The organism is Nostoc sp. DSM 114160 (assembly GCF_053470305.1).
In genome coordinates this window covers 1-57,671 of sequence record NZ_JBPFGO010000001.1, presented here as the reverse complement: position 1 = coordinate 57,671, position 57,671 = coordinate 1, and the positions used below count along the sequence as shown (strand labels likewise).

At 41.3% G+C, this 57,671-nt stretch carries 42 protein-coding genes, 4 pseudogenes and 1 CRISPR repeat array (1 of these 47 running past the window's edge); of the genes and pseudogenes, 21 read left to right on the top strand and 25 right to left on the bottom strand.

Translation table 11 applies throughout. From position 1 onward, the window contains the following. Positions 1-410: the 3' portion of an ATP-dependent Zn protease gene (locus NSTCB13_RS00230; protein WP_448270951.1), read on the top strand. Its footprint begins 292 nt before the window's first position; only the last 410 of its 702 coding nucleotides appear in the window; its start codon lies beyond the left edge, outside the window; it ends in the stop codon at positions 408-410. Between the two features lie 93 nt (positions 411-503). Here the strand turns inward: NSTCB13_RS00230 and NSTCB13_RS00225 are convergent, their stop codons facing one another. Beyond that, the gene (locus NSTCB13_RS00225) at positions 504-1,700 is read right to left on the bottom strand and encodes a glycoside hydrolase family 10 protein (RefSeq protein WP_448270949.1); all 1,197 of its coding nucleotides are present in this window, start codon (positions 1,698-1,700) and stop codon (positions 504-506) included. Positions 1,701-2,310: 610 nt separating this feature from the next. Between NSTCB13_RS00225 and bchI the strand changes: the two are divergent. Further along, a pseudogene (gene bchI / locus NSTCB13_RS00220) lies at positions 2,311-3,436 on the top strand (magnesium chelatase ATPase subunit I). Between the two features lie 165 nt (positions 3,437-3,601). Further along, the gene (locus tag NSTCB13_RS00215; RefSeq protein ID WP_094348316.1) at positions 3,602-3,898 is read left to right on the top strand and encodes a hypothetical protein; all 297 of its coding nucleotides are present in this window, start codon (positions 3,602-3,604) and stop codon (positions 3,896-3,898) included. Positions 3,899-3,967: 69 nt separating this feature from the next. Here the strand turns inward: NSTCB13_RS00215 and NSTCB13_RS00210 are convergent, their stop codons facing one another. Together NSTCB13_RS00210 and NSTCB13_RS00205 are read right to left on the bottom strand one after the other, a co-directional pair. Beyond that, on the bottom strand, positions 3,968-5,062 hold the full coding sequence (locus NSTCB13_RS00210; RefSeq protein WP_448270947.1) for a nucleotidyltransferase domain-containing protein: 1,095 nt from the start codon (positions 5,060-5,062) through the stop codon (positions 3,968-3,970). A gap of 266 nt (positions 5,063-5,328) precedes the next feature. Next, on the bottom strand, positions 5,329-5,562 hold the full coding sequence (locus NSTCB13_RS00205) for a Nif11-like leader peptide family natural product precursor (RefSeq protein ID WP_448268299.1): 234 nt from the start codon (positions 5,560-5,562) through the stop codon (positions 5,329-5,331). A 555-nt stretch (positions 5,563-6,117) separates the two neighbouring features. On the opposite strand from NSTCB13_RS00205, the gene rplU reads away from it, so the two are divergent. Together rplU and rpmA are read left to right on the top strand one after the other, a co-directional pair. Further along, a complete protein-coding gene (gene rplU / locus NSTCB13_RS00200; RefSeq protein ID WP_448270311.1) occupies positions 6,118-6,525 on the top strand; it encodes a 50S ribosomal protein L21 in 408 nt (135 codons plus the stop codon). Between the two features lie 29 nt (positions 6,526-6,554). Further along, a complete protein-coding gene (gene rpmA, locus NSTCB13_RS00195; protein ID WP_375480351.1) occupies positions 6,555-6,851 on the top strand; it encodes a 50S ribosomal protein L27 in 297 nt (98 codons plus the stop codon). A gap of 328 nt (positions 6,852-7,179) precedes the next feature. Here the strand turns inward: rpmA and NSTCB13_RS00190 are convergent, their stop codons facing one another. From NSTCB13_RS00190 to NSTCB13_RS00175, 4 genes and pseudogenes are all read right to left on the bottom strand, one after another. Next, positions 7,180-7,350, bottom strand: a complete 171-nt coding sequence (locus NSTCB13_RS00190; protein WP_448268298.1) for a carbohydrate porin — start codon at positions 7,348-7,350, stop codon at positions 7,180-7,182. Positions 7,351-7,445: 95 nt separating this feature from the next. Beyond that, complete coding sequence (locus NSTCB13_RS00185; RefSeq protein WP_445630120.1) at positions 7,446-9,182, bottom strand: diflavin flavoprotein; 1,737 nt, start codon at positions 9,180-9,182, stop codon at positions 7,446-7,448. 285 nt (positions 9,183-9,467) lie between these two features. Then, positions 9,468-9,981 (bottom strand): annotated as a pseudogene (locus NSTCB13_RS00180) (phosphate-starvation-inducible PsiE family protein). A gap of 213 nt (positions 9,982-10,194) precedes the next feature. Then, a complete protein-coding gene (locus NSTCB13_RS00175) occupies positions 10,195-11,925 on the bottom strand; it encodes a diflavin flavoprotein (protein ID WP_445630121.1) in 1,731 nt (576 codons plus the stop codon). A 219-nt stretch (positions 11,926-12,144) separates the two neighbouring features. Between NSTCB13_RS00175 and NSTCB13_RS00170 the strand changes: the two are divergent. Both NSTCB13_RS00170 and NSTCB13_RS00165 read left to right on the top strand, forming a co-directional pair. Continuing rightward, positions 12,145-13,082 (top strand): annotated as a pseudogene (locus NSTCB13_RS00170) (1-aminocyclopropane-1-carboxylate deaminase/D-cysteine desulfhydrase). A 108-nt stretch (positions 13,083-13,190) separates the two neighbouring features. Further along, the gene (locus NSTCB13_RS00165) at positions 13,191-14,972 is read left to right on the top strand and encodes a GmrSD restriction endonuclease domain-containing protein (protein WP_448270945.1); all 1,782 of its coding nucleotides are present in this window, start codon (positions 13,191-13,193) and stop codon (positions 14,970-14,972) included. Between the two features lie 42 nt (positions 14,973-15,014). Here NSTCB13_RS00165 and NSTCB13_RS00160 read toward each other — a convergent pair whose 3' ends face one another. The 6 genes from NSTCB13_RS00160 to NSTCB13_RS00135 form a co-directional block, all read right to left on the bottom strand. Next, a complete protein-coding gene (locus tag NSTCB13_RS00160) occupies positions 15,015-16,172 on the bottom strand; it encodes a cysteine desulfurase family protein (protein WP_445630124.1) in 1,158 nt (385 codons plus the stop codon). A gap of 5 nt (positions 16,173-16,177) precedes the next feature. Continuing rightward, positions 16,178-16,804 carry a restriction endonuclease subunit R gene (locus NSTCB13_RS00155; RefSeq protein ID WP_445630125.1) on the bottom strand — a complete coding sequence of 209 codons (627 nt, stop codon included), beginning with the start codon at positions 16,802-16,804 and terminating at the stop codon, positions 16,178-16,180. A 171-nt stretch (positions 16,805-16,975) separates the two neighbouring features. Then, positions 16,976-17,632 carry a type I restriction endonuclease gene (locus tag NSTCB13_RS00150; RefSeq protein WP_445630126.1) on the bottom strand — a complete coding sequence of 219 codons (657 nt, stop codon included), beginning with the start codon at positions 17,630-17,632 and terminating at the stop codon, positions 16,976-16,978. 52 nt (positions 17,633-17,684) lie between these two features. Continuing rightward, positions 17,685-18,164 (bottom strand): thioredoxin-dependent thiol peroxidase, encoded by a 480-nt coding sequence (gene bcp, locus NSTCB13_RS00145; protein WP_445630127.1) that lies wholly within the window; start codon positions 18,162-18,164, stop codon positions 17,685-17,687. 208 nt (positions 18,165-18,372) lie between these two features. Then, positions 18,373-18,969, bottom strand: a complete 597-nt coding sequence (locus NSTCB13_RS00140; RefSeq protein WP_448273093.1) for a WD40 repeat domain-containing protein — start codon at positions 18,967-18,969, stop codon at positions 18,373-18,375. Next, positions 18,970-20,223, bottom strand: coding sequence for a protein kinase domain-containing protein (locus tag NSTCB13_RS00135; protein ID WP_448270943.1), 1,254 nt, complete (start codon positions 20,221-20,223; stop codon positions 18,970-18,972). It lies immediately after the preceding gene. Positions 20,224-20,455: 232 nt separating this feature from the next. On the opposite strand from NSTCB13_RS00135, the gene NSTCB13_RS00130 reads away from it, so the two are divergent. From NSTCB13_RS00130 to NSTCB13_RS00120, 3 genes are all read left to right on the top strand, one after another. After that, entirely contained in the window at positions 20,456-21,397 is a 942-nt protein-coding gene (locus tag NSTCB13_RS00130; RefSeq protein ID WP_445630129.1) for an FAD-binding domain-containing protein, read from the top strand. A 48-nt stretch (positions 21,398-21,445) separates the two neighbouring features. Beyond that, the gene (locus tag NSTCB13_RS00125; RefSeq protein ID WP_445630130.1) at positions 21,446-21,874 is read left to right on the top strand and encodes a hypothetical protein; all 429 of its coding nucleotides are present in this window, start codon (positions 21,446-21,448) and stop codon (positions 21,872-21,874) included. 909 nt (positions 21,875-22,783) lie between these two features. Further along, complete coding sequence (locus NSTCB13_RS00120; RefSeq protein ID WP_322673634.1) at positions 22,784-23,104, top strand: hypothetical protein; 321 nt, start codon at positions 22,784-22,786, stop codon at positions 23,102-23,104. Positions 23,105-23,147: 43 nt separating this feature from the next. On the opposite strand, the gene NSTCB13_RS00115 is transcribed toward NSTCB13_RS00120, so the two are convergent. The 7 genes and pseudogenes from NSTCB13_RS00115 to NSTCB13_RS00085 all read right to left on the bottom strand — a co-directional run bounded on the left by NSTCB13_RS00115 (position 23,148) and on the right by NSTCB13_RS00085 (position 32,937). Next, the gene (locus NSTCB13_RS00115) at positions 23,148-23,492 is read right to left on the bottom strand and encodes a DUF2103 domain-containing protein (protein WP_445630131.1); all 345 of its coding nucleotides are present in this window, start codon (positions 23,490-23,492) and stop codon (positions 23,148-23,150) included. Between the two features lie 5 nt (positions 23,493-23,497). After that, positions 23,498-23,825: pseudogene (gene clpS / locus NSTCB13_RS00110) on the bottom strand (ATP-dependent Clp protease adapter ClpS). A gap of 146 nt (positions 23,826-23,971) precedes the next feature. After that, on the bottom strand, positions 23,972-24,157 hold the full coding sequence (locus tag NSTCB13_RS00105) for a hypothetical protein (RefSeq protein ID WP_448270940.1): 186 nt from the start codon (positions 24,155-24,157) through the stop codon (positions 23,972-23,974). A gap of 10 nt (positions 24,158-24,167) precedes the next feature. Further along, positions 24,168-26,198, bottom strand: coding sequence for an FAD-dependent oxidoreductase (locus NSTCB13_RS00100; protein ID WP_448270938.1), 2,031 nt, complete (start codon positions 26,196-26,198; stop codon positions 24,168-24,170). A 352-nt stretch (positions 26,199-26,550) separates the two neighbouring features. Next, positions 26,551-27,018: direct repeats of the CRISPR family, unit length 36 nt; unit sequence CTTTACATAACCACTTCCCCTAACGGGGATGGAAAC. Between the two features lie 94 nt (positions 27,019-27,112). Further along, the gene (locus NSTCB13_RS00095) at positions 27,113-31,066 is read right to left on the bottom strand and encodes a DUF4912 domain-containing protein (RefSeq protein ID WP_448270937.1); all 3,954 of its coding nucleotides are present in this window, start codon (positions 31,064-31,066) and stop codon (positions 27,113-27,115) included. A gap of 493 nt (positions 31,067-31,559) precedes the next feature. Beyond that, positions 31,560-32,666 carry a precorrin-8X methylmutase gene (locus tag NSTCB13_RS00090; RefSeq protein WP_448270935.1) on the bottom strand — a complete coding sequence of 369 codons (1,107 nt, stop codon included), beginning with the start codon at positions 32,664-32,666 and terminating at the stop codon, positions 31,560-31,562. Positions 32,667-32,799: 133 nt separating this feature from the next. Further along, positions 32,800-32,937, bottom strand: a complete 138-nt coding sequence (locus NSTCB13_RS00085) for a hypothetical protein (protein ID WP_448268281.1) — start codon at positions 32,935-32,937, stop codon at positions 32,800-32,802. A 199-nt stretch (positions 32,938-33,136) separates the two neighbouring features. On the opposite strand from NSTCB13_RS00085, the gene NSTCB13_RS00080 reads away from it, so the two are divergent. Next, a complete protein-coding gene (locus tag NSTCB13_RS00080) occupies positions 33,137-35,077 on the top strand; it encodes a heavy metal translocating P-type ATPase (RefSeq protein ID WP_448270933.1) in 1,941 nt (646 codons plus the stop codon). Positions 35,078-35,317: 240 nt separating this feature from the next. Beyond that, positions 35,318-36,178, top strand: a complete 861-nt coding sequence (gene rsmI / locus NSTCB13_RS00075; protein ID WP_445630137.1) for a 16S rRNA (cytidine(1402)-2'-O)-methyltransferase — start codon at positions 35,318-35,320, stop codon at positions 36,176-36,178. 178 nt (positions 36,179-36,356) lie between these two features. Here the strand turns inward: rsmI and NSTCB13_RS00070 are convergent, their stop codons facing one another. Next, positions 36,357-36,554, bottom strand: a complete 198-nt coding sequence (locus NSTCB13_RS00070) for a hypothetical protein (RefSeq protein WP_448270931.1) — start codon at positions 36,552-36,554, stop codon at positions 36,357-36,359. A gap of 118 nt (positions 36,555-36,672) precedes the next feature. Here NSTCB13_RS00070 and NSTCB13_RS00065 point away from each other — a divergent pair, with 118 nt between their 5' ends. The 3 genes from NSTCB13_RS00065 (at position 36,673) to NSTCB13_RS00055 (ending at position 42,239) form a co-directional block, all read left to right on the top strand. Continuing rightward, positions 36,673-36,951, top strand: a complete 279-nt coding sequence (locus NSTCB13_RS00065; RefSeq protein WP_289796500.1) for a GlsB/YeaQ/YmgE family stress response membrane protein — start codon at positions 36,673-36,675, stop codon at positions 36,949-36,951. Positions 36,952-37,019: 68 nt separating this feature from the next. Beyond that, positions 37,020-37,928 carry a hypothetical protein gene (locus NSTCB13_RS00060; RefSeq protein ID WP_445630138.1) on the top strand — a complete coding sequence of 303 codons (909 nt, stop codon included), beginning with the start codon at positions 37,020-37,022 and terminating at the stop codon, positions 37,926-37,928. Between the two features lie 690 nt (positions 37,929-38,618). Continuing rightward, positions 38,619-42,239, top strand: a complete 3,621-nt coding sequence (locus NSTCB13_RS00055) for a response regulator (RefSeq protein ID WP_448270929.1) — start codon at positions 38,619-38,621, stop codon at positions 42,237-42,239. Positions 42,240-42,560: 321 nt separating this feature from the next. Here the strand turns inward: NSTCB13_RS00055 and NSTCB13_RS00050 are convergent, their stop codons facing one another. After that, positions 42,561-43,577, bottom strand: a complete 1,017-nt coding sequence (locus NSTCB13_RS00050; protein WP_445630140.1) for a ribose-phosphate pyrophosphokinase — start codon at positions 43,575-43,577, stop codon at positions 42,561-42,563. A 1,402-nt stretch (positions 43,578-44,979) separates the two neighbouring features. Between NSTCB13_RS00050 and NSTCB13_RS00045 the strand changes: the two genes are divergently transcribed. Both NSTCB13_RS00045 and bioD read left to right on the top strand, forming a co-directional pair. Further along, positions 44,980-46,728: a protein kinase domain-containing protein gene (locus NSTCB13_RS00045; RefSeq protein ID WP_448273092.1), complete on the top strand. Its 1,749-nt coding sequence runs from the start codon at positions 44,980-44,982 to the stop codon at positions 46,726-46,728. After that, positions 46,728-47,423 (top strand): dethiobiotin synthase, encoded by a 696-nt coding sequence (gene bioD / locus NSTCB13_RS00040; protein ID WP_448270927.1) that lies wholly within the window; start codon positions 46,728-46,730, stop codon positions 47,421-47,423. The genes NSTCB13_RS00045 and bioD overlap by 1 nt, the downstream gene beginning before the upstream one ends. A gap of 172 nt (positions 47,424-47,595) precedes the next feature. Here the strand turns inward: bioD and NSTCB13_RS00035 are convergent, their stop codons facing one another. Both NSTCB13_RS00035 and NSTCB13_RS00030 read right to left on the bottom strand, forming a co-directional pair. After that, on the bottom strand, positions 47,596-50,283 hold the full coding sequence (locus NSTCB13_RS00035; RefSeq protein WP_448270925.1) for a PAS domain-containing sensor histidine kinase: 2,688 nt from the start codon (positions 50,281-50,283) through the stop codon (positions 47,596-47,598). Between the two features lie 462 nt (positions 50,284-50,745). Then, entirely contained in the window at positions 50,746-52,047 is a 1,302-nt protein-coding gene (locus tag NSTCB13_RS00030) for an adenylate/guanylate cyclase domain-containing protein (RefSeq protein ID WP_448270923.1), read from the bottom strand. 175 nt (positions 52,048-52,222) lie between these two features. Between NSTCB13_RS00030 and NSTCB13_RS00025 the strand changes: the two genes are divergently transcribed. Next, positions 52,223-53,806, top strand: a complete 1,584-nt coding sequence (locus tag NSTCB13_RS00025; RefSeq protein ID WP_448268272.1) for a DEAD/DEAH box helicase — start codon at positions 52,223-52,225, stop codon at positions 53,804-53,806. Next, positions 53,736-54,950 carry a DUF790 family protein gene (locus NSTCB13_RS00020; protein ID WP_448270921.1) on the top strand — a complete coding sequence of 405 codons (1,215 nt, stop codon included), beginning with the start codon at positions 53,736-53,738 and terminating at the stop codon, positions 54,948-54,950. Before NSTCB13_RS00025 ends, NSTCB13_RS00020 begins: the two co-directional genes overlap by 71 nt. A 56-nt stretch (positions 54,951-55,006) precedes the next feature. Here NSTCB13_RS00020 and NSTCB13_RS00015 read toward each other — a convergent pair whose 3' ends face one another. Beyond that, positions 55,007-56,029 (bottom strand): aromatic ring-hydroxylating dioxygenase subunit alpha, encoded by a 1,023-nt coding sequence (locus NSTCB13_RS00015; protein WP_448273091.1) that lies wholly within the window; start codon positions 56,027-56,029, stop codon positions 55,007-55,009. A 160-nt stretch (positions 56,030-56,189) separates the two neighbouring features. Between NSTCB13_RS00015 and NSTCB13_RS00010 the strand changes: the two genes are divergently transcribed. Beyond that, on the top strand, positions 56,190-56,405 hold the full coding sequence (locus NSTCB13_RS00010) for a hypothetical protein (protein ID WP_448270919.1): 216 nt from the start codon (positions 56,190-56,192) through the stop codon (positions 56,403-56,405). A 16-nt stretch (positions 56,406-56,421) separates the two neighbouring features. Then, positions 56,422-57,107 (top strand): IS1 family transposase gene (locus NSTCB13_RS00005; protein WP_448270917.1). Its coding sequence is split into 2 segments (ribosomal slippage): positions 56,422-56,746 and positions 56,746-57,107, totalling 687 coding nucleotides; the frame shifts between segments, so codons are not numbered across the junction. Positions 57,108-57,671: the final 564 nt, after the last annotated feature.

The window sequence follows — 57,671 nt, the reverse complement described above, 5'->3', positions numbered from 1 at the left end:
GCGCTTGGGAAGCGTGGAAACAGGGACAACCTGGCCAAGGCGGTGTCAGCTTTGATGATGGCGAATTAGCATCTCAATTAGAACTAGGTAAAATCAGCGCCCAAATGCTAGACCGCTACTGCACTGTTTGGATGGCGGGTATTGCTGCTGAAACCCTGATTTTTGATAATGCTGAGGGTGGAACTGATGATAAAAGTAAGCTGATCGGAGTCTTGACAATGTTAGGCTTTTCTGAATCAGTTTATCAGCAGAAAATGCGGTTTCATGCTCTCCAGGCAAAAACTCTACTGCAAGAAAATTGGTCTAGCTATGAGACTTTAGTTAGTGCTATGCGACAACGTACTTCGGTAGAAGATTGTCATGCTGAGTTAGCAGTAGGTAGTGGGAAGCAAGAAGTTATATCAAGCTAGTAATGAAGAGTTTGTAGTAAGCACTTTAGTGCTTATAAAATAAGGACAAAAGTCCTTACTACGAACTTATTAACATTATCTTAAACAGAAAATTTATTCAGCTCTGGCGCGGAGTGCCGGAGATGGAAAAAGATTTGCAAATCCAGCTTGTCGTTCAGCTAAAGATTCTAGATTGTTGTTCCAAAGACTTTCATAATAAAAGAAGGTTACGCCTAGACCCCGTTCTTGGGCAGCCCGCACCTGAGACTTGATTTGCTGTATGGGAACAGGATTATTTCGTAACCCTGTCATAATTCCAACTCCAGTTGGAATTCTTTGTTGCGCTTCTTGAATTTCTGCGCGGGAAATATTTGCCACAAAACTTTTTAGATCCGGACGATAAATTTGCACAATTAACTCGTCCACAATATTTTGTCGCATCCAACCTAGCCAATCTTGCAAGTGAAACTTGTAAGCAAAATCATAGTAATTAGGAGAAACAGAGAAAATCGCCTGGGGTTTTCTCTGTTTCACCGCTTGATTAAGTTTTCCCATGAATGCCGTAATCTTATCTGCCCGCCACTTTACCCATGCCGCATCTTGGGAATTTTTTGGGGGACGATTCTTGGTTTCTTTGGTGTACAAAGCAACTGTATATTGGTCGTAGCCAAACTCGTGAGGCAAACTCATGTGATCGTCAAACTGAATGCCATCGGCATCATATTGAGTAACAGTTTCTAGCACTAAATCGGTGATGAACTGTTGCACTTTTGGATGGAACGGATTGAGCCACATCACTTCACCAGCCGCACTGTTTGAAGTTTGGCTACCATCTTGCTTTTGTGTGAACCAATCCGGGTAATTCATTGCTAGTTCTGAGGTTGGGGGAGCCATGAAACCAAACTCAAACCAGGGAATCACTAGCAATCCTTGGCGATGGGCTTGGTTAATCAGGTCTGCCAAAATATCATGTCCATCTGAACCTTTGTAGACAAAAGGTTGAATACCTGCACGTTGTGCTAAGGCACTAGGATACATCACATAGCCAGAATTCCACACCACAGGATAAATTGTGTTGAAGTTCATCCGCCGCAGTTGACTCACTGCATCCTGCACCTTGTCTCGATTTTTGAGGGTGTCAAAATCATTAGTGGTCATCCAAACTCCGCGAATTTCCTGACGAGGTATCTGTGCGATCGCAGGGGTGAAACTGTCCGCCAACAATACACTAAAAAAGGATATTAAAATAAGAATCGGAAAAAAAGACTTCAGTAGTCGCCGCCAACTTTGGACAATTAAAGATGATTTCATAAATTTGAATGATGCATTAACTACCCACACACGCCATTGCTCACTTTTACGATTGAATCTACTAACCATATAGTTTACAAGTATTTATGCTTAGTACAGAATTGATGAGTTGGTAGTTGTTCGTTCTCTACTTATGGAACTTTTGCACCAAAAAACTAAAACAGACAAATTAAGATAGTAGACGCAGCTAATAAGTATTTGTGCCCAATAGATATTGATATTGGGAATGGGGCATTGGGAAAAGACAAGGAAGACAAGGAAGAGGGGGGAGACAAGGAAGAAACTGGTTCAATAATTCTCCCTTGTCCCCCTTGTCCCCCTTGTCCCCCTTGTCCCCCTCATCTCCCCCTGCTCCCCTGCTCCTTTCAAGGGCAGGCTTTTAGGCTTTCGATAAATAGTTGAGAATGTTCTCAATTATTGAACGTAGTTTTAAGTTCTCAGACAATGGTTTTGGTTTTAAAATTCCAAAAATTTGTCTAATCAAAAAAACCTGCCCCAGAAAGCTCCCCTGCTCCCCTGCTCCCCCTACTCCCGATCTTCACATTCCCCTATGCCCTACCTGTGTCACAATAAAGAACTGTAATAAGAAAAATATTGTTAAGGTAATTTAGTGAGTCCAACTGCTCAATCCACGGCAAGTGCGCGTCGCGTAGTATTTCCTTTTACGGCAATTGTGGGCCAGGAAGAAATGAAACTGGCGCTGCTATTGAACGTGATTGACCCCAAAATTGGGGGTGTAATGATTATGGGCGATCGCGGCACCGGGAAATCCACAACTATCCGGGCGCTGGCGGATCTGCTACCAGAAATTTCTGTGGTTGCTAATGACCCCCTTCAGTAGCGATCCTAGCGACCCCGACTTGATGAGCGATGAAGTCCGCCAACTGTTAGAACAAGGGGCGGAAATTCCCGTAGTTCACAAAAAAGTCCAAATGGTAGACCTGCCGCTAGGAGCTACAGAAGACCGAGTTTGTGGCACAATCGACATCGAGAAAGCTTTATCTGAAGGTGTCAAAGCTTTTGAACCGGGACTTCTGGCAAAGGCTAACCGGGGCATTCTCTATGTGGATGAAGTCAACTTACTAGATGACCACCTTGTAGACGTGTTACTCGACTCTGCTGCTAGTGGATGGAATACTGTAGAACGAGAAGGTATTTCTATCCGTCACCCAGCGCGTTTCGTGCTTGTGGGTTCTGGAAACCCAGAAGAAGGCGAACTACGCCCCCAATTACTCGATCGCTTTGGGATGCACGCAGAAATTCACACAGTCAAAGAACCAGCTTTGCGGGTGCAAATCGTAGAACAACGGGCGGATTTCGATCAAAACCCGCCAGTATTTCTCGAAAACTATAAAGCCCAGCAAGAAGCATTACAACAGCAAATTGTCAATGCTCAACAGCTTTTGCCAGAAGTGAAAATTGACTACGATCTGCGGGTGAAAATTTCTGAAGTCTGTTCAGAACTAGATGTAGATGGTTTGCGGGGTGACATTGTTAGTAACCGCGCTGCCAAAGCCTTAACAGCTTATGAAGGACGCACTGAAGTTACAGTTGATGATATCCATCGTGTAATTACGCTATGCTTGCGTCACAGACTACGGAAAGACCCTTTAGAATCGATTGATTCTGGTTACAAAGTTGCCAAAGTTTTTAGCCGCGTCTTTGGCGTCGAACTACCAGAAAGTGATACTGCACAAAAGAACGGCACAGGTCAAAAATTAGGAGCTAGGGGTTAAAAGTTAGGAGCGGAGCCGGAAACGCTCCGCCTCCGGTGAAGAATTAATAGTTAAGAGTTTTGAATGGAAAGCTGCTTCATATCTCACAACTTTAATTCCTCAATCAGCACTGACTATATATAACTCCTAACTCTTAACTCCTAACTCTTAACTTAGTACTGAAATATGAGATTTTGGTCTTTTTGGTTCAACAGCTTTGTTTTATCTAGCCAATACAACCCGCCCAGGTTTGTAGAATTATTGATGCTCTTATTAGCGATCGCAATGCTGGCAATAGCCAGTATTTTACCTGACATACCCTATTTAATCTTAGGCTTGAGCTTAGTAGTTGGGGCATCTATTTCCATCTTAGTGCGGGAAGCGATCGCCCCCTCACCCCAAACACGAATTACCCAACTAACAGCATCTCTATTACTCATCATCAGCCTCTATGGTTTTGCTGATTTAATGTACACTCTTTAAAATTTGTCATTAGTCATTTGTCCTTTATCCTTTGTTCCTAATCAATAACCAATGAGCAATGACCAATGACTAATGACTCCATTTTTGCATTTCCACCAATTCCATACATAACTCATTAATTTGCTCCAAATCAGGTTTATGAGGTAGAGCAGATTGTTCGCAAACAACTTCCATTTCGGCGACCAAATCTTCTGCTATTTTCATCACCTGTTCATAAGAATACTCACCTTTTAAAATAGCTTTTAAATCTTCAACATCACCAGCTATTTTCCTATCTACAATCACTTCACCTCGCCGCAATATTTCTACTCCACTGCGTAACAATCTAATGCAGTGCATTCCATGTTTGAGGTCAAAACCCGACTTTCTTTCCATTTCTGCTCTAGCCGGATTTCTATTCTCCTGCCAAGATAAGTAAGCCTTCCATTCTCTTAATGCTATTTGATAGCTTTGACTTTTCTGAAGCAGACGGATAAAATCTTTACGGCTATTGGTTAACTTTTGGGTATATTCCAAAGTTTCATCAGGTAAAGCATATTGTTTTAATACTCCTTTAAAATCAATATCTGCTGTCAGCAATTGATATAATTGTTCTGCTTCTTCTAAAAACTCAATTCGTCCTCTGATTAAGTTATAAAGATACTCCAGAAAAGCATTTAGCTCATCTTTGCTCAGAGGTGCTTCGTCTTCTATAGCGAAGTCAGATGGTATCGGTTTTTTTTGCGGTGGCTTTAACAACCACTTCCGATGAGTTTCCATCTTTTTGATTTGGGCAAAGGCATAACCAGTGTAAGTATGTTTTACCTTTTTACTCAAAAATAACTGTTTACGATCTATTAAATGCTGTCCAACTGCGCTTAAAAAAGGATAGTTATTCAACCAAAGCAATTCTAAAACATTGGGATTTGCACCTGCTAATAACTGGAGGATTTTTCTTAATTCATATATAACTGTGTCTTTGTTACCATCAACGAATGGAAATATTCCTGGTTCATCCCAACCAGTATCTTTTTGTTCTATCCGATCGAATCCCAAATAGTACCTTTTGGGTGCGATAAATACTCCCCGATAATCAAAGTCGGAATCAGGACGATTTAAACCATAGCCGTGGCTACCAGCCAAACCAATTAAAATAGTTCTTTGCTCAACTTCTATTCTTTTCATATCACCTGATTAAAATATAGTCATCCTAACTCATGAATTAAGCAGGTGGCGAGATAGAGAGTAGAGAAAAGGTTTTTAACTCTCTTCAGATATTACATAGATACTGTCACAGCATAAATAAGATCCCCGACTTCTCTAGGAAATCAGGGATTTGAGCATTGTGTTTAACAGGAATACCCCTAAAGGAGATGATGCAACAGTATCCCCTTAAGGAGCAAAACTTGTCAATCATTTGTTTCTAGACTTTCGGTTTCCTAAAACAGGAATTATCTAGGATAAATGTGGCGTCTATTCCCCCATCCTGGATTGACAATGGCAGCTAAATCTTCTTCAGATAATTTGCTGATTTCACTATCCAGTTCTTTAGCGGTGAAATCATAGCCACGCTCTTGAGCAATTTTGATGAAGGCTTCTGGATCGGCTGTTGCTTTGAGTCTTTCCTGTAACGCTTGATCTTGTTTTACAGCTTGAAAAAGTCGGGCAGCATTTTGCTGTGTCATAACAATCAATCTCCTGTTTGAAATATCAGGTTTGAATGTGATAGTTTAACTCTTGAGGATTCACTAACTTTTGTAAAGAATTTATAAATGAGATTCCTTGTATTTCATCTTAAAACAAAGAAAAAAAATGTGTTGATTTTGATAAAAAAATATAACTTTCAAACTAATATTAACGTTAATTTTTTTAAAATCAGCCCTAAGATAGTAGCAATTTTTATCTATCAACAATGAATTCTGATTTCTTGTAAATAGAATTTACATTCGTGCGGGTGAGCGATGCTCATAACGACTATTGGCTAATTTCTCCCCACTCTTGGAAAATGAGCGATCGCACAGAGTAATTAACTGATTTTTCATCTTCAGGCTGACCAAATAGCAATGCCAAACGCAAAAAATCCTATTACAGCTTGACCTGACGCCTATTAATAAAATACAATGTTAGATTGTCTGTCTAATTCCTGCTCGGATCAGGTAGACATATTACAAAGGCTGGCAAAAGCATCTCTACAAGAGATAAAAACCAGCTACCTGTACGGCAACCTCAAGGACAATTCCATGACCTACGCGATTATTGAAACTGGCGGCAAACAAATACGAGTAGAGCCAGGGCGGTTTTACGACATTGAACTGCTGGCGGTCGAACCAGATGAAAAAGTTACAATAGATTCCGTATTACTCGTGCAGCACGATGGCGAAGTCACCATTGGACAGCCATTAGTAACAGGTGCGACTGTAGAAGGGACTGTACTGCGACATTACAGAGGTCGTAAAGTCCTGGTATACAAAATGAAGCCGAAAAAGAAAACCCGCAAAAAACGGGGGCATCGTCAGGAAATTACCAGACTTATGATTGATTCTATCACCCTCAACGGTGCAGTGTTTGCTGCCCAAGGAGAAGCAGAAAAGGAAACCCCCGTTCTAGATAACACTGCTGCTGAAGAAGTTGAAACCGCTGCTGAATAATAAAAGAAGTAGATACACAAGAGGAAATCATGGCTCATAAGAAAGGAACAGGTAGTACACGCAACGGTCGTGACTCTAATGCCCAACGTCTGGGTGTCAAACGTTATGGCGGTCAAGTTGTACGCGCAGGAAACATTCTCGTGCGTCAACGCGGCACCAAATTCCACCCTGGTAACAACGTCGGTATTGGCAGCGATGACACTTTGTTTGCCTTAATCGACGGTGTTGTAACCTTTGAGAGAAAGGGCAAAACCCGTAAAAAAGTTAGTGTTTATTTACCTACAACTGCTGCTGAGGCAGCTCCTGCTGAAGCAGTAGCAAGTTAGAGTATTAGGGTAGGCATCCTGCCGTTGGTGCCAAGTTAAGAGACCTCTTGCAAAAATATATTTTTGCACTCTTAGAGAAAAGGTTAAAGGGGAAGGGAAAATTCTATTTCTTTCCCCTTTCCCCCTTCCCCCTCCCCCCTCTTTCTGGGGCAGGTTTTTTTGATTAGACAAATTTTTGGGATTTTAAAACCAAAACCATTGTCTGAGAACTTAAAACTACGTTCAATAATTGAGAACATTCTCAACTATTTATCGAAAGCCTAAAAGCCTGCCCTTGAAAGCCCTCCCCCCTTCCCCTTTACCCCGCTTTAGTCACGAAAGCGAACTACTAGAAAGTAAAAGTTGTGCGAAGTGCGCCTACAATTGCTGTGTTATTAGCACTAAAGCCTTCCGGGCTAAAGATGAAATATACACCAGGGGTAATGGAGATATTGTCATTAACCCGATAGTTATAAAACAAACGTTGATAAATAACAAATGCCAAGATGTTGGGGTGCATGTTAAAGGTTACTGGATTTGGGAAAATTCCATACCTTTACCCTTTAACCCTTCCCCTTTTCCCCACAATGCCAAGAAGTCTAGTGAACAGTCAGATTAATAATAGCTGCCAGATTTACGATACTCTAAAGCAGTAACACCATCATTTTCCAACACTTCACCGCGATCGATGACGGCATAAATTAACCATCGATCGCCACATTCCAGCTGATTTTGCACTGTACATTCTAAATAGGCTAATGCCTCATTCAGAATCAAACAACCGTTAAGAGCAGTTTTTGTGTCAAGATTTGCAAAAGGATTATCCCCTAAAGTGCTGTGACGAGAAAAATAGCGGCGGACATTTCTTCCTTCTTTAAGGATATTCAGCACAAATTTATCGCCAGGATGATGCATTAACTCTGCATTTTGCTCGTTAGCGATCGCAATCATAATTCCTGGCGGGTTAAAAGTTGCCTGAGATACCCAAGAAGTTAAAACCCCTTTGTGAGTTTCTTCATCACGAGTTGTCACAACACACAGAGAACCAACGATCCGCCCCACCGCTTGTTCGGTACGATCTACATGGGTTTCTGTCACAATATGGCGGGAAGTCCGCAGTTTTTTAGTTTTCTTCAAGTTTTGGGCAAAAAAAGCACCAGCTTCTTGACATTGCTGAAGAATTTCAGGAGTCGGACTGAAACGCACCCGAATTGTTTCAAATCCTAGTTGATAATTAGCATCTTTGAGCTTGCTTTCGATTAAATCTATTGCCTCGCCACTCCAGCCATAAGAACCAAACACCCCTGCCAACTTAGTTTTAGCTGCCACCGAGAGGACTATTCCTAAAGCAGTTTGAATTTGAGTCGGTGCATGGCCGCCTAAAGTGGGTGAGCCAATAATCAAGCCATCGCAACTTTCTACAATGCGGTTAATCTCCGCAGAATCGGCTAGTTCGCAGTTGATTGATTCTACATTAACTCCATTTTGGATCAAACCTTGAGCGATCGCATTCGCCAGAATTGCTGTATTTCCATAAGCAGAAGCATAAAGTAAAGCGACACTCAATTCTTGAGATTTTTGTCCTTGACACCATTGACGGTAATCATAAGTAAAACGACTCAGGCTGTAACGAACAACTGGCCCGTGTGCTGGGGCATAACATCTGGCTCCCAAAACCGATATTTTATCTAAGGCTACTTCGACTTGTTTTGCTTGGGGGGCATGGAGACATTCAAAATAGTAACGACGTTCCGCATCTAAACCCTTCCAATCTTCATCAAACAAAGTATCTTCGCAAATATGAGCGCCGAAAAGTTTATCTGTGTAGAGTATTTTTGTCGCGGCATCGTAGGTACAAAGTCCATCCGCCCACCGAGGAGTTGGTACAGTAATAAATGATAGAAGATGTCCTTGTCCTAAATTTAGAGTATCTTGCGATCGCATCGCTTGAATAGGTGATTCCAATTCGGGAAAGGCAGTTCTAAGAGCATTGGCGGCGGGACGAGAACAAATGAGAGTGGCTTGAGGAACCAGAGAGAGTAATACTTGCAAGGTTGCTCTGCGGTTCGGATTGACATGACTCAGAACAATGTAATCGAGGGAGATGAAATCTAGATGTTGTGCTAGTTGCTCAAGGTAAATTTCGGTAAAAGATTCGCCGGGAGGGTCAATTAAAGCCTTTTTATCAGCTTGAATCAGATAAGAATTCGCTGTAGTTCCCCGTTGGCGGGAATATTCAACCTCAAATTTTAATCTGTCCCAAGTCCGCGACCGTAAAATCAGAGTATTTTTACCAATTTCAGCAACTTGTACATCTCTGCTATGGTTGGGCATTAATGTGGCAGCAGACATAATAACCTCTGTTAATAATGGGGAATTGGGCACTTGTACTGAGCGTATCGCTAAGGGACTTCCAACTAAAAAAATATCCGATCTTGGTGTAGGCAGGGGGAGAAAGAAAAATACGATCTGAGTAAATTGGATAATTTATTTTCTGGAAGTCGCTAAAGCCAAAGCTCCGCTAACGCACAGCGTCTCGTAGAGAAATATTAGGCATTGGGCATTGGACATGGCAGAAGATTATCTTCTCTACAGACACGATTAATCGCATCTCTACCCACTCCCTACTGCCTATTTTTAATGACCATTGTTTTGTATTAATTCGGACTTTGCTCGGCTTCTATAGCGTTTAGAGACTTCTTGTTCCGGGGTCAATACCTTCAAAAGTAGGGGGTAGCCAAACTCGGAGAAATAGTAGTACTCCCAGGACTAATAAAAAAGCACAAGTTGCTAAAACTTGACTCCAACTTGTTTCTAGAACACCTTTAACAATGACTTCCCGCAAGGCGGAAACGATGGAAACTTCAACAGCTACTCCAATAGATACTCGATGTTCTTGCAGATAAATAATCAGCAATCGGAACAGCTCAACTAAGATAAGTAAAAAGAGAATATCGGCAGTAACAGCATGAAAATCTAAAGGTGGAAGTAACGAGAGAAACATATCTCTCACCTGAAGCACCATGAAGCTAAATAAACCGATACACAAAGAAATTACAATTACATCTTGGATAAATTCCAAGCTTCGGACAACGCGCCCACGATTGATTTCGTACATGGTAATCGGGGTGTTTTCAACAGATTTATACATAGTTTTTTGGGAGACGCGATGAATCGCGTCTGTACAAGAGTGGGTAGAGACGCGATTCATCGCGTCTGTGGTGAGCAGGGGAGCAGAGGAGCAGGGGAGCAGGGGGAAGAATAATAAATTACCTCTTTCCCCTGTGCTTCTTCTCAATGGCAAATGACAAATACTTCGACTACGCTCAGTACAAGTGACAAATGACAAATGACCAATGACAATTTAATAATGATTGCCAATTTTGCGGTGATGCGCAGCAGTAAGTGCATGTAAGTTGGCAACTCTTCCAGTTTGGACTGTGCTATAAATTACCCAATGATCTCCACAATCCATGCGGCTAGTAATTTCACATTCCATGTAAGCTAGAGCTTCAGCTAAAACGGGCGATTCATTTTTAGCTGGATATGTTTTCACTCCCGCAAATCTATCTGCACCAGGAGCAAAACGCTTGAGGAAATGTTTCATTAATCCTTGATATTTGCCTTCTTCTAAAACATTTAAAACAAAGCGATCGCCAACGTGCATCAAGGATTCAATTGCCCGATCTTTGGATACTGCGATCGCAACTCCCAATGGCTCAAGACTGGCTTGTGTCACCCACGAAGCCAACATCGCACTCTGAATTTCTCCTTTTTTGGCGGTGATAATGTACAATCCTGTGCTAATCCGCCCTAGAGCTTTTTCTAGCTCGGTATTGATAGATTTGATTTGTTTTATGGTGCGATCGCGGGTTAACCATTGACCCATATCTGTCCCCGCTTCATCACAAAGTTGTTCCGTTGCTTGGGTAGGAATTTCCTTAACTAAAATAGGTGGAAAAGCTTCAGTTAATCCCAATTCTTGAAACTTATTGCGTAACGGGTAAATTGGTTCATCTTCTCCACCTCCCGACTCTAATAAACCAATTGCCTGTTTCTTGTGAACAGCAGCTAAAATAGTGCTTAATGCAGCTTGAACGATTACTGAAGATTGAGGTGGCATTGCAATTACTAAACCAGAAGATTGTGCCACTAATTCTCGAACTTCTTGAGGCTCGGCACTATTGAGAGGAACTAATTCTATCGCCGCGCCTGTTTTCACGCATCCATGTGCAATGTTACGGACTAAATGTTCGCTATGCCCATAATCTTCAACATAAAATAGAGCTACTAAAGTCTCTGTTTTTGCTTGTTCTAAACTCCAGTTTTGATATCGTCCCAGCCATTCGGAGATATAGTTTTGTAATAAAGGGCCATGTCCTGTAGCAACAGTTGCTATTTCTAACTTTTCAATCCGCTTTAGAGCTGCCAAGACAGACCGGGCATTAGGCCCCATGAGACAATCATAGTAATATTTAAAATCTTCCTCAAGTAAGGTGATATTTTCATCATAAGTGTGGTCATCACAGTAATGCATCCCAAACACATCACAGGTGTAGAGAGTGCTAGTTTCGTGGTCATAAGTAAAGATTGTATCAGGCCAGTGTAAGTTAGGTGCAGAGATAAATTCTAATTCGTGTCCGTTGCCTAAATCTAAGCGCTCTCCACTTTTCACCTGTATTGATTTAAAAGGCTGGTGAACCATATTTTCTAAAAATTGAATAGCTACCTTTGCACCAACAACAGTAATGGAAGGAGCTAATTCCAAAATATCTTTCACTAAGCCACTGTGGTCTGGTTCTGTATGGCTAATAATCAAGTAATCTATCTTAGTTGGATCGATTAATCCCGTCACTACCTCAAGATATAATTGCTCAAACTTGCGGTGAGATGTGTCAACTAAGGCAACTTTTTCTCCTTGAATTAAGAAAGAATTATAGGTTGTACCATTTCGTAAACCAAACTCGATATCAAAACGTTCTCTATCCCAGTCAAGACAACGTATAGCAGTCGTTTCAGGAGCAATTTCAACAGTTTCAATCGTCAAACGTCCAGGATTGGAAATAACTTGAGTAAGCTGTGTGAGTGCAACCATTTCTTTTCTCCAAAAGAATATTATCTGGAGCGAGTGTTATGTTTCTTATATTTACCTGAAACACTCAATTAGTAAAATGCCAATTTCTAAAGCTAATCATTAGAAAGATTTATTCATCATTTAGCTTGACTTACCATTGAATTACTCAATGTTTATCATTACTTTTATATTCGATAATGAACGTGAGAAAATGCAAATTCTAAGTTAGAATCTTGACAGATGTCGTTAACCTTTATTACTCCTCCTCTACAACAAATCAACAGCGAAATCGCTCGCCAAGCTGGTGTTGAACTATATGTACTGCGCCTGGATCTTATGCACCCGTGGGTTAACGGCAATAAATGGTTTAAGCTGAAATACAATCTTTTGGAAGCCAAGGAGAAAAATTTCACAACGCTGCTAACCTTTGGCGGCGCTTATTCTAATCACATCTATGCAACTGCGGCAGCTGGTAATCTTTTCGGTTTTCGTACCATCGGCGTAATTCGTGGAGAGGAGAGGCTACCATTAAACCTGACGCTGAGTTTTGCTGTCCCCAACAAGGTATGCAGCTTGTGTATCTGAACCGCGAAATGTATCGACAGCGCAACACACCAGCGTTAGAGGAATATCTGCGACAAAGTTTCGGCGAGGTATTTATCATTCCCGAAGGTGGGAGTAATTTAAATGGTGTGCGCGGCTGTACAGAGATAATTGATCCTGCCGCATTTAATCATATATGCGTAGCCTGCGGTACAGGCACCACGCTAGCGGGGATTGCGCTTTCGTTGCATGAAAGACAAAGAGCGATCGCTTTTCCCGTATTGAAGAATGGCGCATTTCTTGCACAAGAAATCGAAAGTTTGTTGACAAATTACCTCGCCTCTGATTTACCCTCGCCATATAGTTCTCCCGCTTCTTGGGAATTAATATGTGATTACCACTTTGGCGGCTATGCAAAGGTGAACGACGAGTTACTACTGTTCAGTCAACAGTTTACACAGGAACATGGCGTACCTCTCGATTACGTATATACCGCCAAAATGTTTTACGGAGTAATGGATTTACTACAGCAGGGATTTTTTTGTAGAGGCGACTCCTTGTTGCTGGTACACACAGGCGGCTTACAGGGCAATGTGGGTATGGAAGAAAAGTTGCAGAGGTTTTCTAAAATCTGAGTTGCCACTTAATTAAATATCAGTTACCTTTGTATGGAATTTTACTGAAACAAATGAAATTCACACATCAATCTTGATATTTACTCAACGTTAGGTAAGGTTAATTCAATGTTTACATCTACTGAACGCATAAAGCCGGATGCTCAGAGTATTGTTCTCTATTTGGAAAGTCTTTTATCACATAAGTATCAAATTCCAACCTTTCAACGAGATGTTGTCTGGGAAAAAGAGAATGTTAAAAAACTTTGGGATAGTATTTATAAGTTTTATCCTTTAGGAAGTATTCTAATTTGGAAAACTAATACAAAGCTAGAAAGTCATAGAGAAATAGGTGGCATAAAATTTGCTGATAATTTTTACTCTAATGAGTACCAATACATTTTAGATGGACAACAAAGAACAACTTCTCTTTTAACATCAATCTATGGGTGTAAGATTGCTAATAACGAAAATTTTGATCCAACACTATATATAGATTTAACTATTGAACTTACTGATGCAACTGATGATACAAGCTATGCAAAAAGATTCTTATTTTGGGACGAAATCGATGATAAAGATGGTCAACTAAGAGCAAATATTGGGAGAAAAAAACGTTATCAAGATAAACTGATTGTAAGTTTAATAGATATTATAAAAAACTATAGAGAAATAGAAAAACATCTTTATACAAGTGTTAATGGAGAATACGATCATCCTTACATACAACAATTGAGGAGAATTCAGGAGGTTTTTGCTAATTACAAAATTTCCTTTATTGAGTTAAGAGGTATTGAAGTTGCAGAAGTGTGTCAAATATTTGAGCGGATTAATCAAGCGGGTAAACCCTTGGATATCTTTGATATTGTGGTTGCTAAGACCTTTCGTTCTGAAAATCAGACAAATAATATCTCTGGATTTTATCTGCGTGAATTATTTGATAAATTTAAACAAACTATTTCTAGCAGTCAATATGCCAATATTGATAATTGGACATTGCTCCAAATACTAGCTGTAGTGGTAAAACTTGAATTTCCCGAAGCTGGGATACAAAATATTACTGATATGTATCTTAATAAGCTAAAAACAGAACATATTGAAGCTGTATGGTCTAATTTTAAAATAGCCGTTGCAAAAACTTTTGATTGTTTTGATAATATTTTACATATTAAAGGTGGAAGATTAATCCCTTACCGATATTTTTACCTGACTATTACAGCATACTTTTATCGAAATGAGAAACCAGATTATAGTTTTTTAAATAAGTATTTTTGGTATTATAGTTTTCATAATGCAGATTTACTAACAAACACTACTCACCTCTGGGAACATATATACTTTATTAATCAACAAAAGGTTAATAGTACTTACTCATTCAATCAATTTGATATTGATAAAAATTCACTGAGAAAATCTTTCTACAGTTATAGAGGTCGCTTATCGAGAGCAATACTATCATTTTATGCAAACCACAAGCCGCAAGATTGGGCAAAACCTCATAGAGATGTTTTGTCTAATGTTTATTATTTGCTAACAGATAAGCCTAACTTACACCATATATTTCCAGTTAACTTTATTAAACAAAGTGGTATTGCTAGTCAAATAGAATGTGACAGCTTGATGAATATTGCCTATTTGTCTCAAATCACTAATTTGAAAATTAGCGATAAAAATCCATTAGATTATCTCAAAGAATATGACGAGCCTGATTTAGAAACAGTGCTACGTTCTCATCTGATACCAACGATGATTCTTGAATGGTCAAGAGCCGATGCACTTCCAGAAAACGCCCTAAGTATTTTTATTGAAGAAAGGGTAAACCTCTTATTAGAGGCTTTGAGGCTGAAGTTAGAAGGGATTGAATTTCATGTTTTTGATATGGGGAATCGCACAGATAATATCTCTTCTTAAATATACAATTGTCCAAAAAAGAGGCTCTGCTGGCTTTCATGCTTACCGTTTATTTTGTAAACTTTGAATGGTAGCGATCGCATGTTTCGCTACAATATCAATCTCCTCTTCTGTATTAAACCTGCCAATGCCAAACCTGATCGAGGCATAAGCTAGCTGTTGGGGGTGTCCCAAGGCTGTGAGAACATGGGAAGGAGCAGTATTTGCTGACGAACAAGCTGAACCAGAAGAAACTGCCATTACTGGCTGCAATCCTAGCAAAAGCGCGGCTCCATCCACTTTCTCAACACTGATACTCAAGTTTCCCGCCAATCGCTGTTGAAGATTTCCGTTGAAATGAATTCCTTCGACTTGCGATAGCTGTTCCCATAATCTTTGTCTTAATTGGGTGAGACGTTGGGTTTCTGTTGCTTGTTCAGCCAAAGCGATTTCTACAGCTTTGCCAAAGCCGACAATTTGCGGTGTATACAATGTACCAGAACGCATCCCCCGCTCATGTCCGCCGCCGTGCTGCTGGGGAGCCAGTTTTACTCTGGGGTTGCGTCTGCGGACGTACAGCGCTCCAATACCTTTGGGGCCATATACTTTATGTGCTGTTAGCGACATCAAATCAATTTTCATCGCTTGCACATCCAAGGGAATTTTACCAATAGCTTGGGCAGCATCGGAGTGAAAAATGATATCGTGTTCATGGCACATTTCCCCAATTTCTGCCAAAGGCTGTAACACGCCAATTTCGTTATTTGCAGCCATCACCGAGACTAAAATCGTTTCAGGACGGAAAGCTTTTTTTAACTCAGTTAAATCAATCAATCCATCTTTTTGGACAGGGAGAATAGTAATTTCAAAACCGAGACTTTTTAAATAATTACAAGGATCGATTACTGCACTATGTTCAGTGGCAACAGTAATAATATGCTGACCTTTTTTAAAATAAGTTTCAGCAACACCTTTTATCGCTAAATTATTGGCTTCTGTTGCACCACTCGTAAACACAATTTCTTCTGGTGTGGCGTTGATTGCTGCTGCTAAAATTTCTCGCGTTTGTTTGACAGCAGCTTCTGCTTCCCAACCATAAACATGACCGATACTTGCTGGGTTGCCAAATTTTTCTGTGAAGTAGGGAAGCATTGCTGCTAGTACTCGTTCATCTACAGGTGTAGTAGCGTGAGAATCAAGGTATATAGGACGAATATACATAATTATTAACTCAAACTTTGACTCAAATTTTTTAATACACTTAGAACTTGATACAGTTCATTTTTTCTCCTCAACAGCGTAAATTCATCAGACAATGCATACTTTGGTATATTTTGTTGAGTCAGTTTTATAAAAATGAAATGACTACCATTTGTTACTAATCCAAAAGTAGGTTTATCTTGATTAGGATTAGCCAACATATAAACAAGTGCTTGAGGTACGGCTTCTAAAAGAGAAAAGCTAGACCTTTTAGATTCAATTACTAATAACCAGAATTGTTCTTGAATAACTAAAACATCAATTCTACCTCTAATTATTTCTCCTTCATCTTCTGCGGAAATTTCGATTGATTCCTCACCTCTCATATAAAAAGGCTCATCATAAAATCCAGCTAAATTGAGTAAAGGAGATAAAACTACTAATTTAACCGTTTCTTCTGACAAAGGAGGACGCTTGACTAAACGGAGAAAATGAAGTTTTATTTTGTCTAAATCTTGCTTTTCTAAATCTGTAATTTCTGGTAAATTTTCAAACCATTCTGTGAAAAATGCCTCATCTTCCGCTAGCTGTAGGCTAAATCTTTCTTCCAAGTAGGCAAGCCCGACATTTTGTGCTTGGATAAATTGAACCATAATTCATTTTAAAGGTGCAATATAACTATTATGACATTATTACAGTATTAACCTAATGGTTCCAGATAGTTTTGAGAGTTTGTAGTAAGCATTTTAGTGCTTAGTAAATAAGAACTTGCTTATATATCAATTTAAATTTGACATACGACTATATATAAAAAGCAAAGATAATTAATTTAAAACTTGACCTATTTTTTTTAATATATTCAAAATTTTATATAATTCATTCTCACGTCTATATAAAGTGAATCTATCAGATAAAGCATACATTAGTTTATCTTGTTTTATTAGCTTAATAAATTGGAAATCTTCTCCATTCATTACTAAGGAATATGCAGGATGCTCAGGCTGAGGATTTGCCAGCATATAAGTTAGTGCTTGTGGAATTGCTTTTGCCAAGGAAAAACTAGACATTTTAGATTCAATTATCAGTAACCATAGTCGATCTTGGAGAACTAAGACATCAATTTTTCCTTTAATAATTTCTTTAGTATCTTCGGTAGTTACTTCATTATCAATGATAAAAGTTTCACTAATTTCTACACTTTCTTCAGTAGCAATATAAAAAGGAGGACGATAAAAACCAGCTAAATCTAATAATGGAGATAATACTACCAATTTTACTGCTTCTTCTAAAAGAGGAGCATTTTCAAGTACGTTAAGATAGTTATTTTTAACTCTGTCTAAATATTGCTTCTCTAATTCGGGAATTTCCGGGATATAGTCAAACCACTCTGTAAAAAATTGCTCATCTTCAGATTTATAGAGAGCAAATTTTTTCTTTAAGTACGCAAGAGTAACATTTTGGGCTTGGATGACTTGAATCATGTTTGTTTCTGACTTTAATTATCACCCTAGCAGTTTCTAGCATCCGATCGCGTTACGTGACTGCTAATTCCCGTAATTTAGTTAAAACTGCTTGAGCATGACCTTTGGTTTTGACGTTGGGCCAAGTATAGACAATAATTCTATCAGGTGAAATTAAAAAGGTTGACCGAGCAACACCCATATATTCTTTACCCATAAATTTTTTCAATCGCCAAGCGCCGTAGGCTTCGATTAAAAGATGTTCTGGGTCGCTTAAAAGGGCGATCGCCAAGTTATGTTTGCTGATAAATTTACAATGGGATTTACCCAAATCTGGACTTACACCTAAAATTTTCGCTCCTAGTGCGCTGAAGTCTTGATACAACTCGCTGAAATCTTTCGCTTCAGTGGTACAACCGGGTGTGTCATCTTTGGGGTAGAAGTAGAGGACAACCCACTGACTGCTGAGGTCGTCAAGAGTGACTAAATTGCCATTTTGGTCAGGAGTGGAGAAATTTGGTGCTGGTTGTCCGACTTGGGGAATGTTGCTCATGATGAAGGTGTGAGAAATTGTGTAGGCGTAGGCCGCCCTTAGATATCGCTTTAGAATTGTACATAGATTGAGCGATCGCATTTTATTCATCAGTAGCGATCGCTTTAGAATTTTACATAGATTGAACGAGTAATATGATCTACTTATGTGATGAATTTATCGGCAGTGTTCAGATTGGCGTGAATAGGTCTGTGTTCTTAGTTTGAAGTTATTGTATTTGCCACACTTTGATTGTAGAGTCTTGACTACCGCTAACTAGGGTTTGTCCGTCTGGGCTAAATACCAAAGATGTAACAGCATCTGAATGCCCAGTGAGAGTATAAATTTCTTCACCAGTGCTTAAATTCCAAAGTTTAATCTTTTCGTCACTACTGCCACTAGCCAAGGTCTGTCCATCTTGACTTATTGCTACAGAATGGACAGCACCTAAATGCCCACGCAGAGTATAAATTTCTTCTTTTGAGTTCATATTCCATACCTTAATAGTTTTGTCTTTGCTGCCACTAATCACAGTATTTCCATCTGGACTAATTACTACAGAATTGATATCAGCTAAATGCCCAGTTAGAGTACAAATTGACCATATCTTGATACTTTTGTCTTCACTGCCGCTAACAAGGGTTTTCCCATCTGGACTAATTGCTATAGTTAATACTGGACGTGAATGTATGTTAAGAGTGCGAACTAGCTCGTTATTATTTAGATTCCATATTTTGATATCACTACTGCCACTGAACAAGGTTTGGCCATCCGGACTAATAACTAGAGCAAAAACTTGGTACGAATGTTCAGTAAAAGTATGAATTTATTCGCCTGTAGTTATATTCCATGCTTGTATTAGCCCTTTGGTACTACCACTAAATAAAGTATGTCCATCTGGACTAATTATCAGACATTTAACTATGTCTGGATCTAGAGTGATTGTAAAAATTTCTTCTTTGCTCTTAAGGTTCCATACTTTAATTTTCATGTCATTACCTGCACTAATTAAAGTCTGTCCATCTGGACTAATGGCTATTGAATTAATCCAGCTAGAGTGACCAGAGTACCAACTTCCAAGAGTGTATTCTAGAGAAATTATTGGGTTATTGACTGTAAATATTTGGCTATACGACTTCGACTGATATAATTTGGGAGAATATAAACTCTCAGAAATTTCTGCTAACTTTTGTAAAATTACCTGAGTATTGGCTGGGCGCTTGTTAAATGGACGTGCCATTAGTTTATCTATCAAATCTGCTAGCAATGCAGAAATTTTAGGGGCTTTCTGTCGCCAATCCTCTAACTCATCTGTGTATATATCATGGTTATATTGATCGCACAGGTCAAAAGGATGTATTCCTGTTATAAGGTGGACAAAAGTACGGCCTAAGGCAAAGAAATCTGACTGCTGAATGGCACTTCCAGTAGCTTGCTCTAAAGGCGAGTAACCATCACTAACTACTCTTGTGCCCTGTCCAGCCATTTTTTTTTGTTCGTATGTTTCGCTGATTCCCCTTGCGATACCAAAGTCGATTAACGCCAATTGTCCATTCGGCTTAAGCATTATGTTAGACGGCTTAATATCTCGATGAATCAGCTGCTGTTGATGTACTTCATGCAATGTATTTACCAGTTGGATTAACCAATCAACTGCTAGCTTTTCACTAATGGGGCGATTGCCTCTTTTTTCTAGCCACTCATGTAAATTCTCTCCCTCAATTTTCTCCATTACTAAGCAATGCACTAACTGTTGATTATTTATAGGAGAAAATGTGAAGTATTCTTCTCCTTGTGGAATGCCTGGATGATTAAGCTTACTTAAAACTTCAGCTTCTCGCTGGAATTGTTCTACAGCCTTAGCATCATTTTTCTTCTCTTCTTTAAGGACTTTTAAAACTTTGGGGATACCACTGCGATCTCGAATTTCATAAATGTCACCGTAGCCGCCTTTATCACTCAGTAAACGGGTTACGCGATATCGCCCTTCTAGTAGTAATTCAGAACCACAGCTTTGACAACGCAGTAGATTATCAGGGTTGTCAGTATTTTGGCAGTTAGGATTGATGCACAGGCTCATCGTCTTGAAAAGTGACAGATTTATCTGATATTTTAGCTTTACTTACTGATAAGCTGGAGAAAATCGGCATCAAAGCGATGCTTGCAGCAAGCTATACCTACGCACCCATTTATATTTGCTTCTGAAAAAACTCTTTCATAAGGTTGAGAGCGATCGCTTGTATTTATTCGCGATAATAATGACTTAGCCTACAAGTATTTTTATTTATTTATTCTTACACTTCAAAGTTCACATGCCTAAAGATATGCAACGCGAATTTACCAACCGCGATGAGTTGGTAGCCTACCTCCGCGAACAATTCCCAGGCGCAGCCGAACGCGATCGCCACATCAGCGAAACTGTGGGGGGACGCAAAGCGGCAGAAACAGCGCTACAAAAAATTGACCCCGTTCGCTACGCCCAAACACGTAATTTCTTCGCAGGTGCAGTCACGCGTCTTTCGCCTTACATCCGCTATGGGGTTTTGAGTTTGCGAGAAATTCGAGATTATGTTCTCAACCAAGTACAACAACAAGAGGATGCTACGAAACTAATTAACGAATTAGGTTGGCGCGATTACTGGCAACGGTTGTATATAAAGTTGGGGGATGAAATCTGGAAAGACCAGGAAGAGTACAAAACTGGTTATACTATGGGCGAATATGCATCCGAATTGCCGCAAGATATCAGAGAAGGAACTACAGGCAGAGTTTGCATTGACAGTTTCAGTCGTGATTTGAGAGAAACTGGCTATTTACATAACCATGCCCGAATGTGGCTAGCGGCTTATATTGTCCATTGGCGGCGTATTCGTTGGCAAGCTGGAGCCAAATGGTTTCTCGAACACCTTTTAGATGGCGATCCTGCTAGCAATAATATGTCATGGCAGTGGGTTGCTAGCACTTTTAGTCAGAAACCGTATTTTTTCAACCGTGAAAACTTAGAACGCTACACCAAAGGCATTTATTGCCAGAAATGTCCCCTTTATGGTCATTGTGATTTTGAAGGCAGTTATGAAGAATTAGAACAGCGACTTTTTCCCAAAGGCGAATTTAGCAAACAACCTAATAGCCAAAGTTGGCAGCGTGGAAAGAAAGGAAAGGGGAGCAGGGGGAGTAGGGGAGGACAAGGAGGACAAGGGGGACAAGGGGGACAAGGGGGACAAGGGGGACAAGGGGGACAAGGAAGAGAATAATAACTCTTGACAAATGCCAAATGACAAATGACAAATGACCAATGACAAATGACTAAACCAATTGTTTGGGTACATGGAGATTGCCTCAGTCCAAATAATCCCACATTGCAAAAATACCCTGATGCCCCAGCTATCTGGGTTTGGGACGAGGCTTTGATAGAGGAATGGCAATTGAGTCTTAAACGTCTGACTTTTATCTACGAATGTTTGCTAGAGTTACCTGTTGTTATTCGCCGTGGCGATGTGGCACAAGAAATTTTAGCTTTTGCTCAAGAACATGATGCTAATTTAGTTGTCACAGCCAATAGTCCCAGTCCCCGATTTGATGATATTTGTAATCAAATGGAGCGTTCTATAGCAGTGGAAGTGTTAGAGGTAGAACCATTTTTTAGCTATGACGGCTATATTGACTTGAAACGGTTCTCGCGCTATTGGAAAGTGGCGCAAAATTATGTTTATCAAAAGCCCTTACCCTAAATCTCTTTTATATAGCGGTTTTCAATTGCGTGAAATACAGACCTAACCCCCAGCCCCTTCCCTGCTAGCGTTGGGGAGTAAGCCTCAAAGCCTCTCTCCTTTTACGCGACTACGGTGTATACACAAGTCAAAAAAAGTTTGATTTTCCATTGTTTTCTCGTTTATCTCGTTCCCATGCTCTGCATGGGAATGCTCCTCGTTGAGGCTCTGCCTCTAATCTAGCATTGAGTCAGAGACTCAATGAATGCATTCCCAGTCGGAGACTGGGAACGAGGAAATGTTGTGCCCTCCCCTTTATAAGCGATGCCCTGAGCTTGTCGAAGGGGGGAGGGTTAGGGTGGGGTAAAACCAAGATTTATCAACTACTTGAGACTTGTGTATACACGGTAGCCTTAATCACTGGAGTATAGCCCAATTTGGGAGAAGGGTTGGGGGATGAGGGCAGTTAATCTTACCTAAAAGATTTTGATTTTTTAAGTAAGATTAACTCATAAGTTAATTACAACAATTGCTGCAATCATTTAAACCTTTCTTATACATGACAGAACAATTGTTGCAAAGTATTAAGCCTTTCCAGCACTTGCTTATATATTTCTGGGAAAGACTTAAACCTTTCTTATACATGAAAGAACAATTGTTGCAAAGTATTAAGCCTTTCCAGCAAATGCTTATATGTTTTTTGGAAATACTTAAACCTTTCTTATACATGAAAGAACAATTGTTGCAAATGCTTCAATTTTGGCAACTAGTCTTGTCTTGCAGGTTAATGGAGTTACGAGTGCTGAGTTGCAAGTGAGATTTTTCAGTCAGCAGTTTTTATTCTATTGAGGTTTGTAAATAATTTGTATATCTGCAAGGAATATTCCTTTAGACTGAGTTTCAACTGAAAAAATGTGGGAATAAACACAAATGCATTCGTTAAATATATTTTGTCACGAATCTGTAGTTGCTGTTTCCTTTGTCGCTTGCATTATTGGACTGTTGTTACTGTGGGATGGTAAGCAGCAAACAAATGAGATGGAAGAAACAGAGCGAATTCTGTTTAGAATGAGCTTTAGTTACTGGCTAGTTTACTGTGTAGCTTTTGGCATCGAAAAAATAGTTTTACCTGGCTGGGAATCTGTAGTCATGACTTTGAAAATAACTACAGCTTTGTCATATTTCTTAACTTTTTCTTGTATTGTTAGTCTGCCGCTACATAAATTTGCAGTACATCGGGTTGAGGAATAGTTATTGGGTATGGGCCAAACAAGGCATGGGGCATTGAGTATGATTAACATTTCATCGCGATCGCTAATGCAGCTTCTAGTTGATCTTGGGACAAAGTTGTTAAAATAAACACCTCTTGTACCGTTTTCCCCTGCCGCGCAATGACTTTATAGCCGCCGCGAATCGGTACTGAGACGCGTAGTTGCATTTTTGGACTGTGACCTTTCGATCGTCCAATCACACCCGGCGTCACAGTTTGGATACCATCCTGCTGACAAAGACGTTCTAAAATGGGGATAAGACCAGAAAGGTGTGTTGAGTGATTCCAAACCAGTCTGGCGGCTTTTTGTGTTCGCGTAGCGTCTCGTAGAGAAGCCGTGCGGAGGGGATCTACGGAGGGTTTGCCCATAATAATTAAGCTGCTTCTAGAGGTGCCATTGTCAAACCTGCTCGGCGCAGCTGCTGGTGATAGAGTTCCGCAGGTTCTTGGGGCCCGACCCCAGACGATCGCTTGACCTTCATAGTGTACCTGATTAGTCAGATCCCACGCGCGATCGCCAGTCATTCCCGGAATATATTTCATCAAACATTCAGACACATGTTGGAATGTATTAAAATCATCGTTTAATACAATCACTTTGTAATTTGGATAAGTCTTACGGATAACTTGATTAGACCGTTCAGGAGCTATAGTTGGTGCTGTGGACATCCCGTAAACATCTGCTGAAAGTGTCATAACTATAAAACAATTGGTCAAGATAATTTTACAAAACTACATTACAAGTAATTAGTTTAGTTCATTGTTTAGTAGTCTGTTGTCATTTGTCCTTTGTCATTTGTCCGTTGTCATTTGTCCGTTGTCATTTGTCGTTTGTCATTTGTCTTTAATCAATGACCAATGATATCGTATCCGGCTAAAGACTTATCATTTATACCGCAGTTCTTACTGGGGGAAGAGGCTTTTGGGATTTTTGCACAGATTCGGTAATAAGTGATTAACCGGACTTGATATGACCAATGACCAATGCCCAATGCCCAATGCCCAATGCCCAATGCCCAATCCCCAGTCCCCAATCCCCAGTCCCTATTTCCAATTATCCCAGTTTTCGTTAAAAATAGATGTATCTGGGAAGGCGGTAGGGTTGCCATTTTGTTGCAAAAGCCGTTTGAGTGCTTCTAGTTGTGGCTCTTGTTTAGGTAAATCATCAACTAGTTGGTAAGGTGCGATCGCATTTTTGAGTGCAAAACTAGCAATAGTTCCCGCAGCTGCGCCAGCCGACCATTCAAAGGAGTGTACGCGATAGGCAGCAGCGGCAATATGACTAGTGGCAATACTTTTACCACCTACGAGCAAATTATCAATTTTTTGGGGAATCATTGCCCTCAAAGCAATTTGGAAGGGATAAGCTTGACCTGCACCACGTCTTTCGCCGGGACGTTCTGTGTTTCCAGGGGCTTCTGGGGGACTATTCACCATGCAAGGATGGAAATCTATGGCGTAGTGACCAATACCCACAGCATCGGGGAAAATGGTAGAACGAGTCCGTCGCATTGCTTTGTCTGGTGGAACTTTACCGTCAATTACTGATATTGCTTCTAAACCTGCAACTGCTGCTCGTAGCCGACGATACATATCTGCTGGCAGAGTCTTTGAGTAATACTCATCATTATAATCTCGGCGGGAAATATCAATTTCCCCAATACTAAAGCCTTCAGCTTGTCCCCAACTGGGGCGGCCAATAATGCGCCGTCCTTCTCGCATATAGGGATATTTTGATAAACCATGCGCTGTCCCCATTGGTGAATTTAAACCGGAAACAAAGCGGTTATTAGGTTGCGGCTGCTTAACACCGTCCCCTAGTTGAGAATCTGTAGTCCCAGCTACCAACCAGTAATAAAAAGATAAAGCATTTTCCTCAGCCTTGCGGAGGGTTTCTGTGCGCAGTCCTCCCATCCAACCCCCTGGTTCTAACTGTCCAGTAGCTTGTAATTGTTGGCGGTTATAAATTAAGTTATCCTGGGCTGTTCCAGGGCGGTAGTCGTTACCCCAAGTCCAGTTTTGCATGGAGATATCCCCTGGTGTAGGAGCATCAAAACTGACACCACCGAATTTTGCTGGTTTCCCTTTGTTTGGACTCCAGATGCGACGATAGGTAAAAACTAAATCAAAGTTAGCCAGTCGCGTTAATTCATAGCTGAAATATGGCGCATATTCTGGATAAAATGCAGGCATTGTCTGCGGTTGCGGTTCCTTGGTGGCCTCCATTGCAAAGGTGTAGGTAAAGCCTTGAGGACAATAGGGGTCATTATTAGCACTGGAAGCAGAAGGTTCTAGGTAAGAACGGGCATCAATACCTAATCGGTAAGGAACATCAGCAAGGGCGATAATTTCTCCGGTTTCGCTAGCGTCTACGACATACCATTTAGGAGCATCTTCTTTCACTGGCTTGGGGATAAAACGAACAATCGTTTTAGTAAACCGAGACGAGTCTTCGTAGCGATAAGCATCTTCAATGCTTTGAGATAACGTAAAAGTATTGAGAGGTGGTGCGCCTTTTGCTGGTTGATGTTGAATTGCGATCGCACTATTAATTATTTTGCCATCAGCAGCGATTTCCAAATCCTTAATTACTGTGTTGGGAAACCATTGCAACTTCCCTTTACCCTGCTTTTCGGCATCTTTAAGCATCTGGGTCAAAATGGCGTGAGCATCGCGGGGAAGAAAACACGATTCACTTACCCAGCAGTCACCGGGGTTAAGTTTACCATATTTACGTCCAATGCGGTTTCGCAATTCCAGATAACCGCGAGAATAGAATTTTAAAGCTCGTTGAGTTGGGCGTTCATCTAATGCAGATGTCCCTTGAGCAGAAATTTGTCCTCCCAGCCAGTCTGTAATTTCTGTCAGACAAACTGTTCGCCCTGCTAGTAACCCCTCATAAGCTGTGGCTACACCAGAAAGTCCACCACCCACAACTAAAATCTCGCAATTTACACTTTTATCTGGGGTTCTCGGTGGTGCGGCGTTCGCCTCATCAAATACAACTAAGCTAGAGATTAAATTAAGACCGATCAGCGATGTTAAGCTAAAAGCTACTTTATGTCTATGTTTCATAGTTAAAAAAACCGCTCCAAATCCTGTGTCACCTTGTAGACGTTAGCATTTAAGAAATGTCTAACTCAAGAAATTTTTCCAGAGCAACAGATACCCAATGCTAAATTTTTGTTAAAACCTTGACAATTTTAAGTAATATATTTTACTTTTAGGGAGTGTGTTGAAGCTCATCGACGCATCTCGCCCGAACCTTGAAAACCGCATAACTTCGTTGAGATGCGTCGATGCCTTATGCAGTAAGGTTTTCAGGCTGCAAAATTGAGAGATTTGGAAAACTTTTTTCCGATTTTTCAGAGATGCGTCGATTTAGGGGTTCCAAACCCTGTCCTAGTAAGGTTTCCAAAAGGTAACTCTTTACATAACCACTTCCCCTAACGGGGATGGAAACCAATATTATGGTCGCAGAAATCTACCGGCAAGGATATTCCTTTACATAACCACTTCCCCTAACGGGGATGGAAACACAAGCTGGCAGCCTGGAAGAGCTTTAAGTGGTTCCTTTACATAACCACTTCCCCTAACGGGGATGGAAACACTTTGATCTGCTACTTTGACATTAGGTTGTCTTGGCTTTACATAACCACTTCCCCTAACGGGGATGGAAACGTTTGGGTAATGTAGTCCCAAACCATAGTACTCCTAGACTTTACATAACCACTTCCCCTAACGGGGATGGAAACTCTTTTCTACTGAAGTTACTATACCTGAAACGTATCCTTTACATAACCACTTCCCCTAACGGGGATGGAAACTTATGATCCAGCTTATCGGATTCAGATACAAACTTTACATAACCACTTCCCCTAACGGGGATGAAAACGAAAGTTAGCGGAAAAATTGGCATAATAAAATCCCCCCTTCCTACACCCCCTAAAAAGGGAGAATCGGGTTAGAGGGGATAACTCAAGGTAATGTTAGCTTTCGGAAGTTTCCTGAGAGAACTTCTTATGGATAGTTCTGGTGGATTCTCCATCAGCAGCTACCACGATCAGATAGTCCATTAAACCATCTGAAAAGGGAAGACGTAGGTGGAAAGTACCATCGGGTTTAACTTTGATGGCATGTCCGCCAATGTTTACGTTGGTATTTGGTTGAGTCGCTCCGTGAATAATTAACTCAGCATCCGCGACAAACCAAAAATCTCCGTGGGGACGACTGAATACCCGGACGTTAGCGGAACGGGCGATGAGTAACCAACGATCGCCATCAGCAATATAGCCAATTTCAACCATGTAATCGCGATCGCTCACCGGAATTGCCACAAAGCGATCGCGTGCTACTTCTTCAGATTCATACTGCTGGACAAGTTGAGGACTTTGATAACTCAAGTCAATGCCAGTCACATCATAGAGCCGCACTGCTAATTGGGAACCGCCCTGTTGGTGTAGTGCTTCAGACTGAGCTTTGGAGATGTGCCAAGAGACATAAGCCCATTTGGGAGTGCGGGGTGTGAGGACAATACTGCTCTCTTCTGGGGCTGTTTCTGCTTCTACATTTGCCAAGCCAACAGCGGTTTCGCTGACTAATGGTACATTTTCAACAGTGGAATCTGTTGTCGGCTCTGTAGGCACTGGACTAAAGACACGAACGATCGCAGAACGGGCAATGAATAACCAGCGACCGCCATCAGCGACATAGCCAATTTCTGCTATGTAATCGCGATCGCTGATGGGAATTTCCACAAAGCGATCGTGTGCTGTCTCTTCACATTCATACTGCTGGACAAACTGCGGAGTTTGATAACTCAAATCAATGCCAGTTACATCATACAGTCGCACTACCAATTGAGAGCCGCCCTGTTGTCTCAGTGCTGCTTTTTTAGCTTCGGAAATCTCCCAGGAGACTTCAGCCCATTGGAAAGTGCGGGGTGTGAGGACAATACTGCTCTCTTGTTGGACATCTACCAAATCAACATCTGTTCGCTCCGCTTGCTCCGCAATTGCGACATCATCAACTACGGGATCTGGATTCACAGGGCCGAAGACACGAACAATTGCAGAACGGGCGATGAATAACCAGCGTTCGCCATCAGCGAGATAGCCAATTTCAGCTATGTAGTCGCGATCGTTCAGGGGAATGTCCACCAATCCTTCGCTTTCTGTTTCCTCAGATTCATACAGCTTTACCAGCTGCGGAGTTTGATAACTTAAGTCAATGCCAGTTACATCATACAGCCGTACAATCAATTGAGAGCCGCCTTGTTGCCGCAGTGCTGCTTTTTTGGCTTCGGAAATCTTCCAAGCGACATGAGCCGATCCATCTGTATCTGGTGTGAGGACAATACTGCTTTCTTCTTGAGTATCTACCAAACCATTAGCTGTTTCGCCTGCGATTGCCACATCATCAACTATCGGATCTGGATTCACAGGGCTGAAGATACGAACAATTGCAGAACGGGCGATGAATAACCAGTGTTCGCCATAAGCGATATAGCCAATTTCAGCAATGTAATCGCGATCGGTCTGGGGAATTTCTACAACGCGATCGTCTGCTGTCTCTGCACATTCATACTGCTTCACCAGCTGCGGAGTTTGATAACTCAAATCAATGCCAGTCACATCATACAGCCGCACTGCCAATTGAGTACCGCCTTGTTGCCACAGTTCTGCTTTCTTGGCTGGGGAAATCTCCCAAGAGACATGAGCCGATGTATAAGTATGCGGTGTGAGCACAATACTACTTTCTTCATCAGCATCAACTGCAATCGTCTCATTTGGAGCATCCGCTCCAAAAGTGCTAGCCCAAGCGCCAACTCCCGCGCCGGCTGCTAAAGCTGCGGCTGCGGCCAAATCTGTGGAGTTAGCTTCCCCAACAGTCGGCTCGGCAGGAAGTTCTGACTCTGGCAAACTTAAAGTGGGTTCGGCTGCGTCCGCTACCACATTCAATGCATCTTGACTCAATACATCTTCTGGAAATTCCGGTAAATCGAGCAGTGAAGATGTATCTGTCTCTGATGCTTCCACATCGGCTGTGGTTTCGTCAGATTCCGCTAAGGGCAATTCATCGACTGAGGCTGTATCCTCAGTTGAGGTGATACTTTCTAGCCAGTTCAATTCTGCCTGAAGTTCCTCTTCTGCCCGATCTTCACTAATTGCTGTGTCCCAGTAGCCAAAATCAGATGATGCTTGTGGCACATCTGGTAATTCTGGGAGTGGGGCTGTCACCTCAGATGAAGGCAGTTCTACATCAGACAACTCTTCTGGAATGTTACCTGGATAAGGATATGAAGTATTTACTACAGCCGCCGGAGCTTCTATATCCCATGCAATTTCATCAGACTCAGGAGTGTATGTCTCCGTATAATTACTGTGATTGACAGTCTCATCAATGGCGTCTGTTTCTGTTTCTTTGTTATTAAAGGTAGACCAAGTAGCCGTCCCGATACCTGTGGCTATAGCTGCACCACCTAAAGCTGCGGCTCCCAAATTGTTATTTTCTGAGCCATTCGCTACGCTCGATGTCGCGCCTTCATAGAGGTTAGAAGTACCATTACTTGTCTCTTGGACTAAATTTGCTGTCTCCTGAGTAACATTTTGGTTCAGATCGGATTGTGTTTGAGCGTAAATGTTGAAAGGAGTGCGATCGGGGGTTTCTTGCTCTTGAAAGTGCGGTACTGCCTGCTCCTCCAGCGTCGTTCCATTCAGGGAGGAAACTGTGCTGGCATTGAGCGCCGCCGTTTCTCCATTAGGTGGATGAGGATTTGATTCTGGTAAATTATCTGTTTCCTCGGTGGGCGATGGGCGTTTTTTTAGAATCCACACTAGTAGAGATGCAGCTACAGTTATAAAAAAGACAGGTAGCAGCAACCACAATGGTGTTTCTTTATTTACAATTGGAGCGCTTTGTGTAGGTGCAGCCACAAAGGGCTGTTCGCCAAATGCAGAACTAGTGGCACTAGGGGAAGGCGTAGGCGCTGGTGTTGTTTGGACACCTGGAGAAGCTGCAACAGCAGGTTGTAAGACGCTGGCTGCGATCGCCTCGGCTTCGGCAGCTCTACCTTTTTCTATAGCTTGCTGTCCTGCGGGTGCTAGGGTAAAGCCAAGAAAATCTACTGCGGTTAAACTCTGATCTTTTTTGTAAACGTAAACTAAAGGTTGCGAGAAGGGATATCTCGCATCAGATGGCAAGGCTTGATGTAATTGCAGAACTCGCACATCTTTCAACTTCGACACCTGATTAGCTAATACATAGCTGATGCCGTCTTTGCCCAGTTGTTTGATGATTTCTGCGGTATTATCGTCACTTACTTGGGTAGCATTAGCCCCTGTAGCAAATTCAGCAGTTTTGAAGGCTGGATAAGTACGAAAAGTATTGCGAGTTTCACTGGTGTTCGGGCGATCGATGAATCGAATCTTGGCTGAAGGCCCTCCCAGTTGTGACCAATTTGTAATTTGTCCCCGAAAAATCCGGGCAAATTGCTTACTAGTCAAGCTTCCTTTGAAAGGATTTTCTGCACCAACCACGATCGCAATCTTCTCACGCTGCAAACGAACTTGCTCTAGTCCTTGAGCTTTTTCTGCTGGCGTCAACCCGCGCCCCATTGCGACTATATCGATTTTGCCATCTAGCAAATCTTTCAGCGCTTTCTCAGTGCCGTTAGCAGCAACTTCAACCTTTTTACCGATAAACTGTTTTTCAAAACTTTCTTTCAGGCTTTGGTTGATTGCACTTAAGCTACTGGAACCGTCAATCCTCACTATCGGTTCATTCTGCACTGTTTGTGGCAGTGGCGACGAGGTAGCTTCAGGTGTAGATTGTGCCAGCATCGGTGCTGATACCACCAGAGATGCTGCCATCGGGGTTGTAGCTAAGGCAACCCATAATAACAGCCTGACTATCGAAGTATCTTTTTTTTCTTGTTGCCACATAAGCCCCTTAATTAAAGTAAAAAATAGAAAGCCTGCCAGTCCTAAATCGCGATCTTTATAAAGATAATGGAGGAGACGGGCTAATTATACATCTGAGTTATCTTTAGTTCTAATTACTTCAAAGCACTTATGCTGATTTATACTTCGCTCTAGCTTGGATAGCATAATAATTTATACTCTAATTGTCAAAGTCTGTTTACTATAAATTCTTCTAAGTTATATTGCAACTTATAGCAAGTTGGTAGTTGATGACCGCGATTATGAATTATTGAATTACTAAAACTGGTAAAGTGTAGCAAATTCAATATTATTTAACAATATTATTTTCAGTAGTGCGGAGTCTGAGTGCTGAGTTATGAGTTATGAGTGCTGAGTTATAAGTTATGAGTGTTGAGTGTTGAGTAAAAATCCTAGTTCCTAGAACATTTTCATGCAAGGCATTTGAAACTCGTTTCACTGAGACTGTCTTAAATGAATACTTATTGTTCAGCACTCATTTGAGATAACAATGACAATCTGGCTTATCTATTAGTGACTCCACCAAAGCATTTAGGGCAGTTGCAGCTAATGCGCCACCTCCCAAAGTCCCTTCAACTGTAATAAAAGGTATCCCTTGTTGCATCAGTTGTCGCTTGGCTGCGGGAGCATGACTAAAGCCAATGGGCATTCCAATTACTAATGCAGGCTGAATTTTTTGGTTAGCAATCGCTTCACAAGTTTCGAGAAGTACTGAGGGAGCATAACCAACTACCAGCACACAACCATTACTTACTTGCTGCAATTTTTCTCGCCATTCTCGATGTTGCCAAAAAGCAACTTCTGCTTCTGTAGCGGTGGTAATATGGGGGTTATCAATCAAGGTTTCGGTGCGGCATCCTAAGTGAAGTAATCGGGTTTGATCTAAAGCAGCAGCAACCGTTTGAGTATCGACAACAATTTGACAACTTGCAGATAAAGCTTTTCGACTAGCTGCGATCGCATCTCGACTCAATTTCACAAAGGACACCAAACTGACATCGCCACAAGTCAAAACCAACTGAGAAATTAAGTGCTGTTCAATTTCCGAACGATGAGACAAATCGGGTAGTAAGCGTTGTAGCGATTCGGTAAAAGCTTCCGAGTGGCTATGAATTTCGGCATCCAAACCACTCCAAAGATGTTCCAATCCTCCCAATCCCGCTTGAGTTTCAACATCAAGTAACTTTAGTTGCGCCAAAACTTCCGCTTGGATAATTTGACAATGGCGATCGCGTCCCAATAATCCTTCTAATGCTGATGCAGTTTGTCGCAGTTGGGAGATTTGTTGCATCACCGCCCGATATTGCTGCTGGAGTTGTCCCATTAGGTTAGCCGTTGTATCGGCTTCTGGTTCCACCTCCAAAATATTGCGGATATGGTTTAGCTGAAACCCTTGCTGTTTGAGTGCGACAATCCGTTGCAACCGGAGGACATCTTTTTGGGTGTAGAGACGGTAATTACTGCGCGATCGCACTGGTTGCGGTAGCAGCCCCAATTGATGATAATGGCGCACCATTCGCGGAGTTAAACCTCCACCGACTGCATCAGTGAGTTCTTTAATAGTTAAGCAACCAGCATTCATAAATTTACTCTAATAACGGCAAAATTCTTTGTAATTCTCCACAAGCCGCCTGAAGAGACAGCGGCGCATTTTCATCTAAACCTTGGTAACACTGATTGACCAAGTTTTCTACATAAGGCTTGCAATCTCTACTCTACGCCAATTCATAAAGCCAACCCCGTGCAATCAGTTCTGAAATGGGTAATCCAGTATTTTCAGCAACTTCATTACTAATTTTTTTCACTCGTATAGGTGGATTACTTTGACGCTCAAACCAATAACCTAAATGCAATTTTAAACGTAACAGTTAAATCGTCGCATTTACCTTCTTTCCGCTTTTGAAAAACACTCAAAAAACACAGATAAAGATTTACTCTGCGTACCTTTGCGCTTCCCTCAGCGCCCCTTTGCGTTTCAAAATCATTATAAACCTTGACATTAACATTAATGTCAAGGTTTAGCCTGAGGGAGTCCCTGTTAATTCACCTCTCATGCTCTACCCCCAACGTTTTAGCCAATTCACCAGAGAACACACAGATACCGTAGCCGCCCTTTTGTGTGGATTCCTATTATTTCTCGGATGGTTCGCCTTGCATCTCGGTTGGCTAGGATTGGCATTCCTGTTGCTACCCGCTGCTTATATAATTGGCGGTTATGAAAGTGCGCGGGAAGGATTAACTACCCTTTTCAAAGAAAAAGAACTCGATGTAGATTTGCTGATGATTGTCGCCGCCATTGGTGCTGCTAGTCTTGGCTTATGGCGAAGAGAATATCATCTAATTATTGATGGGGCAATTTTGATTCTGATTTTTGCCATCAGTGGCGCATTAGAAGGCTATGCCATGCAGCGAACTGAGCGCAGTATCAGGAGTTTGATGAGTTTGACACCAGATACAGCAAGAGTTTTGCTTCAGGGAAGAGAAGAGGAAATTCCGATCGGTCAGCTAAAAGTGGGTGATGAGATTGTCGTTAAACCTGGAGAGCTAATTCCGACTGATGGGATAATTTTATCTGGTTACAGCACTCTCAATCAAGCTGCGATTACAGGCGAGTCTTTACCTGTAGAAAAAACAGTGGGCGCAGAAGTATTTGCTGGTACACTCAACGGCTATGGTGCATTGCAGATTAAAGTACACAAACCAGCCCAAAGCAGTTTGATTCAGCGGGTGATTCGTTTGGTAGAACAAGCGCAAACAGAAGCACCACCTTCCCAAGAGTTTATCGATCGCTTTGAGAAAGGATATGCCAAAGTCATTGTAGTAGCTGGGATATTACTGGCAACTTTACCCCCATTTCTTTGGGGTTGGGATTGGGAAACAACAATTTATCGCGCTCTTACTTTCCTTGTAGTGGCTTCTCCCTGTGCGTTGATGGCCGCAATTATGCCCACCCTGCTTTCAGGAATCGCCAATGGTGCAAGACAAGGGATTTTGTTTAAAAATGGGGCGCAGTTGGAGAAAATTGGCAAAGTCCGAGCGATCGCATTTGATAAAACTGGTACTCTCACAACAGGACAGTTGCAGATATTTCAGGTAGTTTCAGTTAGTGAATACACTCAATATGATGTATTAAAAACTGCTGCTAGTGTAGAATCATCTTCCGAACATCCCATCGGTAAGGCAATTGTACAGGCGGCTGGTGGTTTAGATTGGGTTCCTGCAATCCAAGTACAAGCTATACCGGGACAGGGAATTGTCGGAATTGCTCAAGAACAACAAGTGATTGTGGGTAATGCCGTTTTTGTACAGAGATATGTGACAAATTTACCTGAAGAATTGCGAGAAATCGTTCAATCTTGGGAGCAAGAAGGTAAAACTGTGGTTTGGGTAGCACAGGAAGGAAGGGGAGCAGGGGCGCAGGGGAGCAGAGGGGCAGAGGTGATGGGTGTAATTGCGATCGCAGATGAAGTAAGAGCGGAAGCAGCCGCAACCATTACCCGATTAAAGAAACTGGGAGTTGAACAAATTGTCATGTTAACCGGGGATAATGAAGAAACTGCTCGCAGTGTCGCCAAAGCAGTCGGAATCGATCGGGTGTATGCCCAACTTTTACCAGAGGATAAGCTGAATGTTATCCGCCGTTTACAGCAACAATATCAAACTGTGGCAATGGTAGGCGATGGCATTAATGATGCACCAGCTTTAGCGCAAGCATCTGTAGGTATAGCGATGGGAGTATCTGGTAGCGATGTGGCATTAGAAACCGCAGATATCGTACTAATGGCAGACAGGTTAGAAAAAATTGCTGTAGCGATGCATTTGGGTAGGCGATCGCAAGCCATAGTAAAACAAAATATAGTTGTAGCGTTGAGTTTCATTATGTTGCTTTTAGTCGGCAACTTTCTAGGAAATATTAACCTACCCATCGGCGTCATTGGCCATGAAGGTTCCACAGTATTAGTTACCCTCAGTGGACTAAGATTATTGAAATAAGATAGCCCGCAAGATAAGCAACAAAACCCAGATGTAGAGACGCGATTTATCGCGTCTTAAAAAACCATAGATACCTGAAATCACTGAAATTGATGAATTAGAAACTCTCATCGGGTCAAAAAAACCAAAATTTGAGTATGGAGTGTTACCAATACTCAATTCGTATTAAACATAAATTATTATTTTGACCTCCTAACTCCTAACTTGTAACCCCTAACTCCTAACTCCTAACTCTTGCTCATGCAAACCGATCCAAAACCAGGAACACTTTACGTTGTCGGTACACCAATTGGCAACCTGGAAGATATCACCTTTCGGGCGGTACGAATTTTGCAAACTGTGGATATCATTGCTGCGGAAGACACGCGTCATACGGGGAAATTGCTACAGCATTTTCAAGTTAAAACACCCCAAATGAGTTACCACGAACACAATCGTACCAGCCGTATTCCAGAATTATTAGAGCATTTAGTTAATAATAAAGCGATCGCTCTGGTGAGTGATGCGGGGATGCCAGGTATTTCCGATCCTGGATATGAACTGGTGAAAGCCTGTATTGAAGCGGGAATTCCTGTAGTTCCCATTCCTGGCGCTAGTGCAGCAATTACCGCTTTGAGTGCAGCCGGACTACCAACAGATCGGTTTGTCTTTGAAGGCTTTCTCCCGGCGAAAACCCAACACAGACAAGAACATTTAGAATCTCTGCAAACAGAATCTCGCACCTTGATTTTCTATGAATCGCCGCACCGTTTGCGAGATACTTTGCAAGACTTAGCTCTTGTTTGGGGAAGCGATCGCCAAATTGTGCTAGGACGGGAGTTAACTAAATTGTATGAGGAATTTTGGCGAGGGACCATTGCCGAAGCGATCGCTTACTACACTCAACGAGAACCCCAAGGTGAATATACATTAGTAGTAGCGGGAATTCCAGCCAGTCAGCCCCAACTGACAGAAGCAGAACTGAAAGCCGAATTGAAACAGTTAATTAGTCAAGGGATATCGCGATCGCAAGCTAGCCGTCAGTTAGCAAAATTTACTTCCCTTCCCCGTCGCCAACTATATCAACTAGCTCTTTCTATAGTCTCCAGTCCTGAACCTTGAACGGCTGATATCGCTTTTTTGAAAATCAAAAATCTAGATGTGAAATGTCTATATTTCTTTGTTTTTTTTTCCTTTTCTGTCTTTCTCTACGAAATACTACAGACATCTTGAAAAGTAACTTTTGCTTTTTGGTTGGGGTGCATGTTAAAGGTAAGGGAAAATTCCATACCGTTACCCTTTAACCCACTTCTGTAAGAAGTCCTACGCTTACCCATACAGGGAAGCAAGCTACACCTCGTGTCTCATCTAGAATGCGGTTAGCTTCCCGATCTACATCTTGTATGATGTTAAATAGGACTGCTATACAAATAGTTGAATGTACAGAATGTGACGAATTTGTATATTCATCCTCAAAGGTGACTTGGCGAATATTCAAATGATATCTAAAGATTTCTGATATTAGTTCTTTAGATAGATCGAAAATTTTAGAAGCAAACTTTAATATGAAATAGTCAAATGCAAATAAAGCAGATTTTTAGTGAAGGAGAAATTCAATGACTAACATTATTGCTTGGTTGGTTTTGGGTTTAATCGCAGGTGCGTTAGCTAAGTTATTTTATCCTGGAACCCAAGGTGGCGGTATTATCTCTACCATTATATTAGGAATCCTTGGGGCCGTATTCGGTGGTTATTTGGGTCAAGTATTACTAGGAAGTAGTTCGGCAGCAGCTGCATCTGTAGGAGCTTTATCTCTGGGAAGTATTTTATTTGCTGTTATTGGTGCAATGATACTAATTTTCCTTTGGGGTTTACTGACTCGTCGCGCTGTGTAATTACCTCAAATACCTCAAATTGAGGTAACAATCTTGGGAATCACTTCTAACTGCAATAAACCGAGAAAATGACATTAGAGAAAGAGCGAAGAACTATAGGAGTTTTCGCTGGGTATTCCGATGCACAATTGGTACTTCAGGAACTAAAAGCTTCTAATTTTCCAATGGACAAAGTTTCTGTTATTGCACGGAATACAGAAGAAAGTGATATTGCTGGTGTTGAAATCATCGAAAACACTGGCAATACATCCTTAAAAGATGCTGCTGGAGCCGTTGCTAGTGATTCTTTAGGAAATATTGCTGGTTTATCAGTCGATATAGTCCTCTTGGTAATTCCTGGTATAGGCCCAGTCATCTTAGCCGGAGCGGAAGTAACAGCGATCGCTACCACTTTAGCAGGTGGTTTATCTAGTTTGTTCTTAAGTTTAGGAATTTCTGAAAGGCAAGCACAGGGTTATAGCGATCTTGTCTGTAAAGGTTACTATTTGGTAATAGTAACCGGTATAGACATAGAACTTCGTCTTGCCAAGAGGATTTTTAATCGCCGCGATGTTCAACAATGGGGAGTCTTTGAGCCATACTCGACCCCAAATAATCGCTACAAATATGCACTCGGTATTTTTTACCGACATCAAGACGCACAAGCAGCGGTTACTGAATTGAAAACCGCCGACTTCCCCATGAGTCAAATCTCAATAGTTGTTAAAAATACAAGCAATTTGGGTGATATTTCTGGGGTTAATATCAGCAGTTCCCAAGATAAATATACTACTTTAGGAATTTCTGACGAGCTAACTAAATATTATGAGCATCATCTGACTCTTGGTCATTACTTATTAGTACTAAAAGGCACTGATATCTATGTAGCAGGTGCAAGAGCCATTTTAGAGAGTAACAAGGTTCAACATTTTAGTATTTATAGTCAATCCGAGCTTGATGCAGCTAGAAGCGATCGCCAAGTGATTAACAACTTCTAGTTAAATGTCAAGTTAATATCAACATATTTTTCAACACGCCATGATTGTGCATATTCCTAACAATACTTTTGTACTATAAATTATCTACTTCTATGGGTATAGGTTGTCTTTTAAAATCTTGACTTTCCTGGGGAATGAATGCTGCTGGCGATCGCTAAGGTTATGGTTGGGTAGATTGATGTACAATGGCATAGATGTTATATCTAACCGCAAAATGCACTATATCTAATGTCTAGATAAATTATGTTTTAATTAATTTAATTTTCCTGATTGGGCTGTTTAATTTTACTATCCAGCCTCTTTGTTAATCTAAAAATTATTTAACCATTATTATATAAACTTTAAAATACCTTTTTTTAGCTAATGTGAAATTTAGAATCTGAGCAAAAAATTTTACTTATCCCCGGCAATATTCAATCAAAAGCATAATCAAGTAGTTGCTTCTTTTAAAAGAAGTTATGCTACTGAATGATTTCTTGTCAAAATCTTAAATAAAAATATAGTATTTAGATATATAATTATTTAAGTACCGTTACATTTGTAAAAAATTAGGATACAAATGATAATAGTTGGCGTGCAAAAAATTAGGTATATCCTAGAGAAACTAAATATCCCCCATTGATTTTGCATAGCCAAAACATAATTAAATAGTCTCGAAAACAGAAATAATTTGAATACCTGCGTGGAGTAATGTTAAACCGTTTGAAGATTGGACCCAAGATTGGAGTAAGTTTTGCCTTGAGTTTGGCAACTCTGACCACCATTGGTTTAATCTCCTACCAAAGCACCAATGAGCTAATTGAAACTTCGCGCAAAGAAAGCCATACTTACGAGGTGTTAAGTCAGCTTGAAGACCTCAACTTGCAACTGACAAATGCTGAGACTGGGCAACGCGGTTACATTATTACTGGAGAACAGCGCTATTTAGAACCTTATGACGCTGCCATTCAAGTACTGAATCAAAAAGTTAGGGAACTTCAAAGGTTAACAGCAGATAATCCCAACCAACAAAATCGGCTTGATATTTTGCAGCCACTACTAACCCAAAGAATGGCTGTGATGAAAGATGTCATAGAGCTACGGCAAAGCCAAGGCTTAGAAGCTTCTCAAAAAGCTGTTCTGACAGACCAGGGTAAGCAACTGATGGATAATATCCAGAAAGTTATCCAGGCGATGAAAAATGAAGAGAATGCACTGCTCAAACAGCGTTCTGAGAAGGCACAAGCAGCCGGTCGGCAAACGCTCGCCAGCATTGTCTATAGTATTCCCTTCTTTTCTTTGCTCTTAGCTTTGATTGGCTTCACCTTGACCAGACATATTTCAGTACCTCTGAAGCAAGTTTCTGATTTGGCAGAAACAATGGCAGATGGGGATTTATCGGTAAGTTTACCAGATAGCGATCGCCAAGATGAAATTGGCGTGTTGACGCGCACCTTTAACCAGATGATCGTTAATCTGCGAAACACCACTCAAAAAAATGAGGAGCAAAACTGGCTCAAATCTAACTTAGCTGAATTTACTCAGATGCTCCAAGGGCAGCGAAATCCCGAAAGCGTGTCTAGTCTGATATTGTCAAATTTAGCACCGCTAGTTGGGGCATCACAGGGCGTTTTTTATGTGATGGACTCCATAAACGACCAGCCTATACTGAAGTTGCTGAGTGGTTATGCTTATAAAGAGCGAAAAAACCTAGCAAATCAGTTTCGTTTGGGTGAGGGATTAGTGGGACAATGCGCCCTAGAAAAACAAAGAATCCTGCTCACAGAAGTTCCCAGTGATTATATCCGCATCACTTCCGGCTTGGGAGAAGCACCACCACTAAATATTATTGTCTTGCCCATACTATTTGAAGGGCAGGTAAATGCTGTAATTGAACTTGCCTCTTTTGGGCCTTTTAACCAGTTGCACCTAACATTTTTAGAGCAATTGAGTGAAAATCTAGGTGTATTTTTAAATAACATCGCCTCACAATTGCAAACACAGCAACTACTTGAAGAGTCTGTTGCTTTAACAGAAGAACTGCAAACCCAGCAAGAAGAACTACAGCAAAGCAATCAACGCCTAGAACAACAGGCGTATGAGTTAGAAGAATCACAATTTCTTGTCAAGCAATCTAACGAAGAATTGCAACAACTAAATGAGGAGCTAGAAGAAAAAGCAGAATTGTTAGAAGTTCAAAATCGGGAAGTGGCCCGCAAGAACCAGGAAGTTGAGCGAGCGAGGAAGTCTTTGGAAGAAAAAGCTGCACAACTGGCCTTATCTTCCAAATATAAGTCAGAATTTCTGGCGAATATGTCCCACGAATTGCGGACACCATTAAATAGCTTATTAATTTTAGCAAGGCTACTGGCAGATAACTCGCTTAACAATTTGACCGACAAACAAATAGAGTACAGCCGGACTATTTACTCGGCTGGAACTGACTTGCTGGAATTAATCAATGACATCCTCGATTTGGCCAAAATTGAGTCGGGTACTATGTCGCTCGATATTGAGCAAATTGCTCTTGCAGATTTGGAAACATCTTTAGAGCAGACTTTCCGGCAAGTTGCCCACAATAAAGAACTCAGTTTTACTATTGAACGGGATGAGAAGTTACCCCCGACAATTTATAACGACTCCAAACGTCTGCAACAAGTGCTGAAAAATCTCTTAGCTAACGCCTTTAAATTTACAGAACAGGGAAGCGTAAAGTTACAAATATTCCAAGTAGATAATTCCACGATCGCTTTTGCCGTCAGCGACACGGGCATAGGCATTCCACCCGAAAAGCAGAAGATTATTTTCGAGGCATTTCAGCAAGCAGATGGCACAACTAGCCGCAAGTACGGCGGAACTGGCTTGGGCTTGTCCATTAGCCGTGAATTAGCTCAACTGTTGGGAGGGAGAATTGAACTACTCAGCCAGCCAGGACAGGGAAGCACCTTCACCCTTTACTTGCCCAAACAACAGAAAAAGAATAGTCAAAATATCACCACACCACCCCTTGAGCCAACCACCCCGATGCTCACAGCATCGACCATAAAAGAACTGCCAATGGTGGAAAACAGACCCACTGTAGACATCTCTCCATCAGTGAAAGTACTTCCCAGCTTACCCCACGATATTCCAGATGACCGAGAAATAATTCAACCAGGCGATCGCATTTTGCTAATTATCGAAGATGACGATAAATTCGCCCGCATCTTACTAGATATGGCACGTCAGCAGGGTTTTAAAACTATTGTTGCTTTGCAAAGCAAACAAGGTCTAGCACTAGCAGAACAGTTTAAACCCAATGCAATTATGCTAGATATCCACATGCCAGAGATGGATGGTTGGACGGTGCTGGATCGTCTGAAACATAAACCAGATACCAGACATATACCAGTACACATACTTTCTGTTGATGAAAGACAACAACGGGGATTACAGCTAGGAGCAATTACTTATCTGCAAAAACCCGTGTCTCCAGAAGCGCTAACTCAGGTATTGACTGAGATTAAAGGCTTTATTGAGCGTCAGGTAAAAAATCTCTTAATTGTAGAAGATGACCCCGTACAAGCCCAAAGTATTATCGAACTGATTGGTAACGGCGATGTCCAGAGTACAGCAGTAGGTACAGGAGCAGAAGCTCTCGCGATTTTGCGATCGCATCACTTTGATTGTATGGTACTCGATCTTGGTCTGCCCGATATGAGCGGGTTTGCCTTAATTGAGCAGATAAAACTTGAACCCAAGCTTTTGAAACTGCCGATAATTGTTTACACAGGTAAAGAACTCAGCCGACAAGAAGAAACCCAGCTGCGGGGACTAGCAGAAACAATTATTATTAAAAATGTGCGATCGCCAGAGCGGTTGTTAGACGAAACTGCCCTGTTTTTGCATCGGGTGCAAGCAAATTTGCCCACACCAAAGCGGCAAATACTAGAGCAACTACATCAAACTGACCCGGTGCTGGCTAATCGGAAAATTTTGATTGTAGATGATGATCTCAGAAATATTTTTGCCCTGACCAGCTTTTTAGAAAGCTATCAAATGCAAGTGCTATTTGCCGAAAATGGCAGAGATGGCATAGAAAGACTGCAAGCTAATCCTGAGATTAATATAGTATTGATGGATATCATGATGCCGGAAATGGATGGTTACGAAACCACCCGTGCCATCCGCCAACAACAACAGTTTCGCTCACTACCAATCATTGCTTTAACTGCTAAAGCCATGCCAGGTGACAAAGAAAAATGCATCGAAGCTGGAGCCTCTGACTATATCACCAAACCTGTAGATACCGAGCAACTGCTTTCACTACTGAGGGTTTGGCTGTATCGGTAAGCAAGTAGAGAGTAGGGAGTCTCTCGTTCCCATGCAGAGCCAATCCCCGTTACAGCTCTTGTGCAGCGATTAGGGGTTTAGCCCACAAGGGACGTTATATCATTTTGGATTTTAGATACTTCGACTTCGCTCAGTACAAGTTTTGGATTTTAGACTTCGGCTGCGCTCAGTCGAACGATTTTGGATTGGGAATTGCCTTGATGTGTCTGATTTAGTGTGAATCCATCTATTAGTGTTGGCATAATAATTAAAAGCAAAAACCCACACTGCACCCAATCAAGGAGTCAATGTGGGTAATTTATCCCTATAACGGGAATGTAGTTAGCGGAACATACTACTAACTGAAGTATCTTCATGAATCCGCCAGATAGTTTCTCCCAACAGATTAGCTACTGACAGCACCACTAGTTGTGGAAAACGATTGTTTTCTGGTATGGGAATGGTATTGGTAACAATAACTTCCTCAAACAAACCACTAGACAACCGCTCCATCGCTGGTGGAGAGAATACTGCATGAGTTGCACAGGCATATACCTGACGCGCTCCTTCTTCACGCAGTAATCGCGCTCCTTCTGCGATCGTTCCCCCAGTGTCGATCATGTCATCCACTAACACTGCCGTTTTGCCTTTAACATCACCGATAACATTTAACACTTCTGCGACATTATGTGCCTGACGACGTTTGTCAATAATCGCCAGTGGAGCATCATCCAGTTTTTTTGCAAATGCCCTAGCTCGTGCTACACCACCAACATCGGGAGAAACAACCACCAGATCGGGGAGTTGTTTGCTGGCTAGATAATCTAGCAATACTGGTGAACCGTAAACATGGTCAAAGGGGATGTCAAAATAGCCTTGAATCTGAGCCGAGTGTAAATCCATTGCGAGAACGCGGTTGGCACCTGCTTCCACGATCAAGTTAGCAACCAGTTTGGCGGTTATTGACTCTCGTCCTGCCGTTTTGCGATCGGCACGAGCATAACCATAGTAGGGAATTACTGCCGTTACCTGTCGCGCAGAAGCTCGACGACAAGCATCAACCATAATCAATAATTCCATCAAATTATCGTTTACAGGTTGACAACATGGCTGGATTAGATAAACATCACAACCTCGAATTGATTCTTGGATTTGAACGTAAAGTTCTCCATCCGCAAATCTTTTGCGAATCATTGGTCCCAAGTCCATGCCCAGATAACGAGCGACTTCTTGAGACAGTTGTAAATTGGCAGAGCCAGAAAACAGCCGCAGGCGATGATTATCGTTCAGTCCTGTTGCAGATGGTTGCACTTTGAAAGTTGCAGAACTGAGCACAGCAGATCCTCTATGTGCATTCATAGTAATATTATCATTAGGGATTTAATAGATTTAACCAAGAAATAGCCTAAAAAAACATCTGTAAGTTTTGTTGAAGCTTCCATACAAAATTTAAACATTTTTGCATAAAATTATTATTCTCTACTTATCTAGTCTTCTTGGCAAACAAGCTATTCATAGCTTAACTGACATCAAGTCCATGCACTAGCTCTATAGTTCAATTTTTTAGTTGAGGTAAATAAGCCTAATTGCTTAAACATTATTGGTGTGCTAAGTTTTTATAATTACCTCATTGATAGCTGACAGTAAAGCATTGACAACTTTAGTGATATTAAAAAGTTTGTTCTCACACAGTATAGCACTTGTCACTAAGTAGTCAAAGAGTAGCTTATTACTCTATAATCTACGCATTGACAAAAGTGACAATTATTGTAAAGTCTAGAAAAAGCTGGCAGCGGACAAAATTTATCCACGCACTAGCAAGTTTTTAGATAAAGATTAAATAAAGATATTTTTTTGATACTTAATATTACTTAATGATAGTAATATTACTTAAACAGTTTATTGTAAATATTTTTACTTAAAAGTTAGTAGTTGAATATAGAAAAATTGTTCAATATCGATATTAGACCTCTTGCAAAAGTAACTTTTGCACTCTTGCGGTCAAAGGGGAAAGGTCAAAGGGGAAAGGTTTTTTTATTCCTTTTCCCTTTCCCCCTTACCCTTTTCCCTACAAATGCCAAGAAGTCTATTGAATTTGTCTGCGAACATTCTGTCAAGTAGAAACTACCAATCACATCTGAACTAGTGAGTGACCGTATTATTGCTGAGGAAAAATTCTACTTGAGGGTATACCTGATTTTTGAGTGGTTGCGATCGCTCTACTTAGGTGCAGCGAGAACTGCCTCTGCCCTGCGATTCATAGGGAACAGGGAATAGGGAATAGGGAAGAAGGAATAAATGTGTACTGAGTTGTTTTCACGCAATCAAATACGAGTCTTATAGCTCAAATAATAATTGACAAAATCAAGATTTGTAGTGCTAAAGAAATCATTATTGAGTGAGATAACACTATTCTTTATAAAGACGCTTGCTACCTATTTTATTGTGCAGAAGCTTGGCTGACACTAGCACAGTTAGCCGATTGCAATTTTTTCTTTTTCTACAGGATTGATTGAAAAAGAGATGAGTGATTTCTAGAAATTAGATTTTCAAGTTTAATTTTGAATATTTCAAAATTTATCGTTTTCCCAGGCAGAGAAATTGAATTGAGGAGTTATACAGTAGGAAACAACCTTCCTCTGGTAGAGTCTACTTGTTGAGTATAGTAGAATATTGCCGCAGGTAACTGTCCGTCGCCTCTTGGACTTAATCTTTGTGGGTGACTTCCTCCTCAGTTGCTACTACACTCAATCAACCGATCATGCAACCACCGATTACAGTTGGCACTGTCTTGCAAAACCGTTACCGCATAATTCAAATTCTCGGACAAGGAGGATTTGGTAGAACCTATCTGGCAGAAGACCAGAGGCGCTTTAACGAACTTTGCGCGATCAAAGAATTGAATTCAACAGCAAGGTCGGCTTTGGATTGGGAGAGGGCACAAGAGCTTTTTCACCGAGAAGCTGCCATTCTATATCAAATCGAACACCCACAAGTGCCGAAATTTCGGGAAAGATTTGAGCAAGACCAACGCTTATTTTTGGTGGAGGACTACGTTGCAGGTCAGACGTACCGCACTCTGCTGGCTGAACGTCAAGCTGTGGGTAAAACTTTCACAGAGGCTGAAGTATTGCAGCTGATAGAGTTGTTGTTACCCGTTTTAGAGCATATTCACAGTCGAGGAATTATTCACCGGGATATTTCGCCAGAAAACATTATTTTGCGAGATAGTGATGCGAAACCCGTGTTAATTGACTTTGGGGTGGTGAAAGAACTGGCAACGCGTTTACAATCGCCAAATAATCCCCTGCCAAAAACCACCGTAGGAAAATTAGGCTACTCTCCCAGCGAACAAATGCAAACAGGAGGAGCCTATCCTAGTAGTGATTTATATGCATTAGCGGTAAGCGCGATTGTTTTGCTGACTGGTAAAGAACCAAAGGATCTATTCGATCAAAACCAACTAACTTGGAATTGGCAGCGGTGGGTAAAAGTGAACCCGCGATTTGCTATGGTGTTGAATCGAATGTTGAATCATATACCGAGCGATCGCTATCAAAGTGCTACTAGTGTATCTCAAGCACTACAACCTTTACACGAAGTCAGTCCTCCGAATGTAAATGTGTCTAACTTGCAGACAATGGCAGTTAGTCGCCGTCCTGACTTAGTAGCACCAGCAACTTCGCCCAAGAAACCCGCTCCTGTAATTCCACCAAGTCCCACAAACTCAATTTTGGATAATCCATTAGCGATCGCCGCAATTGCCATTGTTGTCACGATCGTAGCAGGATTTGGTTCTTGGGCACTAGTCAGTTCCATCCGCAGTCAGTCAAAAACATCAGACGAGACGCTTCCACAAAATTTCCCTTCACCAGTAATTTCTGGTGGTACTACATTCACACCGACACCGACACTGACACTAACACCGACACCGATACCGACACCCACACCTACTAACGAGCCACCTGTTGTATCTACTAAGCGCCTCAACCTTACAGCATCTAACCCAATCAAGGTTGAAGGTACTCTCAAAGCAAATCAAATCATCCAGTACAGCTTTTTTGGGCGAGAAGGTACTAAATTAAACACGTTTATTGACCCAGAAAGCAACATTCTGCTAACAGTCTTAAGCCCCAATGGACAACCAGTTGATAGTACTGCCCAACAAGTCACATTTTATCAAGGCACATTATTGGTTACTGGTAGATATACTATTGAGTTAACTCTGCTTTCAGGAGTTGCCGAAAGCAATTACAATCTCAATGTTGCATTAGAAAAACCAGTCAAACCAATTCCCACAGAAACACCTTTGCCAATTCCCACAGAAACACCTTTGCCAATTCCCACAGAGACACCCTTGCCAATTCCCACAGAAACACCTTTGCCACTTCCCACAGAGACACCTTTGCCACTTCCCACAGAAACACCCTTGCCAATTCCGACCATTACTGAAGCGCCGACTTTGCCGCCGACTGATGGAACACAACCATTTTCTGGCCAAAGAAATTAATGTTAAACACACTACTGATTACTGGAACTGATACGGAAGCTGGTAAAACTGTTTTAACAACAGCGTTAGCAGCTTATTGGCAAAAATATTACCCGCAGCGTCACTGGGGAATTATGAAACCGATTCAATCGGGGATTGGCGATCGCGAGTGGTATCAAAAGCTATTCGTGCTAGAACAATCTGCTGAAGAAATTACACCTTTATACTTTCAAGCACCTCTGGCTCCTCCCATAGCAGCAGCACGGGAAAATCGCCGAGTAGATTTAGCACTTGTGTGGCAAGCTTTGTCTAAGTTGCGATCGCAGCGTGATTTTGTACTTGTAGAAGCCTTGGGAGGGTTAGGTTCGCCAATAACTGAAGAATTAACGGTAGCTGATTTAGCGGGGGAATGGCATTTACCAACGGTATTGGTAGTACCAGTGAGATTGGGTGCGATCGCTCAAGCAGTAGCGAATGTAGCATTAGCTAGACAATCGCGCGTCAATCTCAAAGGCATTGTTTTGAACTGCGTACAAAGACGAACGGATGCAGAAATAGCCGATTGGACACCATCTCAATTGATTCAATCACTCACTAACACGCCAGTTTTAGGCTGCTTACCCTATCTAGATAACCTGACTGATTTAGATAAACTTGCTCAAATAGCATCAGATTTAGATTGGGAAACACTAATACCAATTCAAAATTCAAAATGACGCTCGCAGACTCGCTAACGCTGCGCTAACAAAATTCACGCATTAAGAAAGCCAGACAGAACAGGAGAAATCAATTCAAAATTCAAAACTTGTACTGAGCGTAGCCGAAGTATTCAAAATTCAAAATAAAAGAACTTCTGCTCCCTGCCCCCTGCCCCCTGCCCCCTGCCTCCTAAATAGCTTTCATTGACAGACTGACAATGAATGTCGCTCCCTGTCCAATTCCTGGACTTTCGGCTAACACTGTACCACCGTGTAATTCTACCAAGTGACGGACTATCGCTAATCCTAATCCTAGTCCGCCATGCGATCGCGTGCTGGAACTGTCAGCTTGACGAAAGCGTTCAAATACATGGGGTAGGAATTCGGCAGCAATTCCCGCTCCCGTATCACTCACCCGAATTTGCACGTAAGATTCAATGCACTCTAATTGCACATCAACCCTGCCGCCCTTGGGTGTAAACTTGACGGCGTTAGAGAGCAAATTCCACACAACCTGTTGCAAACGATTGGCATCGCCCACAACTATCTCCACTTTCGGGTCGAATTTACATTTGATACTAATCTCTTTAGCCTGGGCTGCTGGATACACAGTATCAATTGCCGCCTCTACAAGCGATACAAGTTCAACCCGCTCCCTCCTTAAATGGAGTGTGCCTCTAATAATTCGTGATACATCGAGAACATCTTCAATTAGTTGTGCCAGGGATCTAGTATTACGTTCAATTGTCTCTAGTGCCCGGCCAGTAGTAGCTAGATCGAAGTTGCGAGTTCTAAGTAGCTGTGTCCAGCCCAGTATAGCATTGAGGGGTGTACGGAGTTCGTGGGAGAGTGTGGCGAGAAACTCATCCTTCATTCGGTTTGCAGTTTCGGCATCGGCGCGTGCTGCTTGTTCGCGTTTAAGCAGTTCTTCGCGTTCTTGCTCTGCTTGCTTGCGATCGCTAATATCAATCATGAATCCATGTAGTAGCTGCGGCCCATTTTCATCCCGCACTACATTTACAATGTCATATAGCCAGACAACTCTGCCATCAGCAGCCAACATTCTGTATTCAAATTCGTAATTATTTAGTGATAGAGAAGATTCTTGGCAATACTGAATAGCCCACTTCCGATCTTCTGGATGCATATTTTTTTCCCAGAAATTATCAGTGTACCAGTCTGACAATGGATAGCCTAGAATCTCAACAGTTTGTGGTCCTACGTAAGTAAAATTCCCAGTATTGGCATTTACCTCCCAAGGAATCACGCGGACTTTTTCGGTAAGTGTTTTTAACCGTTTCTCGCTTTGTTTGAGAGCTGCTTCTGCTAACTTGTGAAGTGTAATATCTGTGACAAGGGCAACAAATCCTGCAACTTTCCCCTCTTGACTGAACTGAGGAATGTAAGTGACATTCACGTAACGGTTTGTGCCATCTTTATCGGGTAATTGGGTTTCGTAAGTTACTTGCTCTCCTGAAAGTACTGCTTCTACATAAGGAAGAATAGACTGATAAACCGACTCTCCCAAAATTTCTCTAATATGTTTACCAGAAATTTCGGAAGCAGGAAGCTCATACCAGTCTTCATATTCTTTATTATTAAAGCGATAACGCTGCTCGCTATCAACATAAGAAATCTTGACGGGCACAGCATTAGTAATTAGGCGCAGTTCATCTTCTCGTTGACGGAGTGCTGCTTCCGCTCGTTTGCGTTCTGTAATATCGCGTTGAGTTCCCCACGCTCTCACTAAAAACCCATTTTCAACAATTCCCACTAGATTATTCAAAAAATATTTGGAATTACCTTGCTTATCTATTTCATGGGACTCGGCATCAATTAGTCGGTAGTTAGAACGGATAAAGTTACGCAGGTATGCAATATTATGTGGATCGGAGGCAACAAGAAAGTCTCCTAGTCTGATACCGATAATTTCTTCGGCACGAGAACAGCCATACATCTGCGCCATAACATTGTTGCATTCTGCCAGGTAAACATATTGGTAAAAATGTTGAATTTGTTCATCTTCTGGACAATCTATTGAAATTGGTACTTCCAGTTCGATACACCAAATACCTTCTGAACTCTGCTCTAAAAAAGTGCGGTAGCGTTCTTCGCTTTTGGAAAGGGCAAGTTCTGCTTGTTTGCGTTTGCTTATATCAATCACAAAAGAAATAATATCATTTTGGTTATTTTCTAACAAAGCAGAATCTAACAGAATAGGAACGCGGCTCTTATCTTTGCGGATAAATTCGTTCTCAAAAGGCTGACACACGCCTTGAGTTGTGAGTTCTGCGCAGGCGTAGCCCGCTGTAGGCATCGCACTGTTGTTAGTTTCAATATATTCTGGTGGCATCATCTCGCGCCATCTGACTCGTCCTGCTAGCAAATCCTCCTGAGAATAACCTACCATTCGTAAAAAAGCATCATTAGCTTCTGCGATCGCCCCGTCCATATTGGCTACAATTACCCCAATAATGTTGGACTCTACCAACCTTTTAAATCTGGCTTCGCTCACCTGTAGTTTCTGCAAACTCGTTTGAAGATGTTGTTTGGCAGTGCGTAATTCTAAGTTCAGCAAGTTAATAATTGTTGTTACCAGCACAAACAAGCCTAAGCGCAGTATGTTGTCTAGACTTGCAACCAAGAGCGAAAACACTGGTTCTAAAAAAAAGTAGCTGACGGCTAAAGTAGACAAAGCAGTAGCCAGTAACCCTGCTTCCATGCCGCCATACCTGGCACTAACCGCTACGCCAGCAAAAAATAGCAGAAAAATACTTGGTTTGAGTAGTGGCTGTAGCAATAGTGTTAATAGCAATATGCTACCAACAGCCAATAGTGCCACAACATAAGGCGCTAGAAGAGAACGTGTTCCTCTCAATGTGGCTTCTCCTTTTATGCAGCTAGCTAAAGGATTATTCCCAAAATCAGCTAGAAAATGCGACGCATTAGCGAGTCTTCTCCCAAGGGTGATAGCAGCATTAGCGAGTTATCGAGCGTCACAGCTCGTCTTAGACCTCGCTCAACACCTAAATTAAGCATCGGAAAAATATACATCTAAACCTCGTCTACCTTGAGAACCGTAGTTTTGTAGTTTTGTAGTTTTGTAGGTTGGGTGGAGTGAAACGCAACCCAACATAAATCAGTAGTAATGTTGGGTTGCGTTTCACTCCACCCAACCTACATAAATATATCTTTTAATATTTTTTAAAAAACTCTAGGTTTCAACATAGATGAGGTTTAATCAGTTAGTTGTTGCAAATCTATCTAAAGTAGTAAAACTGAGTTTTAACAAATGTTCAATGTTAAAATTTTCTGAACTATAAATTATGACTTCTATTTATTAAGTTTTTAAATTAATTCTCTTTAGTATATAAGTCATCATTTCACCTTTACCTTTCACTTTAATTAAACCTCGTTTTTCCAATAAATATTTATCCTTTAAAAGTTGATAAGTTACTTCACAAACCTGGATACTACCTGCAATACCATGTGATTCCATTCTACTAGCTATATTGACTGTATCTCCCCAGAGGTCGTAGGCAAACTTTTTCAGCCCAATCACCCCTGCAACTACTGGCCCTGTACTAATGCCAATACGAATGCTAAAGGATTGGTTATTTTCTTCGTTAAAAGTAGCTACAGCATTTTGCATATCCAAAGCCATGTCAGCTATTGCTGGAGCATGATTGTTAGATTGATTTGGCAACCCCGCAACAGCCATATACGCATCGCCAATGGTCTTAATTTTCTCTACCCCATGACGTTCTGCTAATTGGTCAAACAGACAGAATATTGTATTTAATAACTCGACTAATTCCGCCGGAGAGGTATGAGATGAAAGCTCTGTAAAGCCAACAATATCAGCAAATAGCACCGTAACTTCCAGAAAGTTATCGGCAATAGTTGCCGGCTGTTGTTTTAATTGTTCTGCAATCATCTCTGGCAAAATATTTAGTAGCAGCCGTTCAGATTTATGCTGCGCTAGTTCCATTGCCTTACGAGCGTAAAATTCTTTTTTTCGTAAGCGCTCGTATAAATAAACAGAGAAAACACAAATTATGCAAGTCCAAAATAAATATAATCCTTGCTCAATATAAAAAGCTAAGGAATTTTTCAAGATAGGGTTATATACAACATATAAAGTTAAATAGCAAAGTATTGTGCCGATTTGAGATATTAAATGCATCCACCATTGGACTGGAATGATTGTAGCTTGAGTGATAAACATCAAAGTCCAAATATGGCTTCTTGGTTCTAAGTTATTGAACAGCAAAGCTATATCAATTTGGACAACACAAGTTACAGACCAGCACAAACTTAAAAAAATTAAATCAGGATAACGGCGACCGATAGAAGTTTTGCATAAACCCCAACAAACAAGAGTGAATAATTCTACTACAAGACCAATTTTAAAGGCGTATATCTTGCCTTCTAATTGTGAATTTACCCAAAGAAAAAAAGCAATTAAAGTCAAGCCAGCTATTAATATAATCTGCGCCTGCAATTGCAGCCGTTTCAGCAAAAAGCTCTGTCGCTGTTCTTTATAGGATTCAGACAGGTTATTGTTGGTTTGCCGATAGGACATTCCATGACTAATGAGCGCATCTAGTTGGGTTTTGTCGGAGTTAGTTGGATGAATCATGCACTTTTTGCGTTATTAGTAATCAAAGGAGTGGGGGGATGAGGGAGATAAGGGAGATAGGGGGACAAGGGGACAAGGGGACAAGGGGGTAAACAAAACTCCTAACTCCTAACTCCTAACTCCTAACTCCTAACTCTTAACTCCTCACTCAGCATTCAGCACTTAACACTCTCAAATGGCTCGTACCCCTACATTAAATTTCGATCGTGGCACATTAATTTTGCATCCACCACCACGCGGTAAAGGTTGGATGGACTATGCTACGTGGGATGATAGAGTTGAAAAATTCCGCATCCCAGCAATTAGATACCGATCGCTAGTGGAAGCACTACAAGCGGAAGATGTGAATTTTATCGATGAGGCCAAGCAATTTTATCCTGTAGATTTGGTTCCTACTCTGGAAATGGAACCCTATCCCCACCAGACTGAGGCGCTAGCGGCTTGGAAACTGGCGGGTAGACAAGGGGTGGTTGTGCTTCCCACAGCGGCGGGAAAGACTTATTTGGCGCAAATGGCGATGCAATCAACGCCACGCACGACGCTGATTGTAGTGCCAACTTTGGATTTGATGCATCAGTGGTATGCACACTTGGTGGCAGCTTTCCCCGATGCTGAGGTGGGATTGCTGGGGGGTGGTTCGCGGGATCGAACAGCTATCTTAGTTGCAACTTATGATAGCGCCGCAATTCACGCTGAGACGTTGGGAAATCAATATGGATTGATTGTTTTTGATGAATGTCATCATTTACCAACAGATTTTAATCGAGTAATTGCAGAATATGCGATCGCACCTTATCGCCTGGGACTCTCCGCGACACCGGAACGTACTGATGGCAAGCACGCTGATTTAAATATCCTCATTGGTCAAGAAGTATATCGCAAACGCGCTGAAGATTTGGCAGGAAAGGCGTTAGCAGAGCATGAAATTGTCCAAATTAAGGTAAAGTTATCGCAACTTGAACGGGAAAGATACAACCAGTTAATTCAAACTCGCAACGACTTTTTGAAGCAATCAAAAATTTCTTTGGGAAGTTTGCAAGGTTGGCAAATGTTCGTGCAAATGAGTGCGCGATCGCAATCTGGACGTAGGGCAATGTTAGCGCATCGAGAAGCGAAAGATATCGCTTTGGGTACTGATGGAAAGTTGCGAATTCTGATTAATTTATTAGCAGAACATTATCCATCACGAATTTTGATTTTTACTGCGGATAATGCGACGGTTTACCGCATTTCTCAAGAGTTGCTGATTCCGGCAATTACTCATCAAACTCCTGTGAAAGAACGGCATGAGATATTAACCAAGTTTCGAGAGGGGAAATATAATACTTTGGTTGCTTCTCATGTGTTAAATGAAGGTGTTGATGTCCCGGCGGCAACTGTTGCAATTATTTTATCGGGGACTGGTTCGGCTAGAGAGTATACTCAGCGATTGGGTAGGGTTTTACGGAAGGGAAATATTGAGAATAAACAGGCGATTTTATATGAGGTAGTGGCGGAGGATACGAGTGAGGAGGGGACTTCGGCTAGGAGAAGAGGACAAGGGGACAAGGAGACAAGGGGACAAGGGGAGAAGAAAGGGAATTTGCAGGTTGTCTATGGGAGTGGGAAGGAACGGAGTTTGAAGGCGGCGGAACAGTTAGAAATTAATTATTCAATCCAAAATCCAAAATCTAAAATCCAAAATTCAGATGTTACCGACAGACTTACTGATGCATCGCCAAAACGGGGAGGAGATCATTCCGAAGAGACTGAAGATTGATCGAGCAACTTCAGATTTGGCGATTGAGTTAATTAATTATTTTCAATCAGCAGTAGGGAAGACTCAAGGTGTGCTTGAGCGACAACTGACTGATTTTGAAGGAGATTCTACAGATTATCGGGTGAAACGGGGGTTAGCTTATATTCTCAAAAGCAGTTTTTGCACTTTTGAGGTAGTTAGTCCGTTGGAACCACAGATGTTAAGAGAACGGATATTTTCCTTGGCTGCAAAGTCTGTTTCTAGTCGAGAATCAACCCAAGTTACTTTGAGTAAAATTGCTGATGAGTTAACTCAAGAACTTGAGCGGGAAGTTTTATTAGAACAGGTTCGGAATGGATTATATGCTGATTTATCTGAGAATAAGATTTTGACTGTGTTTGATGCACCAACAGCGCCAGATTTATTAAATAGATATAACTTATCTCAGGTGCAAGGTGTGTTTTATAAGGCCAGTCAACTGGTGTTAAATGCTCACCGGAATGTTCCGGGAGAATATAAGTTGTTATTTCGCTATTTAAAGTTTTTTCAATTGATGGCTTATATTGAAGGTGATGCTGACCACGGGTTTACAATTACCATTGACGGGCCGACGAGTTTGTTTAATCCTAGTACGCGATATGGGTTAGCGATCGCTAAACTTATTCCGGCTTTACTTCACGTTACTAAATGGAGTCTTTCTTCGATTCTGCAAACCCGTGACGCTTATACAAATACCTGGAAAACTGGACGTTTTACTCTCAATTCTGAATGTGGTTTAGTATCTCACTATCCACCAGGTAAGCCCTACGATAGTATGTTAGAAGCATCCTTTGCTGATAAATGGGATGCATTGAAAAGTGGTTGGGCTTTAGAGCGAGAAGTTGATTTAATACCAATTCCTGGTAGCGTAATGATTCCTGATTTTCGCTTGGTACATCCTGATGGACGCACTTTTTTATTAGAAATTGTTGGTTATTGGCGACCAGAATATTTACAAAAGAAGTTTTCTCAGGTGCGGCGGGCTGGGCGTGATGATTTAATTTTGGCAATTTCCGAACGACTTAACTTAGAGAAGGCGGGAGTAAAATTAAATGATGTCCCCGCCAGAATTGTTTGGTTTAAAGATAAGTTATTGCCAAAAGCTGTGTTAGCTGTGATGGATTGAACAAGGAAAAATCACTGGGTAAATCATAACTAATTTATGCGGAGATAATATTTTTTTTAAACCCAAAATGTAACTTTTACTGATTGATTTGGCAATAAACGCGGATCTTCTCCACGAGATATAGCTGCGATAATTGACTCTACAAATATATGAATTGTGTCCGCAGGCGTATTATAAAACTGTGTCCCGTATTTAGCGATCGCTTCTCCTTGAATACCTAAAATTTCCACGTCTTGGCGGATAATGTGTTGAGCAGTCCACCGCACAAAGGGACGTGCTAACTTATTCCAAATACCATAGTTATAGGTGACATCGGTGTAAACCAGAGTTGAATTATCGGTTTCTGGAATAGATTGACTGGTAATGAACAAATGACGATTGCGTGCCATTTTATATTCCACAGAGGTAATATTTGGCATATAAAAGCGATCGCTATGTTTAATATCTGCATTCTGCAAATTCAGAAAACGGCTGTACCATCCCAAATTAGTGTTTTCGTTGCGATACTCCACCAAAACCGAACCATTGCAGCGTTCTACAGTCATCTCTAACTTTTGTTGGCGGGAAGTACGGAAAACCCCAGGATGAACAAAAGCCGTATGGGGAATATCAATAAAGTTCTCTGCACAATTAGTCACATTGTTCGCAAAACGGTTAATTACCCGCACCGTCTCCCATCCGGTTTGTTGGTAGTGAGGCATAGAAAAGGGTTCAAGATCGACGCTTGGGGCATCAGCTAACCGCACATAAATATAGCCATCTTGTTCTTTGGTAGCGTAACACTTGGCTCGACGCTGTGGGGAAGGTTTGAAATCATCTCCCTCGGCTGGAACTGCAATAACATTTCCAGCACCGTCATATACCCAACCATGATAGGGACATTGCAAAGCACCATCACAGATTTTACCTGTAGATAGACGGCTATTGCGGTGTAAACAGCGATCGCGCAAAGCTACGGGTTGTCCATCTTCACCCCGAAATATCGCTAACCATTCTCCTAAAATGCTACGTGATAATACCTTGTTAGGTTGTAGTTGGTTGCTGAGTGCGACAATATACCAAAAGTCTGCAAATTGCATAGTGATGAGAGAGGGGAAAGAGCGATCAACCATAACACCTTGAAAGAGATAGTTACTGAATTACTAGGTATAGATGCTACCTAGAGGGTGTCGATCTGTAGATCCAGTAAGTTAAGATGATGTCGGTATTTATCAAATCTTACTGCTAGAATTATTTTATATGGGAGCGTGGGAAGAACAAGCAAAGCAGACAGATGAACACAGGCAGCACTGGTCACAAGCTCAGGAGTTTAATTTTATTCAGGCTCTGTTGGTTGCTACTAATGAAGAAGAAGTTAAAGCAGCTTATGTTAGAGAATTTTCTCTACCAGTCAAAACTCAGGAAAGACATGACTTGGTAGTTAACAAAATTCGGCGTTGCATAATAGAGGGATGAATTGAGGTCATCTACTGTGCAATGTCCACACTGTAAGTCTACGGAGGTTCAGAAAAATGGTAAACGAAGAGGTAAACAAAATCACATTTGTATCAAATGCGATCGCCAATTTATCGATGTGTACGATCCGCCGAAAGGATATTCAGAGGAACTCAAACAAGAATGCTTAAAAATGTACCTGAACGGCATGGGTTTTCGTGGGATTGAAAGGGTTAAAGGTGTGCATCACACAACTATTATTTATTGGGTCAAACAACTGGGAGAAAAACTTCCAGATGTACCAAAAGAAGATGTCATTCCAGAAGTTGGAGAACTGGATGAATTAGAGACATTTATAGGTTCAAAAAAAACAAAATTTGGCTGTGGACAGCAGTAAATCACTTTAATCAAGGTATTTTAGCTTGGGTTTTAGGAGACCACAGTGCTGAAACATTTGAGCCATTGTGGAAAATTGTTAAACAGTGGAAAAGTTATTTTTATGTCACAGATGGTTGGAAAGTTTACCCAAATTTTATCCCCAACGGAGACCAAATTGTGAGTAAAACTTATATGACACGAGTTGAAAATGAAAACACAAGGGTTAGACATTATCTTGCACGCCTTCATCGAAAGACCTTGTGTTATTCTAAGTCAGAAGAAATGCTGAGACACTCAATAAAATTATTACTTCACTATTTGAGGTATCAAACTGTACCTGCATAAATCAATTCATCCCTCTATTCAGCAACGCCCAAAATTCTATTTGAATTCAAATACTCAGTCAAGCTTGGAGATATAGAAGTTGCAGCAAAGGTTATTGCTCAGGCAATTTATTACATTAACCGCTTATTCAAGAAAGGGCGTATAAATGAAATTGAGTATTTTATCGCTGCTGATAAAGATGAAGCTCGAATTTTCAAAGTTATTGAATTTCGATTATTTTATGAGAGTTATGAATACCAGTGGGATGATTTTCGCCCAAGTTCGCCTGATCCTAAATTAATCGCAGCTATCAAAAATTCCAAGCTCTTAGAATCTAATCGAGTTTATCGATTGACTTCTCAGGATGATTTACATGTCTTTTCAACTCGTATTTACAAGATATTATCACTTAATAATTATCAGATTAAATCAACTAGCCAAAAACATCTAGGTTGGAGCTTGCCCCCATTTCTGATAATTATTTGTGGATTAACCCTGATAGTGTCGTCAGGCATTGTTTTGAGAAATCACCATTCCTTCGATTTTTTGAACAAATTGATCCCTGCCCACAACAATAAATAAGAC

Bases quoted from the DNA above. Each gene is read 5' to 3' on its own strand.
- NSTCB13_RS00015 (WP_448273091.1), bottom strand. From the start codon at position 56,029: ATGCAATTTGCAGACTTTTGGTATATTGTCGCACTCAGCAACCAACTA.
- bioD (WP_448270927.1), top strand. From the start codon at position 46,728: ATGTTAAACACACTACTGATTACTGGAACTGATACGGAAGCTGGTAAA.
- NSTCB13_RS00020 (WP_448270921.1), top strand. From the start codon at position 53,736: ATGTTACCGACAGACTTACTGATGCATCGCCAAAACGGGGAGGAGATC.
- NSTCB13_RS00150 (WP_445630126.1), bottom strand. From the start codon at position 17,632: ATGATTCAAGTCATCCAAGCCCAAAATGTTACTCTTGCGTACTTAAAG.
- rplU (WP_448270311.1), top strand. From the start codon at position 6,118: ATGACCTACGCGATTATTGAAACTGGCGGCAAACAAATACGAGTAGAG.
- NSTCB13_RS00190 (WP_448268298.1), bottom strand. From the start codon at position 7,350: ATGCACCCCAACATCTTGGCATTTGTTATTTATCAACGTTTGTTTTAT.
- NSTCB13_RS00065 (WP_289796500.1), top strand. From the start codon at position 36,673: ATGACTAACATTATTGCTTGGTTGGTTTTGGGTTTAATCGCAGGTGCG.
- NSTCB13_RS00210 (WP_448270947.1), bottom strand. From the start codon at position 5,062: ATGAAAAGAATAGAAGTTGAGCAAAGAACTATTTTAATTGGTTTGGCT.
- NSTCB13_RS00045 (WP_448273092.1), top strand. From the start codon at position 44,980: ATGCAACCACCGATTACAGTTGGCACTGTCTTGCAAAACCGTTACCGC.
- NSTCB13_RS00125 (WP_445630130.1), top strand. From the start codon at position 21,446: ATGACTAAACCAATTGTTTGGGTACATGGAGATTGCCTCAGTCCAAAT.
- NSTCB13_RS00090 (WP_448270935.1), bottom strand. From the start codon at position 32,666: ATGAATGCTGGTTGCTTAACTATTAAAGAACTCACTGATGCAGTCGGT.
- NSTCB13_RS00050 (WP_445630140.1), bottom strand. From the start codon at position 43,577: ATGAATGCACATAGAGGATCTGCTGTGCTCAGTTCTGCAACTTTCAAA.
- NSTCB13_RS00055 (WP_448270929.1), top strand. From the start codon at position 38,619: ATGTTAAACCGTTTGAAGATTGGACCCAAGATTGGAGTAAGTTTTGCC.
- NSTCB13_RS00080 (WP_448270933.1), top strand. From the start codon at position 33,137: ATGCTCTACCCCCAACGTTTTAGCCAATTCACCAGAGAACACACAGAT.
- NSTCB13_RS00225 (WP_448270949.1), bottom strand. From the start codon at position 1,700: ATGAAATCATCTTTAATTGTCCAAAGTTGGCGGCGACTACTGAAGTCT.
- NSTCB13_RS00135 (WP_448270943.1), bottom strand. From the start codon at position 20,223: ATGAGCCTGTGCATCAATCCTAACTGCCAAAATACTGACAACCCTGAT.
- NSTCB13_RS00025 (WP_448268272.1), top strand. From the start codon at position 52,223: ATGGCTCGTACCCCTACATTAAATTTCGATCGTGGCACATTAATTTTG.
- rsmI (WP_445630137.1), top strand. From the start codon at position 35,318: ATGCAAACCGATCCAAAACCAGGAACACTTTACGTTGTCGGTACACCA.
- NSTCB13_RS00205 (WP_448268299.1), bottom strand. From the start codon at position 5,562: ATGACACAGCAAAATGCTGCCCGACTTTTTCAAGCTGTAAAACAAGAT.
- NSTCB13_RS00115 (WP_445630131.1), bottom strand. From the start codon at position 23,492: ATGGGCAAACCCTCCGTAGATCCCCTCCGCACGGCTTCTCTACGAGAC.
- NSTCB13_RS00185 (WP_445630120.1), bottom strand. From the start codon at position 9,182: ATGTCTGCTGCCACATTAATGCCCAACCATAGCAGAGATGTACAAGTT.
- bcp (WP_445630127.1), bottom strand. From the start codon at position 18,164: ATGAGCAACATTCCCCAAGTCGGACAACCAGCACCAAATTTCTCCACT.
- NSTCB13_RS00030 (WP_448270923.1), bottom strand. From the start codon at position 52,047: ATGATTCATCCAACTAACTCCGACAAAACCCAACTAGATGCGCTCATT.
- NSTCB13_RS00120 (WP_322673634.1), top strand. From the start codon at position 22,784: ATGCATTCGTTAAATATATTTTGTCACGAATCTGTAGTTGCTGTTTCC.
- NSTCB13_RS00165 (WP_448270945.1), top strand. From the start codon at position 13,191: ATGTTTACATCTACTGAACGCATAAAGCCGGATGCTCAGAGTATTGTT.
- NSTCB13_RS00175 (WP_445630121.1), bottom strand. From the start codon at position 11,925: ATGGTTGCACTCACACAGCTTACTCAAGTTATTTCCAATCCTGGACGT.
- NSTCB13_RS00100 (WP_448270938.1), bottom strand. From the start codon at position 26,198: ATGAAACATAGACATAAAGTAGCTTTTAGCTTAACATCGCTGATCGGT.
- NSTCB13_RS00010 (WP_448270919.1), top strand. From the start codon at position 56,190: ATGGGAGCGTGGGAAGAACAAGCAAAGCAGACAGATGAACACAGGCAG.
- NSTCB13_RS00060 (WP_445630138.1), top strand. From the start codon at position 37,020: ATGACATTAGAGAAAGAGCGAAGAACTATAGGAGTTTTCGCTGGGTAT.
- NSTCB13_RS00130 (WP_445630129.1), top strand. From the start codon at position 20,456: ATGCCTAAAGATATGCAACGCGAATTTACCAACCGCGATGAGTTGGTA.
- NSTCB13_RS00095 (WP_448270937.1), bottom strand. From the start codon at position 31,066: ATGTGGCAACAAGAAAAAAAAGATACTTCGATAGTCAGGCTGTTATTA.
- NSTCB13_RS00215 (WP_094348316.1), top strand. From the start codon at position 3,602: ATGAGATTTTGGTCTTTTTGGTTCAACAGCTTTGTTTTATCTAGCCAA.
- NSTCB13_RS00160 (WP_445630124.1), bottom strand. From the start codon at position 16,172: ATGTATATTCGTCCTATATACCTTGATTCTCACGCTACTACACCTGTA.
- rpmA (WP_375480351.1), top strand. From the start codon at position 6,555: ATGGCTCATAAGAAAGGAACAGGTAGTACACGCAACGGTCGTGACTCT.
- NSTCB13_RS00155 (WP_445630125.1), bottom strand. From the start codon at position 16,804: ATGGTTCAATTTATCCAAGCACAAAATGTCGGGCTTGCCTACTTGGAA.